The following is a 57,671-nucleotide window of genomic DNA, read 5'->3' as shown; positions in this document are numbered from 1 at the left end:
TAAGCGGGACGAGAGCCAGCTTCACTCTCTCTGAAACGATTATTCAGGAGATGTGGCATAAATATTTGTTTATAACGACTCTTTCTGGTGTCACTTCACTCTTCCGGGCCCCAATTGGTCCAATCAGAGAAAACAAAATCGGTTTGTCTTCTATCAAAAACACTCTGAGTGAAGCCTCGGCTATCATGAGAAAACTTGGGGCTCCTATTGCGGATGATGTTGAAGCAAAGCAATTGGAAAAACTGAACAGCATGGGATTTGAGATGAAATCTTCCCTTCAAAGGGACATGGAAAAGAAACTCCCCATCGAAGCGGATCATTTATACGGATTTCTGCTTAAAGAAGCGGCAAAGTATGATATCCCTGCTCAAACTCTGGACGTTATTTATGCGAATCTAAAAATATATGAGAGCTAAAGGAAAGAGCAGGTTCTGTGATATGCAGCCCCTGCTCTTTTTTAGTTTCAGGTAACCTGAACGTTCAGGCTCTTTTAATAGAAAATTTACTGCTTACAAGGAAAAGGGGCTAACCAAGAAAGGAATCAGGAGCAGCTACTACTTTCATATATCAGTTTCCAAACTGATTCGGGGGTTTCTTTTCTGAAAAGAATTCATCGAGTACTTCACGATGGCTCTTGACGATATAAACGGGGAACTCTTCTCTAAAAAAATATTTACATTGAATCGATTCTGCCTTGTCCACCTTAAGGTCCCCGCTTACTTCAGTAGTACTATAAGCTATTGTCACAGAATAGAACTGATCACCATTTGCTGCTACGATAAAGTATTTTTTTCCGGAGTACACATTTATCAGGTCCAGCTTCCCTACTTTCAGACCCGTTTCTTACAAAACCTCTCGGCGTGCGGTGTCTTCTGTTGATTCCCCAAGCTCCATCAACCCTCCAGGCAGACCCCATGCTCCTTCCGGATGTCTTCTTTGCTGAAGCAATATCCTTCCTTCTTTATCTAAGATAACTACCACTGCACCAGTTAAAATTAATGGCTTCTTTCCAACAAGTGTCCTGATTTCCTCTATGTATCCCATTAGATCACCACCTCTGTATGAGAAATATCTTTTGCTTCCCTCTCAGTTTACAGTAATTTTGAGGCTGATTGAGAAATTGGTAACAAAATCCACCAAACCTCCAAGCTTTTTCTATTTATATTCAACACTACTGATAGTGAAGGAGGACAGATTCAGTTCTTCATGATTGAAAGTCTCTAGAACGCACTTTGCCAACTTTAGAGTGTTTGAATCCAGATTTTTTCCATCTGATACAGGATTCTCATTTTGGGCGGGAGACTGGACGGCAACGGTCAGCTCGTCGGCCCTCACGGGGTCCTAAACAACGAACTGACCAGGTTTAAATCTGAAATCTAATTCCCCTCCAGACGCGGACTCTCTTATATAAACCTGCCCTCTTTTTTTCATTATAAAAGCCTGAGTATACGCTTCCCTCGTTTAGATATCAGAAAATAGAGGTATCTATACATAATAAGACTATTATTTCGTAATAAGTGCTTACATGAAGCACGAATATATAAATCCAAGGAGGCAAAAGAATGGAAGAGAAACGATCGTACTATGTGGATATGACAAGCGGGGACATCTTGGAGGAGCCTTCCTTTGAAGAAAGTGCGGGGCTGCATATTTTAGCGACTCCGGAAGAGAGAACAGAATTGAAAAAATTTTTCAACGACAACTACGATGATGATGTTTCTACCTTTTTCCGTTCCCATATCCCGTTTAAACAATATCATGACGACCCCCAGGATGCCAATTATGACAGATCGCTGCAAAAAATATATTCCAAGATTTATAAATTGGGAGACGCAGAGACAAAACGGCATATCGAAAAAATTGGAGTACTGGACGAGCATAAACCGCATGTGCGGGATGATATTGAAAACCTTAAATAATGAAAAAACGCCCTTGCCTGACAAAGGTTGGGCGTTTTTCATTTGTATAAGGTGGTATTAATATTTCAAAATGATTGTTCAAATCCCCAATGATTGGTATGCTAAAAAACAAATGAGTATAGATTTAAGCAGACTCCTTACTGTAGCGACTATACCTATCCAATCTGATCATATAGCTGGAGGATCGTACTTGATTATCTTAATTAAGACTTTATTGGTCAATATAACCATCCTGTTTTCATTTACCTTCAATGCAAATATTTTCTTCCCCTTTCAGCCCCAGCCGCAGCTGCAGCTGAAACAGAAGATCTCATATGGTTTCATCGGATCATTGGGTGCATTGTTTTGTATGTTTTACCCAATCGAAACCTTAGGGGCCACACATTTTGACTTACGGATGATTGCCATCATGATCACAACCATTTATGGAGGGGTGATCTCAGGCAGCATGGTCCTTCTGGTTGTATGCATAACCCGCTATCTTATCGGCGGACCTTATGTCATTATAGGGCTTGCTGTTTCCATCATAGCTTTCGCCACCCCACTAGTTTTCCGCAGAGTGCTCTTAAGGACTCGGCATAAATTACTGGGAAGTGTCTTGATACTTACAATTTACTCGGCCATTTATATCACTATCATTTTTTTCACTGTTACTATGCTGAATCTTTCTTTCTATATCATTTACTTCAGTACCTTCTATATAACCTTCATTTCTTTGGTCTTGATTATTGAAAAGCTGATCAAAACCAATGCTCAGATTGAAGAAATGGTCTATCTTGATAAATTGAATATGGTCGGGCAGATGGCTGCATCCATTGCACATGAAATCAGAAATCCGCTATCAACTGTCAGAGGGTTCATTCAGCATTTGACCGAGGGGACTAAGGATCAAGAATTCAAGAGGTTTTCACCGCTTATCCTTGAAGAATTAGACCGGACAAACAAAATCATCACCGACTATCTCAACATTACCAAACCTGAGAAGTTTCATATGTCATCCATTAATCTCACAAGGGTGATCCAGTCGAGTGTTGACCTTCTCCGGCCTTTTGCTGCCTACTCAAATACATCGATTCTATTCGAGGCAGAAAATGATTATCACATCCAAGGCGATGAGCACCATTTAAAGCAGGCAATCATGAATGTCATTAAGAATGGGATTGAATCGACTGAAAACGAACGCGGTACAGTTACAATAGACATTCGATCCGGCAGCACATCCGATACGTTGGAAATCCTTATTTCAGACGATGGTACCGGGATGACGCCGGAACAGCTAAGCAAAATCGGATTGCCTTTTTACACAACGAAAACTAAAGGAACCGGTCTCGGCAGTATGGTCACGAACAAAATCATCCGGGAAATGCACGGAAAAATTGAATACGAAAGCCAGCTGGACAAAGGGACAGTCGTACGGATCACTCTTCCTTTGCATGAGGATGGAGAAAAAGCGGATTCTTAGTGAATTCGCTTTTTTCTATAAGGGTGTTTTCGTAAACTTTGTTGCTATTTGATACTAATTCCGAAGAAATATCAATCTCAGAAGGAAAAATACGGTACTATCGAAAAGAAAAGAGCTACGCTTCCCCGATAAGAAATAAAACTCTTAGTATCCGTAGATATCCGTAAGCAACAATCTATGCGAAAACAGCCTTGTATAAAAAAATACTGATTCAAAAGGCTTAATACAAAATAGTATTAATTAATTAATTAATTGAGTGTTGAAAACACTAATCAAACTTGCTCATTGATCTTGTCTCTGACCATGATTAAATGCCTATAGAAAAACCGGCGCCCAAAGGCAGCCGGTTCTTTCTATCTTACATATTCTTCAGCGTGTCTGTCAGGACAGGAACAATTTGTTTCTTACGAGAAACAACGCCTCTCAGTACCGCTGTATTGTTGTTCAACTGAACATTATAAGCTTTTTCTACAGCTTCAGTTTTTTCGCCTAATGCAAGCGCAACAGAATCGCTGTTAAGGATATCAGTAGTCACAAACAGGAACAGATCCAAGCCTTTTTCTGAAATCGTCTTGGAGATGGCTTCTTCCAGCTCGCCTTGGCGCTGAAGAACTTCATCCGTGTCCACGGCGTTTACCTGTGCCACTTCTACTTTATAGCTTCCCATCTGGAACTCTTTGGCATCCAGGGAAATCAGGTCTGCTGACGTCTTATCCCCTAAGCTTGCTCCCGCTTTAAGCATTTCAAGTCCGTACTCATCAGCATCGACGCCGGCAATTTCAGCTAGCTCACGAGCTGCTTCCACATCTTCTTCTGTACAAGTAGGAGATTTGAATAGAAGGGAATCAGAAATGATAGCAGACAGCATCAATCCTGCCATTTCCTTGCTGATGTTCAAGCCTTTTTCTTTATAAATTTTATTCAAAATCGTTGCCGTGCATCCAACAGGCTCAGCACGGTAGTATAATGGATCACTTGTTTCAAAATTTGCGATCCTATGATGGTCGATTACTTCAAGGACCCTAACCTCTTCAATGTCATCGGCACTTTGCTGGCGTTCGTTGTGGTCAACCAGGATTACTTCCTTAGCTTCAGCTGCCACTTTTTCAACAAGGCGCGGAGCTTCGACGTTGAAATGGTCAAGCGCATATTGCGTTTCGCCGTTGATTTCTCCCAAGCGGATCGGTTCAGCATCCATACCTAACTGTGTTTTCAAATCTGCGTATACCAGAGCAGAACAGATTGTATCTGTATCAGGATTCTTATGGCCAAAAATCAATACTTTTTCCATCATGACTCTCCTTTAAACTTTGTTTATGTGTTCGAATAAATTCACCATCAAATCATAACATACGACAGTATTTTATCATATTTCGGATAGCCTGTCCTTAAAGCAATTCAATCCTCATCCTTAATATCCGGGTCTTCAGGGATCGGTTCATTCTGCCATTGTTCAAATAGCTTTTTATAAATTTCCAGCTGCTCATGATAGTTTTGAAAGTTCTCTTTGTTGACAAGGTACTGCTCACCATCATGTACGGCTTTGATTTTTCTCTGATTGATCAACGTTTCAATATATGTTTCGGGAAGCGATAGATAGTCCGCTATTTCTTTTACTGTTAAATACATGGCTTTCACCCCTATGGTCTAAAATTCACTGAATCTCATCACAGTTCCGGCACTGCTATTTCTCAATTTTAACATACTGGAAAGATAAGCCTGCTCATTTACAGTCTTTCAAGCCATGGGATAATAAACATAAGAGACAATGGAATATATAATTGCCTTTTTGGGATGTGTACTGAAGCTGGACACGAAAGAATAGATAATCTCATACATCAAAAAAAGACTGAGGCCGGCATTCCCGACCTCAATCCTAAACTTCAAAATATAAATGATAGTGAAGGGCACAGCCTGAATTAAAAACAGCCCTGCACTCCGGACATCTCGGCTCCCCCTTCATATACTCGTCAATGGTAAGCTCATGCCCGCACGATCCGCAAAGAACCGCCTTTTCGTCTCTCTGCTCCATTCCCCATACTTCCACAGGGTGACCTGCTGTTTCCTCGTGGCATAAATGACACGGGTAATAAATACCGCAGCAATTAAATTTAATCGCAATGATGTCTTTATGTGTATGGTAGTGCCTGCATCTTGTTTCTCCATCAACATGAATCCCTTTTACCATGTGGCCTTTGACCGCAACCGAATTACTTTGCACTTGTTCTCAGCTCCGGATTCTTATCCAGCTCTTTTTGAAGCTGCCCAAATAAAATCAAACGGTACATGCGAAAATCTGCTCTCAGTGACCAGACCGGATGACCGAATGTTGCCGGCTTGTTTCCTTCTATAAAGAAGTGGCTGATCCATGCAAAGGCATACGCAGTAACCGGAGCCAGCAAAAGCAGCCAGAAATTCAGGGTAAATACAGATAAAAGGATAAAGACAAATACAAAGCTCGTACCGACAAAATGCCAAGCCCGAGTTGAAGATTTGCTGTGCTGCGAAAGATAAAACGGCCAAAACTCTTTATAACTTTTAAAATCCAAATCATTCTTCCTCCTTTTTTGAAAGCGCTTACTATATTTATTCGGCATAAAGCGATCGATTCCTTTTTCTTTACAAAAGGTCCATTTCTGAAATTTTGCTACTCTTAGCCATTAAGCCCGCAAAAACACCAGCATAATTTCCTGCAATTCCACTATACCAGCGGAACACCTTCCCTGAAACAAAGGTGACATTATTATAACAAAAATCAATATCAAGAATAACTGTCCAACTATATTCAAATCCTAGAAAAAAGGAGATGAAATCATGCCGAACGAAAATCAAAATCAGCATTCACAAACAACTCCCCATTTTGACGGTCTAAATGAAACTGTCGTCAATGATAACAAAGGTGCCCAAATGGGGGTAACCATCGATACAAAGCAAGATTTCGCCCGTCAGGAGAATCCCTTTCCCGTCCAACTTCAGGAGGACAAGCAAATGAAAAAATTAGATTCCATAATAAAAGGTGAATAACATTTGGATGGTGAATGGACTATTCTGTGGTACTCAATTAGAAACGGCAGCTTCCCCATCTCAATGAAAGGATGTGCTACTACATGACTGATTGGAACGAGCAGGCAGCACCCAACAATAACCTTGGGTCAACCTCTTTCAAAAAAGCTTTACCCCCAAATCCGAAGACAGATTCTCTGAAAGAAAAGGATAAACAGAAGAAGAATGACATACTTTAAATATGAAATGGGCGGTTAGAATGATCTGGGTACATGTTTTCATCACAAAAGAAACCTCACATGTACCCACATCTCTCCTCTGGGTACATGTCTCCCTTCAAAAGCCACCATTCATGTATCCACATCCCTCTGCTGGATACACGTCTCCCCTCAAAACCCATCACTCATGTATCCACATCCCTCTTCTGGATACATATCTCTCAACAAAACCGACCACTTATGTGTCCACTCTTCTCTTCTGGGTACACGTCTCCCCTCAAAACCCCTCACTCATGTACCCACATCCCTCTGCTGGATACATATCTCTCAACAAAAGCGACCACTCATGTATCCACTCTTCTCTTCTGGGTACACGTCTCCCCTCAAAACCCATCACTCATGTACCCACATCTCTCCTCTGGGTACATATCTCTACTCAAAACTCATCACTCATGTATCCACATCCCTCTTCTGGATACATATCTCTCAACAAAACCGACCACTCATGTATCCACTCTTCTCTTCTGGGTACACGTCTCCCCTCAAAACCCATCACTCATGTACCCACATCTCTCAGCTGGATACATATCTCTCAACAAAAGCGACCACTTATGTATCCACATCCCTCTGCTGGATACACGTCTCCCCTCAAAACCCATCACTCATGTACCCACATCTCTCTGCTGGATACATATCTCTCAACAAAAGTGACCACTTATGTACCCACATCCCTCTGCTGGATACACGTCTCCCCTCAAAACCCATCACTCATGTACCCACATCTCTCTGCTGGATACATATCTCTCAACAAAAGTGACCACTTATGTATCCACATCCCTCTGCTAGATACACGTCTCCCCTCGAAAGCCATCACTCATGTATCCACATCCCTCTTCTGGATACATATCTCTCAACAAAAGCGACCACTCATGTATCCACTCTTCTCTTCTGGGTACACGTCTCCCCTCAAAATCCATCACTCATGTACCCACATCCCTCTGCTGGATACATATCTCTCAACAAAAGCGACCACTCATGTATCCACTCTTCTCTTCTGGATACATGTCTCTCCTCAAAAGCCATCACCCATGTATCCACTCTTCTCTTCTGGGTACTGTCTCTCCTCAAAAGCTAGCACTCATGTATCTACACCCCTCTTCTGGATACATATCTCCACTCCAAAGCCACCACTCATGTATCCACATCCCTCTTCTGGATACATATCTCTCAACAAAACCGACTACTTATGTGTCCACTCCGCTCTTCTTATTGAACAAGAAGGTATTTTTGTTTACAACTAGGCGGCATTAAACATACACACACCTTCTTTATTTTCAACAAAAAAAGGACGAAATCACAGAGATTCCGCCCATCAATTATTTAGACCACTCGCCGTTCGTGATGAACCGGGTCATCACTTAAACATTTGTGAAAGATGGCTGTTTGTTAGTTGTGTGAATCAACTCATATTGACGCTGCCTGATGTTGAAGAGTGTCAATGGATCCTTGACAGTTTCAGGGTTAGCCTTTAGGGTGCTCACTTCAAACTCATTGTCAGCAATCAGATTCTTCGTGTCCTCTGAGGTTTGCTGCAGTTCTGCCAGCGGTCCCCTGAAGAAGATGGCTACGTCTCTTTCAATGGATTGCTGAAACAGCTCAAATTGTCCCATGAACCTTTGCATTACACGCAGTGCGGTATCTTCATAGCTTTCGTTCTCAATGAACCTCGTGTATTGCTGATGAAGCATTTGTTTGTTCTGGCCAATGGAACCGAAGAGTTTCCCGACACTTTTTAACAGCACCTGAGAGGGGTTGCGGCGAAGCAGGATATTGACATTATCTTTCATGACCTTGCTCGTCATCCTGTCAGCATCGCGCCTCCAGTCATTCAGTACCTTAAAGTCGCAAAGCAGCTCAAGCCTTTCTTCCCGGTACATCGCATTAAAACTGTCCCGCATTTCCTCAAGGTGAAGCTGCCCGTTTTCAAGCTCTTCTTTGGAGAAGGAAATCCACTCATCCAGGTTTTCCCGGAGCTTCGGCATAGCTTTTTCATTCAGATACACTTCAATTCTCTTATTCATCTCTTCATTAAGAGACAGATGGAGTGTCCTGAAATCACTTTCTTCGTTGACATAATCACCGCATTTTTTAAGGAGCTTCGGAAGATCCTCCATGATCATACCCTGAACCTCGCTTGTTTTTTCTACAAAAGCGTTCTTAATCGCGGCCGCCTTTTCAACTTCGATGTCCTGAAGCTGCAGTCTGGCTCCATTCAGTTTCTTTTCCATATCTTTATTCCATTGGATGGAGTCTATAAGGTTATTTTCCCTGTCCACTCTCTGTCTTAAGAGATCCTTCAGAATATCTTTGACAAAATATAAAAGCTTCTCTGTTCTTTCCTCCTCAGAAGGAGCAGTGAAATGGAAACGGGCCACAGCAGACAAATCTTCAGATGAAGAAGCCTGAAACACTTGTGCATCAGGGAAGTATTTTCCGAGCAATGACTTTGTTTCAGAAATTGTTTTGTCCGGTACTATCCCATGTTTAACAGACAGCAGGACATTCACTTTCAAGCCAGGTTTTTTTTCTTTAAGCTTGACCAGCCCCTGGAAGATAGATTCTGTCAGCCGCTTCTCTCCATCAATGACGTATAAAATGCTGTCAGACATATTCAGCACGCTGGCGCCGGTCACATTTGAAGCCAATATGAGAGCCAGGCTGTTCTCCTGCAGGAAAGCTGCCGGCTGTTCATACTGAAGCCATACGGATCCTGGCTGGCGGAGAAGCATCGATTCTTCGAGAAATTCTTCTTTGCTGCCGAGGGCTGTGATTCCGTTTTCTGCTATCCTTCTAAATTCTGTTCTATTATTATTCTTCAGGAGAACAGGTGTGGACGGAAGCTCAGTCAGTATATTTTCTCCTGTAATGCGCTGAACCAGGGAGAAGATTTCCTCTTCTGACGAACCTGTAACCAGCAGCCGGTGCACCTCTGTATTTTTCAGTTCAGTCATTATCCATTGGTGCCTTTTATCAATGCTGACTTCATGCTGGTTTGTCCAATGTGCAACTTCATCCAGCAGAGCCATTGCTGCTGTAAATCCATCCTTTTTCGAATCAGTACTGTTGATCAGTTCTCTCGCTTTTCGTACTGCCCAGCCCTCAATGCTTTTAGGAAACATCTCTTCCCAGGAAAGCAGTGCAGATGCAGCATAGACAGCATGGGGGGTATCTGTAATCTTCACCCAGGCCATGAGAAGGCCGGGAACAACCGGGCTGAGGGACTTTATAAAGCGGCCGCTGTTCATCAGGGTGTCAAAGGTTCCCTTATAAAGCGGTGAAAGCTCATGCCATCGGTCTTCCTTTTTCGTCTTAATATCGAGGAAGAGCAGGTTCACCTTCGTAATCCATTCATCAAACATTTCACTTCCGCTGTAGCTTTTCCAAAGAGAAGTGATCGACTGTTCAAACAACTGTTTATCAATTGTTGACAGGGTGAAGAGCATTTCCATGAAATAGGCAGGCATGATATCCCGGGTTACACCCGCATTGACATACCCTTTCAGTATTTCGAACCAGCGAAGCTCCTCTGTCCTGATTGCTTCATTCACAGCAAGCTCTGTGGCGCTGTGCCAATCTTCGTTCTCTTCAAAAAAACGTTGAGCAATCAACGTTACATCCGGATAATCCGGATTCATCGAGACGGCGTTTTTAATTACGGCATCCGCATTGACTACATTTTCCTGCTTGATATACAGCGAGAACAATTGAAGGGCTACCTCAGCTTTCAGCGAAGAGCACTCTGTCTGGACAGACTTGTAGACCCCTTCAGCTGTGGAGAGCTGACCCAATTCAAAGAAAGCATCTGCTGTATTTTTTTGAGCCCATCCTGCCAGTTCGTTATGGATATTTTCCCATTTGAATATGGCCGCTTCATAATCTTTATGATGGAAATACACTTCACCCTGAGCAAAGCGGATATACGATAAATCAGCAATCTCCTTTTGCTGTTCCTCAAGGTGGGCTTCCCTCAGAACGGCAATGGGGTGTTTTCCTTCTTTCTCTTTCATGAATTCTTCATAAAATGTCTTTTGTATGTATTGTTCCTCAGTTTTCATGACAATCCTCCGCTAAGTATATTCTCGTATATACTTTTCCAGTTACTTTATTTTATCAAACTTCCGCTTAGGAAAGATTGCAATTTTACAACAATTTTCACCTTATATGTAATATTCTTTGCATAATGCATAATTTTTTCATTCCATATCGCCAAAGGGCAGATTTCTTTTTAGTTATCCTGATCAATTTCCTTCGGATTAAAGGAAATCAGTTAAGGGAGTGCGAGCTGACTTAACCTTCTGCTTATTTGGCTTTCCCTTTTCTCCTTAACGAATCAGAGGCTGCCTGCAGATGGTATTGAAAGGAGATTCCTGTTTTGGCTTTGTGTTTTCATCGTTAACATGACTTACCAGCAAAGCATATGGTTATTTAAATGGAATCCATCCATATTAAGAACACCACCGGAAGAAAGGAGGTAATAGTATGGCGTTTATATCCAGGGAACAGTTAATCAATGAACTTCAAACAGCCTTCCCATCCCTATTAGAGGAGTATGGTTTGGAAAATATCGGCATATTCGAGGAAGAAGGCCAAAAGGATCAATATTATTTGGGATATACAGTGAAAAAAGATGGAAATGCCTATATGATCCATCTTCCTTATAAGAAAGATCATGACGGAGGGTTGGAACCCGCATCGGACCAATGGACCATTGAATCTGATGCCCCCGAATCAGCTGACACAACAGGATTTGACAGTATGGAAGCTGCATTGAGAGAGATATAGTCGAACGTCTTCTAATTTGTGCCAGATCTTCACATGATTGTTTCTCAGTCACCCCTCACTCTTGAAATCCTGCATTCGCAGCCGGCGCGAGTTCTATTTTATTCTCCTGGAATATCTTTGCGATGGCATGCCGAAGATCACTTTCAACTTTTTCTTTTATCTGAAAGTTGGTAACCGGGATCAGCACAAGAAAGTCCAAGGCCTGGTTTTTAAAATTGACAAATCGAATATCAGGAGGGGGGCTGTCCAGAATCCCCTCAGCATCCTCCCTTACCTTTTGGACTGCTTCCTCAAGAAGTTCCTCGATTTTCTTGGTATCCATTCTATAACTAACACTGACATTAACCTCTGCACTCATTGCGACGTTGGAGCGGTTTCTCACAATCTGCTCTATAAAATATTGATTTGGGACAATCAATGTTCCTTCCTTCGCTGTCCTGATAATCGTGGAACGCAGGCGGATCTTTTCCACCCTGCCATTTTTTCCATTAACCTGTATCACTTCTCCTACTTCAATCGGCCGCTCAAATAAAATGATCACACCTGATATAAAGTTACCGGCGATGTTTCTCATTCCAAACCCAATTCCGATTCCCAGCACACCAAGGACTGCCGCGATGGCTGTAAGATCCAATCCGACAGTTGTCAAGCTGATGATCACCGCAAGGATCATCACCGTATAATAAATGATTCTATTAAAGGTATAACCTAAACCTGTTTCGATTTCATAATACTCATACACAGGTTTTAATACATAAAGGGTGAATATTTTTACCAGCCTGTGGGCCAATGACACAATCATGAACGCCACAAGGATCAGGAAAAATGATACATCCACTCCTCCTTGGGAATAGAGCGTGTAGGTCATCCACTCTTCTCCCCAGAAGTACAGCAGGAACAGGAGCAGCGCACTGTAAAAACTCAGCCAATTTACGACCGAGCGGGCAGTGGCTGCCGTCTTTCCGTTTACTCCGGCATTTCGTTTTTCTATGTAATCAGCAGCCCTTTTGAGAATAAAATTTCCCATTATGATTAGCCCAAGAAAAGCAAGGAACCATATCAAATTGATTTCTGATAATTGACTCATAACCCTATCCATTTGTTTTCACCCTGACTTTTTAAAGATCTGATTGCTTTCTCTCTTAATACCCTATTTCAAGCCTGTCACACTCCTGCCTATTGGTGATTCTAAGGCTGAGGTCTTAGTTTTTTTATGTCTTGCGCTTGATTTGTAAGTTTATTGAATGAGTTACAATAAATCAGGAAGGATTTACCTGTTTTCTAGAGAATCTTTACTATCGGCAGTTGAAGGTTTTTTTCCAAAGGAGGCAGGTAAACAAGGGTTTTACAGTTGAAGCAGTTGAAAAAGGAGAGGTAGTATGAAGCTGATGGAGTTCATTGTTAAGAAGAAGATTTTGGTAGGATTGATATCTGTGCTGGTGGTCCTGTTCGGCAGTTATGCGGTCTTGGACCTGGATAAAGAACTGATGCCCCCAATGCAGATGGATGGTGCGTATATTGAGGTGAATGCAGAAGAAAAGTCTGCAGCAGAAATTGAACGCACCATCACCACCCCTTTAGAACAAAAGATACAAGGCGTGGAAGGTGTTGAAAAAATTGAGTCAACAACCAATATAGGGAGCAGTTCCCTGCAGCTGACCTTTTCAAGAGGAAAAGGCGAGGAAGTTTATAAAGAAATAGAGTCGATTGTGAATGCCTCAGCATCCGAGCTGCCGGGAATCGAGGATATTGTGTCAGGACAGTACGGAGCCAGCCAAAGCTTTGAATTCTTCATGGACGTATCCGGCGGCGATATGGAGCAGATGACGGCTTTTGCTAAAGACATTCTTGAACCCCGATTGGAAGAGCTGCCAGAGGTCAGGGATGTTGATTTGTCAGGCATCGTTGAAAATGAAGTAGCCATTGAGTTTAACCGCGGGGAAATGACAAAACGAGGTTTGGACATCAACCAGGTGGCTGGTGTTATCAGTGAAGCCGGAAGTGAAGCGACTCTTGGGGAACTCAGTGCAGATACCGATTCTCCTGCCCTCCGCTGGAATACCAAACTGGAAAAGGTAGAGGACATTGAAAACATTCAAATTCCTGCAGCATCAGCTTCATTGCTCTAAAGGACATTGCCGAAATTACATTACAGCCTTCCCAGAATACATCTCCGGTTTGGAAAGATGGCAGCAAGGATCTTATCTTTGTGCAAGTCGGCAGAGTTTCGGATGTCTCGCAAATTGAGATGGCTGACGCAGTCAGGGCCGAAATAGAAAACATCCGGAAAGACAAACTAGTGACTGGTTTTGAACTAAATGAAATGGTGGCTCAAGCCGATTATGTTCAAGACTCCATCGATGGTGTGGCAAGCAATATTCTCATTGGAGCTGCCATTGCCTTTGCCATCCTGCTGATCTTCCTGCGCAACATCAGAGCCACCATCATCGTCGGAATATCCATCCCTACCTCTGTGCTGCTGACCTTTGCGGCAATGTGGATCTTCGACTACAGCCTGAACATGCTGACGCTGATCGGCCTGGGGCTTGGCATCGGAATGATGGTCGACTCCTCAATCGTTATACTGGAATCAATCTATAAGAAAAAAGAAAGCGGACTTCTAAGGTTGGACGCGGTTATTCAAGGAACAAAAGAGGTTGCCTCAGCCGTCATCGCCTCCATGCTGACAACGATTGTTGTATTTTTGCCAATCGGACTTCTTGGCGGTGAGATGGGACAGTTCATGATCATGCTGTCTGCCGTCGTCGCCTTTACTCTAATCAGCTCCGTTTTGGTCTCTTTCACCTTGATACCGGCTCTTTCAGAGAACTTTTTGAAAGCCGGCAAGAAGAAGCGTGAGAAAAAAGAAAGTCGTTTCATGCGTTCATACAGCGGGGCCGTATCATGGATTGTTAAGAAAAAACGGTATAGTTTTGGTGTCATCTCTGCCTTCTTCCTGGTGTTTATCAGCTCCATGTTTCTCGTGACAAAAATCCCAATGACCATCATGCCGGATGTATTCAACCGCTATGCAGAATTGCTGATCGACTTGGAAACAGGCATCGATCCGGAGGACAAAGAGAAACTCATCGCTGACATGACAGAAGAACTTTCTTCCATTCAGGATGTGGAATCCAGCTACATCATGGATAACGGTAGCATGCTTTATACCGTCATCAACATGACCAAAGAAGATGACATCACAGCAGAACAGAAAGTTGTGAACGAAGAGATCTTCAAGAAGCTTCGCGCCCTAGAAAAAAACCACCCCGTCGAAAGCGTTCAAAGTGCCATGTCGGCTGGCGGAGGCTACCCTGTCCAAGTAAACATACAGGGAAAAAGTTTTGAAGGGCTTAAATCCGTTACGGATGACTTTGTAAAAGACCTTGAGAAAATCGATGGAATTGTCGGTGTAACAAATTCCATGGAACGAACTTCACTTGAACAGGAAATCATTTTAAAAGAAGAAGCAATAGAAAAAGCCGGTTTGAACAGTTCTATGATCCAGCAGTTCATCAGCCAGGCTTTCATTGAAAGGCCAATTGGCGAAATGAGCCTGGATGGAGAAATTATTCCCTTGGCAGCCCAATGGGATGAAAAAATCAATACAGAAAACGCCCTTTTGGATATGACCATCCAAACACCAGAAGGCGGAAAAAAATTACCCTCCTTCATCGAACTGAAGGGAATCAACACACCAAATGAAATCAGCCATGTAGACGGGGAAAGATTCCTATCGGTTTCTGCCGATATTGAAGGAAAAGACCTGGGAGCGGTGAATCGTGAAGTTCAGAAGCTGATCAGCGATTTCGACTCCCCTGCAGGATACTCCGTGTCCATTGCAGGCGATTTGGAACAGCAGCAGGAACTGATGAAGGAAATGCTGCTCATCCTGGGCATCTCCATCTTCCTTGTTTACCTTGTCATGGCAGTCCAGTTCAATCACCTGGCCCATCCGATCATTGTAATGTCCGTCATACCGATGACGTTTACTGGTGTGATCCTTGGCTTGTTCCTCACTCAAAGGGAATTAAGCGTTATGTCCGGAATGGGGATCGTCATGTTGATAGGCATTGTCTTAAATAACGCGATTCTCCTGATAGATAGAACTAATCAGCTTCGAAATGAAGGATATTCAGTTGAAGAAGCATTGATCGAAGCAGGAAAAAACCGCATCCGCCCCATCTTCATGACGACCTTGACGACCGCCGGAGGGATGCTTCCGCTTGCACTTGCATCCGGTACATCGGGTAACTATCAGGCGCCAATGGCTACTGTCATCATTTCCGGGCTGATGTTTGCTGCATTCATCACCCTGCTATTGATACCGGCAGTTTATCGTTTGTTTACAACAATGAGCTTCAGCGTCAGTTTTAAAAAGAACCGTAGAAAACGCAAAGTTGCGGCATTGAAAGAAACAGAAGGTGTAAGCTGATGTACATGAGAAAAGCCCTTTCCAAACCGGAAAGGGCTTTTCTGTATAAGTCTTTTATGACAATTAACTGCCATCGATATTCAAAAATTCCGAACTTAATCATCCGATAAATAATGACAAATATCGGGGAGTGACTGTCACCGGAACCAGCCTTTCTCCTTCAATTGAGTAATGGCCTCTATTCGGTTTTTCACCTGCAGCTTATCAAGGATGGTGGAGATATAATTCCGGACAGTCCCTGTTTTGATGCTGAGCTCATCGGCAATTTCCTTTGTGTTCTTTCCATCGGCCACCAGTTCAAGCACTTCTATCTCCCGGACGGTCAATGGATTTCCTTCCCCATAGGCATCTTCTATGAGCTCAGGTGCATACATTCGCTTTCCTGCCATCACGCTACGAATAGAATTGGCCAGGTCTTCACTAGGACTGTCTTTTAGAAGGTAGCCGTCCACTCCAGCTTTTAGAGCACGCTGGAAATAACCGGACCGGGCAAAGGTCGTTAATATAATGATTTTGCACCCGCTTCCCTTCAATTCTTCAGCTGCATCCAAGCCTGTTTTCCCCGGCATTTCAATGTCCATGATACAGATGTCAGGCTGGAATTTTTGAACAAGGCGCAATGCTTCTTCACCATTGGATGCCTTCCCGACTACTTCCATATCATCTTCCAAATCAAGTAAAGAGCCAAAGGCCCCTAGCAGCATCTGCTGATCTTCAGCAATGACGATTTTGATCATTATAATTCCCCCTATTCGGCCTGTTTAACATCGTTTGGCACGGTGATGACCAGCGTTGTTCCTTTTTCTTTAAGTATCTCCATATCTCCATTTATAAATTGCAGCCTTTCCCTCATACCTACAAGTCCAAGGCCTTTCCGTTCTTCCTGGCCCGGGTTTCGGAAATTCCCATTATCCTTGATCACCATGACGATTTCTTCCCATGATTGATCAATCCTTATTTCACAAGCCGTTGCTCCGCTATGCTTAACAATATTCGTCACAGCTTCCTTTAAGCACATGCTCAAGATATTTTCCGTCAGGAGTGATACATTTTTCAGATCGATCTCCTTGACGCCGGAAAATTCGATCTCGGCTGCTTTCAGAATTTTTTTCACAGTAACAAGCTCATCTTCCAGACGGATTCCCCTCATGGAAGAGACCATTTTCCGCACCTCATTCAAAGCAGTACGTGCCGTCTGCTGCACATCTTTTAATTCATCTTTTGCTCTTTCAGGGTCTTTATTGATCAACTTCCGGGCTAGGTCACTTTTCAATCCAATCAGAGACAATTTTTGGCCGAGCGTATCATGAAGATCACGGGCAATCCTCTGCCTCTCTTCAAGCTTGCCTAATTCGGAAATCCTTTTGTTCGCATCCTCGAGTTTTTCCTCCAACTGCCCGCGCTCTTTTCGGTTATGAATATTGAACGGAAGCAGAATCACGCTGATCCAAATAATGATGACAAACGGAAACTGTTTTATGAAGAAAGCCTCATCCTGGATAATGGTAATGTTAATCGATACAGTGGTACTGAGCAGATGGGCAAAGTACAAAATTAAAAAAGTTCTGCGATCCCTGATATTCCCAATATAATGGGCCAGGAAAAAAGCAAAGTACACATAACTGAACAGGGATGTGGACGCAGTGGAAATTGCAATCAAGATAAACGTCCAGAGATAGACCAGCCACCCTTTTGAAAAGAAGGCAATTTGATAAAAAACAAAAAATAGAATGGTCAAGATAATTCCGCTGACAATTACAATCATGGAAGAAGATTGAAATATAAAGTAAAACGGTAGAATATACAATATGATCCAAATATACGGTGAAACCCCGCTGTTGCGCTGAAACTCCAAATACCTTTTAAACATTAGAAAACCTCATTTTTTCGAATCTTTTTTCTTCTTACATCTTATCCCTTTTAGCATAACTTTTCCATAACTAAAAAAGCGGAAGCGCCTTGATCAGCCCCGACAGGCAAATGTTCCAAAGAGAAAAAAGGCGGTCTTCCCTTTTATTCTCTTTGGGTTATTTGACCCCGAGGGGCTGGGCGCTGGAGCTGGACTGATAAAAAAGCGCAAGCGCCTTGATCAGCCCCGACAGGCAAATGTTCCAAAGAGAAAAAAGGCGGTCTTCCCTTTTATTCTCTTTGGGTTTTTTGACCCCGAGGGGCTAGGCGCTGAAGCTGGACTGATAAAAAAGCGGAAGCGCCTTGATCAGCCCCGACAGGCAAATGTTCCAAAGAGAAAAAAGGCGGTCTTCCCTTTTATTCTCTTTGGGTTATTTGACCCCGAGGGGCTGGGCGCTGGAGCTGGACTGATAAAAAAGCGCAAGCGCCTTTATCAGCCCCGACAGGCAAATGTTCCCTGGAGCTGGATCCCCCCCTTCCCAAACATTTCTTTTCGCAAAAAAATACGATCCAACTGTTAGCTGGACCGCTCATATAACTCAGTCTGACACTGTCATATTTTCTACTTTTGATGCAGCCTTGAGGTCCTTAAAGCGGACAAATTTTTTGTTAGTCTCATCCCATAATTTGAACTTCAGTGAACTTATGCTTGTACCAAGAGTGATCGTCGGTACGTGCTGCAGGGATTCATTGCTCCGGTGAGCCTCTTCAAGTTTGTAATTAGGGACTCTCGGTGCAAGATGGTGTACATGGTGAAACCCAATATTGCCGGTAAACCATTGAAGGATTTTCGGAAGCTTGTAAAAGGAACTTCCCTCTACAGCAGCCAGAACAAAATCCCACTCCTTATTTTCCTCAAAATAAGAATCCTCAAAGGTATGCTGCACATAGAATAACCAGATTCCCATAATTCCAGCTATATAGAAGATCGTTCCGTGTACCAGCAGGAATGCCTGCCATCCGACAGCGAAGCAAAGCACTGTTACGATTGCGGCAATAGCTGCATTCGTGATGTAGGTATTGATGCGCTCTTTCTTTCTTGCCTCTTTTCGATTAAAGCGGTTGGTAATCAGAAATACATAAATCGGTCCCAGCCCGAACATCACAAGAGGATTGCGGTATAGACGATAGGAGACCTTCGTCCAGAAGGATGCATTTTTATATTCATCTACCGTCATCATCCAGATGTCACCCGTTCCGCGTTTGTCCAGATTCGAACTCGTCGCATGATGAACAGCATGATCATGCTGCCATTGATAAAATGGGAAAAGAGTAATAATCCCCGTGATCGTACCAATAATCTGATTCGCCTTCCTTTTCTTGAAAAAAGAGTAGTGGCAGCAATCATGAAATATAATGAAGATACGCGTCAACAAACCAGCACCGACCACCCCAATGAGCAGTGTCAGAAGGTAGGAGACAGAAAGGCTTATGTAGGCTAAAACCCATACGGAAATGAACAGGGCCAGAGTTGTTGCAAGCTGAAAGACACTCTTGGCAGTCTCCGAACCTTCAAATGGTGAAACTTGTTTTCTTAATAAATTTGTCTTTTGTTTGGTCATTGTTTCTATTCCTTTCATATTTTATTAATCTCAGTCTCAATAGAAGGAAGTGTTAATGGCCGATATGCCGGTTATAACGAAAAAATTGCAGATAGCACAGGTTGTGTAACCTGTATAATTCCGCCTTTAAAGGAGAAATCAGCTCATTTTCTTCCTTAGCATGGACTAATTATCAGTTCATTATTTCTATTTTTTTTTCGATTTCACGAAAATATCATGTGTGCTTTTTGCAGGGACATCTTGCAAATACCGTTTTTTTCACCATCCTTTACGAATCCCTGAGAAATCTTGCAAATAACTAAAAATCATTTACCCCAGACATAGTTTAGTTTAAACACTCATGCCGCAGGACTTATTCCTGTCATCCCCTTTTTCCAAATTGCTATAATGAGAGAAGGTTACACAACTCATACGCACGAAAGAAATTTGAATTTCAGGAGGCGTTAGTTATGGAGAAATACATGATGAGAATTAATGGAGAGGAGGCTGGCCAGGGGCTCCCTGCAATCGAGGTCCAGAATCCCGCTGACTCAAAAGTGATTGCAACCGTTCCGGACGGAGGAAGGGATGAAGCGCTGGCCGCCGTCGATGCAGCACATTCGGCTTTCAAGGAGTGGTCCGGCTATTCTGCTTATGAACGAAGCGAGCTCCTATTTAAATGGCATGAGCTTATTGAAAAAAACAAAGATGATCTGGCAAAGACCATGACCATGGAGCAGGGAAAACCACTTAAGGAAGCAGCCGGAGAAATTAATTATGCAAATGGATTCATCTCCTGGTATGCAGAAGAGGGAAAACGGGTTTACGGAGAAACCATCCCTGCCACTCAAAGAAATAAGCGGCTATTTGTGCAAAAACAGCCGGTGGGAGTTGTCGCTGCCATCACCCCTTGGAATTTCCCGGCGGCCATGATCACAAGGAAAGTCGCACCTGCCTTAGCCACCGGGTGTACAGCCGTCATAAAACCGGCGGAACAAACACCGCTGACTGCGCTGAAGCTGGTCCAGCTTGCTGAGGAAGCAGGCATACCCAAAGGGGTCCTGAATGTCGTTACAGGTGATGCAAAAGAAATCGGAGAAGCATGGCTTTCCGACACACGTGTAAGAAAATTAACGTTTACCGGGTCCACTGAGGTCGGCAAGCTGTTGATGAAAGGTGCAGCAGATACAGTGAAGAAGTTGTCATTGGAGCTTGGCGGCCATGCCCCTGTCATTGTCTTGGATGACAGCGACATCGACAAAGCGGTAGACGGCGTCATCGCATCTAAATTTCGAAACGCAGGTCAAACATGTGTCTGCTCAAACCGCATCTATGTTCACGAATCCATTGAAGAGCCTTTCACCAAGAAGCTGGTCGAAAAGGTTAAACAATTAAAGGTAGGAAACGGCCTGGAGGAAGGAGTGGATATAGGCCCGCTCATTGATGCAGCCGCGGTAGAAAAAGTGAAGAAACACTTGGAAAATGCCCTTAAAGCAGGAGCTTCCCTCGAGTATGGCGGAAACCACAATGAAGGACTGTACTTCGGTCCGACGATTATTTCCAACGTAAAAGATGATATGCTCTGCATGACAGAGGAAACATTCGGCCCACTGGCTCCCATCACAACCTTTTCAACAATCGAAGAAGTCATCGAACGTGCCAACGACTCCATCTATGGGTTGGCTGCTTATGTTTTCACGGAAAATATCACAAAAGGCATTACTGTTTGTGAAGCCCTGGAATACGGGATTGTCGGCTTGAACGACGGAATGCCTTCCACTCCGCAAGCACCTTTCGGAGGTTTCAAGCAAAGCGGACTTGGCCGCGAAGGCGGACACCATGGGATTGAAGAGTACCTCGAGGTCAAATATATTTCCCTGGGGTTATAGACTAGACTTCTCACTTGTTTTGTGTGAGTTGGTTTTCATGAGTGTTATACTTTTAAGAGTATACTAGGGAAGTTAGTGTGGTTGGACGCTAATCGTACCATTATCTTTACTCGCCATTAATGGTACGTTTCCTTGCTAATGGTACCATCAATTTTACACTTTCTCGAAGATAATGGTACGTATTAAGACCCAGCCTTCTCAGCATGTACGCTGAACAGGCTGGGCCACTCTTTTCACCAAAGAAAAACAGGAATGAGGCTGGAGTTTCGGCACAGCCTCTCTTCAAAACAAAACCCACACAAATAAATTCCCAATCCCAGACCAGACTGTACCAATGTTTCCCCCGTCAGCCAAGTTAAAGGTTTTATTCTAGCCAGAAAGCAAAACAGCCCTTAACTAAAGCTCTTTTTCTTCTTCCGTTTTTCTTCATACATATTTTGATCCGCAGAAGTGTAGAGTTCATTCATTTTCCCGAGAGATGTTGAGCTTGACGCGACACCGACCGAAAGCATGATCTTGATTGTTTTGCTATACCGATTATAGTTGGCGATTTTTTGTTGAATCCTTCTTTTCACTTCTTCAGGAAAATGCAATCCCGGATTTTTAATGAGAATGGCAAACTCGTCCCCTCCGATTCTGGCAATGAGGATTTCTTCACTTTGAAGAGTCCTGAGGATTTTGCTTGTTTCTTTAATTAGTTCATCACCTGTTCGATGTCCATGAGTATCGTTATAATATTTGAGCTCATCCAGATCACAGAGTAAGAGGGCAACCGGAATGTTTTCCTCCTCATCCAGCTCTGTCGATTGATTTTCAAAGTAAAGCCTGTTGTACAGCCCCGATAATCCATCATGATGAGCCTTATAAATCAGTTCTTCCTGGAGCCGCATCTTTTCATCAATATTCCGGATGACGCCTTGGATCGCTATCATCTCCCCATTTTTAAAAATAGGCGTGGCAAACTCTTCAAAATATTTATAGTTGCCCTCATCATCCACCCATCTCTGGATAATCGGCTGGCTGTAATCCAATTTACCGGACAACTTCCGATCCAATAACTCCCTGTCGTCAGGATGAAGGAGTTCTATGCTGGTCTGGGCGTTCACCATGCTTCGCACTTGGATTCCGCTGCCCAAAATACTATCGATGGACGGACTTAGATACCTGAACCTCAGTGCCGGCTTTGTTTCACAGTAGTAGATGATATCCTTGGACCTCTCCACCAGTTGATATATCCGTTTTTCATTTTCCCTAGCCGCTGAATTTTTAATATAATCATAGCCCTTGAATAGGGACATCCCTGCTGCAATGCCGGCTATTAATGTCCATACCTCCATAGCGTTCCTCCTATTACAGGTTATAAGAAGAGATGACTTGTTTCAGGTTGCGGTCGCAGTCTTCTAACTTTTCCGGCCTGCCAAGCAGATATCCCTGTCCAAACTGGACACCGATTGACTTGGCTGCCGCCAGATCTTCCTCCGTTTCAATTCCTTCCAGAATGAAGCAGGTATCTTCCTGAGCAAACTCAATAATGGCTTGAAGCAGCCGCTGTTTTTTTATATTTTTAGATAAACCCATGGAGAAATAGCGGTCAAATTTGATAATCTGCGGTTCCAATTCCAGAACCATCTTCAAAGAAGAATTGCCCTTGCCTAAATCATCCATAGCAATTAAGAACCCTCTTGATTTCAAATCATGAAGCACCTTCCTGAATTGAACGAAGTCATCATTCTGCTCGGCTTCATTAATTTCCAGGATCACTTTTTCAGGGGGAAGTTCTACTTCTTCTAAAAGTTTATGTAAAAATTGAATGAAAAAAGGGTGCTTGATAGTAGAGGGATAAAGATTGACCGAAAGATAAGGAAAACTTTTGTTACTCTGCGAGAAGTATTCATTAAAAACTCTGATCGACCGCTTAACAGATGCTGTATCCAGTTCGTAGAGGATACCTGTTTTCTTGGCATGATAAAACACCAGCTCTGGATTGGAATCAAAATCACAGCGAAACAAACTCTCGTAACCTGCCAGAGTATCATTTTTCAAATCATAAACCGGCTGGAAAACATTCCAAAACTTTTCGTTCGTAATAATATTCGATAGAGTTAATACCATGATGTTCTCGGACTCCTATGCAATTAGTTATAAATATGACAAAAAAGACCATTCCTCCCCGGAACAGTCTTTAAGACAAGTAAAAATCCGGCAGCTGGCTGGCATTGTCTTTACTGACTTTAGCCCCTATAGCTTTGCGTCGCCACCTTTCAATGGGTTTGCCTTTATCAAATTATTTTTTGAAATTATTTACAAGTTTCATTATATAGGCATTTATGCCCTGATGCAATATTCCTACTCAGGATTTAGCAACTTCTCTTTTTTTATAATAATTTCCCGCATATAGTGCTCTTTAAGTTGGGGAAATCCTCTCAGTTCTTCTTTACCTTTTTCTGTGATTTCATAGATTCCCCTGTCTACTCTTTCAAACCATTTATAGTAATTCTTGCTCAAGATTGATTGAGTTTTAGTCCCGGTTCCAAGTTTAATCAAATCCTTCGGAGCCATCCGGCCGTATTGCTCCAGGCAGCAAGCAATCATGATACAGGTCTCTTTATAAGCAGTCATGATCTTCGTCTTGCTGCTCCCGCCAACATTGTAATCAGCGCTCCGGCCTTCAATCTCGGTCAAGAGCGAATTCCTCCTGCGGCTGCTTGTTTTTTGGCTTTTTATAAAATCAAAAGGCTCGGGATGCTGGATAAACTGAATTTTAGGCACCTTATTGGCAGCCGATACAGTGATCAGCCCCACTTCCAGCCTCCTGACCAGATGGCAGATATCTTTCCAGCGTCTCGATCTCATATTTTTCGGCCTGGGGATCGCTATATAGACAAGATCTGTAAGCCTTTGCCTTTTGGTAGCTTGTATCAGCAGATCAACCGTCAGATTCAATTTAAGCTCCACAATGACAAGGTGTTCTCCTTTTACAGCTGTAAGATCACAATCCTTCACTTCTCCGTTTACCTTATAGCCCTCCCGGGTAAAATGCTTTTGGATGGGCTTATAAAGGTCAGCCTCTAAAATTTTCTTTTTTTCATTCATATAAAAACCTTCCCAGTATTTGTTCGTCATACGTTTAATTAGTCTATTTTCATTATACCTCACTTTGGAAGCAGCCGTAATATAGAAGTGGCGGTCTATGTGCCACGAATAGATTCAGCGGAAAGACAGATAATATAGCTATTCATACTGTATAGGAGGAGTATCCATTGAATAATAGAAAGGTTTTGAATGCGCTGCTTGGGAGCACGATTTTATCGACATTGTTTAGTTTTGTAGTCATAGCCTTGACTGTGTTTCATCATTTTCAAATGCAGAATTCTTTAAAGGAAATCGCAGACAAGGTCGACAGAGGATCAAATCAAGGATAAATTCGATTGGCAATTTTAATAAGCTTATCTAACTTAGTAAGTTCCCAAGGCAGGAATAATAGTGGAGATTATGAAATTTCTGTAGGCAGGCTGAAGTTTTAGTGCTTAATTTAGTAACCAGCAAATCATCTGTAAAATAAGCGCGCTTATTCATTTAACTTTTTTAGCATCTAATGAACATGTTTGCTTATTTACTGAAAAAGGCTAAGAGATATTTGCATCTCTGAGCCTTTTTGATTATGAACTCCCCTGTGGTACTTATGTGGTTTGTTAGTTGGTTCAGTCTTTGATTTACCATTTTGCGCCGTCCAAGTAAATCTGAAGAGAACAGGTTACTTCAAGTCTTACTCTATTTCAAAATTCACTTCACCAATACCGGTTTCTACATTGACAGTGATGATAATCTCAGCCGTATCGAACGCATCATTCACATAAGTGTTTTTGCCAATGGAAGTAAATCCGTAAAAATTGGATTTGCCGATTCCTTCCTCTGATTGAATCCGTACCCCAGCTTCTTTAGGGAGGATGACGGTCGTCTCGCCAATGCCGGTATCTATATCGACATCGAAGCTATCTTTCCAATCGCCGCTAAGGTTCACATCGACATCACCGACGCCCGCATCGACTTTTAAGCCGGACAGCATCATTCCTCTTAAATCAAGGTTTGTGTCGGACGCCCCTGAGTTGACACGAAGATCAATCGGAACCTTATTGGAAAACTGAAGGTCCCAGCTGTTTTTTACATTACCAAGACCGGCACCTACATCTATATCTTTCTTTTGTTTAATGACAATGTCCCCTTTGTTCCCACTCTGGTCATATTTCACCTGGGGCTCCATGTCCTCATTGTTGTATTGAATTTGCCCTGTTACCCATTCAGCGGAACCTCCGGATACATTCATTTCTCCTGCCCCCAAGCGCAGGTCAACTTCCAATTCTTTCGCATCATCTTTTTCCACTTCAACTTTGTATTCATTGAGAGTTCCTTTTCCAAATGTCTCTGATTCAAAAACGCCGCAGCCAGTGGAAATCACTACTGCTGCACCCAGTAAAGCACCAGCCCATACTTTCTTTTTCATGTTTTTCCCTCCCAATCGCTCTGTTTATACATTTATACTACAGGATTACAGCCATTGGAAAAACGAACCAGAGATTTATTTTCAGCTAAGACCTGAGGCGGAGTGTGACCGGTCCTCAACTCAGCCTATCATCTTAATTCCTCTATTAAAAAGGAGTGACCTAAGTCGGCCACCCCTTTCCCTTATATTGCTTTTAATTTTTCATTCAGAGTATTAAAAACTTCTTTTAGTTTTTCTTCTGGAATTGTTTCATACAGGTCTCCAATACTGACCTCATAATAGCAAGAGCTATCTCCAGTTTCCCTTAGATAGCCGCTCAGTCCGACTCCGGTGTTTTCATAAATCTCTACAAGTATGGGCTCAAGGTCTTCCTTTGATACCTCATAGTGAACATGAAACATATTGGACACCGGCACTTGTGGTAATGTGGATACCTTCTCGCAGATGTTATAGTGCTCTGCCAATTCTTTTGCTCCATGGTAATATTGCTCCATTTTGTCAGCCCGCAGATCGTAGTAATAATCCGCACTGACGATGTAAGGATAGAGACTGATCAAATCGCCTCCATGACGCCTCTTCCATACCTTTGATTCCTTAGTGAAGGCTTCATTTCCGGCAAGAATGGCTCCGGCGATGCCGCCTATCCCTTTGTAAAGAGATAGATAGACGCTGTCAAAGAGGGAGCAGATTTCCGAGGCTGTTTTTCTATAAAAAGGAAGAACTTCGAGCAGCCTTGCTCCATCAAGGTGAAGCTTGATACCCTGTTCTTGGCAATAGGCTGCAATGGCTTGAAGTGTCTCAAAATCAGGCAGCTGTCCGCCGATTTCACGCTGCGGCAGTTCAAGAAGAACAACAGCCGCTTCCTGCTTCATATTCTGAATATCTTCCAGCGTGATGACTCTGTCTTTGTCAGCAAGCAATACCGACTCAATCCCATGAAGCTCTTTAATTCCGTCTTCTTCATGAATCTCCAGGTGGGATAGCGGGTGGTAGGCGACACGCTTCAATCCTTTCTCCTCACACCAGATTCTTAAAGCAATCTGCTGCGCCATCGTGCCGCTCGGAAAAAACACCGCCGACTCCTTGCCTAGCAGGTTTGCCATCTTTTCCTGAAATGCCTCGATCACCTTTCCGCTTCCATATATGTCACTTTCCGTATCAGAGTCTATTCGATCGAATGCCTCTTTCAGCACACCAGCATCCCGATTGCCGTGGCCGTTTATTTTCATCGGTGTTTCTTTGAATGCCTGGAATAAGGTTTTGTTTCCACTCATCTCTACATCTCCTCTTCTGGTGACAGTCACGCCCCGGCATTTGTCGAAGGGTTTTTCGACATAAACCGGGGTGTGACTGTCACTCCAAAAATTCCTTCAAGCGCCTTTGATACTCTTCTTCTGCAACAGTATAGGCTTCCGTATGACCTGCTCCGCGGACAATCCAGAGCTCTTTTTCGCCTGATGCAGCTTCGTATAGGGTGCTGGCCATGTCCGTCGGCACGAGCTCATCTTGATCTCCATGAATAATCAATAATGGAAGGGTATTCTTCTTGACCTGTTCTACAGCCGAAGCCTCAGAGAATGTGTAACCCGCCCTGATATTTGTTACCACACTGGTTATCTCCATCAAAGGAAAAGCAGGGAGGTTGTATAAGTATTTCAGTTGATGGGCGAGTTCTTCCTCCACCGAGGTGTATCCGCTGTCGGCAATGATTCCTTTCACTTCCGGAGGGAGGTCCTCTCCACTCGTCATCAGCACGGTTGCGGCTCCCATTGAAAAGCCATGAAGATAGACCTCTTCAGCTCCATATTCATTTATTAATAGATCCACCCACCTAGTATAATCCTTCCGGTCGTCCCAGCCATATCCAATGTAGCTGCCTTCACTTTTACCGTGTCCTCTTGCATCGGGCTTGAGGACGTCATACCCCTGTTCATGATAAAACTTAGTAATACCGGGCATTTGTTCATTGCTGCCTTTGTATCCATGAGCCAGAATGACAGCTTTGCCATTCGGCTTTTCACTTTTTAAGAGTACAGCACTTAAATTTAAGCCATCGTGCGATTCCACTTTTACTTCTTCAAATGTTTGGTTCTCCGTCCACTCCAGGACTTCCTCCAATTTTCTCTGTTCCTCTTCATCCACCAAGGTGCTTGCTGTATCGGAACCTCCATACAGTTCTACTGATTCCTCGCTGCGATTGACCGCTACATTATAAAAATAATTGCCCGCCACAATAAATACAATCACCAGCAGCGCCGCAATGGTAACGCCCCATTTAAGAACCTTCTTCATCTTCAAACTCCTTTATAAATCAATTATTCTTCTCTTCTTTTTCTGAACATATCATTAGAGATTCTGGAACATCATGCGAGAATCATCCGATTCGTTCTGAAACCGATTTTTCTTTTCAGGAGATACGCTCACATGCTCCTTTTTTCCTGGTACATAACGGCATCAGCTTGTTGAAGGAGATCATGTATATTCCATGCCTCTTCCTGGAGGGACGAGCCAATCGAAACAGCTATGGAACTTCCGCCTTCTGTAACCCTGATTCCGCTTAGCTCACTCTTAAATTCCAACTGTATACGTTTCAGTTCTTCAGCGTCATCACAGAACCCCAGGACAATGAATTCGTCTCCTCCCCAGCGGGCAGATCCAAATACATCCCGCCGCTTCCGATTAAGCACCTTCCCGATTTCAACCAGGACCTGATCACCGGCCGCATGCCCGTATTCGTCATTGATCTGTTTAAAACGATTACAATCAATCAGCAGTACAAAAAGCTTCTTTTCCCTACTGTCTGCTATTTTAATATATTTGTTGAACCTTCTTGTCATGAATCTTCTATTAAAAAGATTGGTAAGAGGATCTCGCTCTGAATAGTAATTAGCTTTGTCATACTGAAAACCTGTCCAGTATGATATCAAAAGCAGAACTGGATATGCCAGCCAGCCGACAATATCCACAAACCCATCTCTATGAAAATAGTAAATTACATAAGAAGTCTGGATGACCATCACAATCAAGATGCTCGATATCCTGCCGGTGTATCTCATGACATCACTTCCTTTAACTGACAAGCCCTTGCCGCCTTGCTTTATCGCTTTAAACCACTAAAAGGGACTGTCCCTTTTAGTGGTTTAAAGCACTGAATTACCCTTTAACGCTTTACCAAGTTGAATTATACAGTATTTTTCCTTTTCAGGGGTATTGCTTTTACTCGGAATCCCCAAAGCTGTAAATGAGCATTTTTTCATAGGCATTTCCCGGCAGAATGATTTCTTTCTCCAAGTGGAAAGCTGTCTGGTTTTCCAGGAAAAAGATATAATCTTCGGGGGCATAGTATAAAATCAGTTGGATTTCACGGTGGGTTTCCTCAAGGGATTGAAGTATGTTATTTACCACCGCCATGAAAATACGAACAGAAAACGGATTGAAGAAATAGAAGACATTCTCCTCCGTGCTGATGCGGTAGGCCTGGGCCAGGCAGTTTTGGAATTGAACCTTCTCACTGGCATCCGCAAATTTGCTGCGATAATGCTTTCTGTTCTCAAGAGCCTGTCCATACAGGTATTCGTTCATTTCGACTCCTGTGACAGTGGATTGAAAACGATAATGTATGTAAAAGTTCAACCTGCCGGATCCACAGCCAAAATCCACTACATTGTCCGTCTCCTCAAACTCAACGAATTGAAACAGCCTGTCCAGCACCTCATAGGGAGTTGGTTCATATCGGTTATAATGATGAGATTCGTAAGAGGATTTTTGAACGGTTTCCGTCTTGATATTCAGCAGCTTATCATTCATAAAAGCTTCTCCTTACCCGCATTTTTCCTACAAGTATAACATTATCCCTTTAGAGGATATAATCTGAATAAAAAAGCCACTTCCATGGTTTCCATCGATTTTCATCGATAATTTCCGGGAAGTGACTCACGCTCATGTTGCCCCATTGCTGGAAGCAGCCGCATTATTTCGTTTTTGGATGGCATTGACCCCCATCACAACCGCGACAAGCTCCTGATTGCTCAGTGGGCTTGAATAATTCTCCAATTTATAGGCTGGTGAGGAAAAGAAGCCGCTGACTCTTTCAAAGCTGCAAATGACGGCACCTTTTTCATCAAGAACAGTATAGTCTTTTGAAAAAGCCTCTGATTCAATAGAAAATGTTCCTCTACCAAAAGAGTGATACTGAAATCTCTTGCTAAAGAAGGACCACTTCTGTCTCAACTCTCCCATTTCCTCCCCTTCTTTCCCAGAGACAATCCATCTGTTTCCTAAGAAAGGGAATTTACCGCTCGCCATCACCCGGCCTTCGTTATTCAAAATATCCCTACTGGCTGAGAATGCGCTTTTCAGGTCCAGCTCTCCAACTTTCTCTTTCTCCGAATTGTATATATCCGTTCTGCCTGAAGAAAAAAAATTGTCTGAGAAGTATAAAGTACCCATGATAACCCCCCAATGCTTCTTTCTTACTTATACGAAGCAAGGGAAGGAAAGTTTCAATTACCAGGCCTTGAAACTATAATTTAAATTAAACAGCCTGACCTATCTGAGATTTTTCCGACTCTTTTTCCAGCTATATTTACAGAAGCAACATAATAGCAGGATCCTGACTCCGCAGTTTCATCATAGTAATTCTTTCGTTCATATGCAGAGACGCTGGCAATTTGCTTAAACTCTTTCCCAGACCTTTTAAGCATTTACCTATCTTCTGCTCCAATCCGCATGCTCATCCATATGGACAAACGGGATATCTGTATCCACTTCTCCCGTTATTCGATCCAGCTCCAGATCTTCACCCTGCAGCCACTTGTTAAAATCGAACTCTACAGGTTCACGGTCACCTCCAAGCGCAAACCATGCCTTGAGTTCACTCGGAAAATAGGCAGACGTATGAATCGTCCCGGCCCAGCTGCCGTATAAATCTGAAAAAACTCCTTTATCGCTGTCATTAAGAAGCCTGAATGCTTCCGCAGCGTCACGGTTGCCATCCTCATTTTTCTGAAGGATATCCAGACGGCGTTTCGAGTCTATAAGGTGATTGCGGTTTTCCTCCAGCATGATTTCAAAGTGGTTCGTACAGGCATTGTTCTGGCGGACCCTAACACCACGCGGGGAGGTTTCCACTATAAAGGTTTCACTGCTGGAATCATGAACAATGTAACTGAAAGAATGCCGGTGGGGAATTTCCCGCAGCATTGCGACTGCTTCTTCAACATTTGCGCAGGCTTCCAATATCAAGCGGCCGATCATACAGCAAATGAACCCCTCACCAGGATTCTTTCGGTGCATGAAATTGTAGCCGATGGACAAACCTTTCTCATTCATCCCATCCATTCTGCCTGTCACACGCTGGCTCGGCCCAATGATCGCATACGCTTGATGATCGGTCGGCTGATACAATGTGTACCTGCCTTCATAGGTCTTGGGATGGTAATCGTAGTTGCGGATCAAGTAATTATCACCAGTCAAGATGGAGCACCCTGACTTCAAATAGTCGACCCGGTACCCTCCAAACTCCTTCAATATCCGTTCCATCGGCCATTTTAGGGCTTCCTGCAGTCCTAGCAACTCCTCCCAGACACCTGGAGCGAACCTTGTGACAGCTTCTTTTACTTCTTCCGGTTTTATGGTGAACCTCGGTTTGCGGACCTTCCATTGATTTTCACGGTTGATAACAGTGAGAGAATCTTTGATCCGCTCTCCCTGCATATAGCCAAAATCAAAATGGGTTCCCCGGAATTGGATGATTTCACTGTATATTTCTTTCATTTTGCAGCCCTCTTTTTTAAAAAACTTTCATTTAGAATAAACCATTGCAAAGGACAAATAAAGAATTCGGGACTGACTAGGAGACCGGGCTATAATAGATCAATCTGTTTCCGAATGGGTCGGTTACCTTTACTTCACGAGTATTCCAAGGCGTATCCTCTATCCCAGGTTTCATATATTTATAATCTTCACCTATTAGTAGCTTGTGCCATTCTTCTATATCACTCACCGGGATTCTTACCTCAGCCCCTGGGCAGGCGTCTCCGTGGTGCTCTGAAAGATGCAGGAGACAGTTCCCTTTTGAGATTTGCATATAAATTGGAAGTTCTTCGCCCCCATAAGCCCAGTCCATATCATACTAAGAAAGTCGAGATAGAATTCCTTCGCTTTAGCTTCATCAAAAATCCTCAAAACTGGGACAGCTCCTCCAAATTCTGTTCTTTTCATTTACCGGACCTCCTTGGAAAATAGTTATATACGAATTCTCTTTTACTACATTATAATTATCTGGGAATTGTCTTATCTTCACAAGAGGAGGAAATATAGTGATCTCCAAGAAACAATATATTTTCATCATCATCCTGGCAATCACCTTGGGAGTCCTGACCGCAATAAGGCAGATTAATTTCTGGATGACCGCCATCCTGATCTTCCTCAGCGTGACTCTTATTGTGTATATCCCATATGTCTGGTACATGTATTTTTCGAAAGACACTGAAAAGATAGAAGCTTATCTAAAGCAAAGAACCAAACAGCCTATTATCCATTTTTACTGCGGCCTCGCAGACTCAGATGAACGGGAAGTGGATGAAGCACTTCATTTGTTAAAAAAGAAATATAAGTCTCCTAATATCACTGCTATTTTTACAGTCGCTTATGCTGCACTTGAAAATAGGCTATCAGCAGTAAGGGACGATATCCTGCTGATTAAGGACCCTTCTGTCAGACAATATTATGAGGCATTGTTACAGGTAGAGGAAGGACACTATGAAGAAGCAGAAGAAATGAGCTCCACGCTGACAAAGCCATGGATGGGAGAGTCATTGAAAGCAGAGCTTCTTCATAAGAAGGGACTGTTTGAGCAGGCTGCGGTTCATGAAACAAAGGCGATTGAACTTACGAAGGGAATGCAAAGATATCTAAGTTAAAAAATATAAATCAATTTGAATGGCTGTTTTCCTGGGCTGATGGTAAATAAATCAACTCCGTCCAACCACAACATACTTTTCTTTTCTAAAGCCACCATCCATGTAAAAAGTGTAGATAAGGGTTTTTCTGAATAAAAGAAGGCTTTCCCGAAGGGTCCATCCCTCAGAGAAAGCCTTTTATTTATTTCTTCCTGATCGGTATCCACACTTCACACCTGTAATTTTCATCGTCTATATCACCTGGAGGGTATAATTCAAATTCAGGTCCTCCCMCATGTTCATAGCCTGTGGACGGAAACCATTCAGAATAAATCCGCTGCCATACATTTTGGATCGCCTGAGGCATGGGGCCGACAGATTCAAATACTGCCCAGGTGGATGCCGGGATTTCCTTCACTTCAAATTTCTCCTGCGGTTTGTCTGTTTGGGCTCCAATGAAATAAGTGAACTCTTCCTTTGGGTGGTCGAACTCCATGCAGATACCTAATAGGTCTTTCGCTCCGGCAGCTTCACAGATTTCCCTATCGAGTCCTTTTCGGTTGACTTCATCCCATAATACCGGAATGTCTTTTTTATTTTCCCCGTTTGCAGCCAATACCTTTTTGCCGATTCCTGCTGCTTTAAATCCTTCTTTTTCAATAATTTTGTAGTTCATTTCTTTCTCTCCTTTTAATTGAATTTGAAAGGAAATGCGAGGAAAGGCCTTTAAGGACACTTCCTGATTCCGTACCTGTGAGGGAGAAACACCATGTGCCCTTCTGAACGCTTTCGAAAACGATTCAGGTGTTTCATAGCCATACCGGAGGGCGGTATCAATCACTTTTGCCCCCGAATTCGACAGCTCCTGTGCCGCCAGTGTCAAACGGCGCTTCCTGATATACTCTGCTACTGTGAAGCCCGTCAGCATACTGAACATCCTCTGGAAATGAAATTTACTGCTGTATGTTAAGCGAGCCAGCTCCTCCATCTCGATATTCCCCTGTAAATTCTCTTCTATATAGCCAATACACTCATTCATCCTTAGCAGCATTTCCATCACAGTTCCCCCTTGCTCTCTAAGAATATCACCTTGTTAATGCAGGAACCTGTCGCCGACTGCTCTCCTATGACAGGTGTGGTTACCTTACTGTTCGGCAGAAAAACTGGATTCCCTTCCGTATTTTCGTATAAAAGGAAGCGAGAAAGTTAAAAGAGCGGCAGCCATTTCAAGAATCCCGCCATATGAAAATATTCTGAGGCGCCGTCCACTCCATCACCCATCCCGCTGCAGCCTGGGCAATCGGCACAGCTCTAGGTAAGGAGGAAGGGTAAAATATCATAAATTCCGAAGAGCCGGTTCCTCGGTGGGATATTTAATGTTTTCTCTATGGACTTGAAGAGAGGCGCTTTTCTTTCTTGGTTATCAGGAATTTACTATTCAACAATGGTGAGATTTTTCGATGTTTATTTTAAATGCAACAAATTTCAAGAAAAGAACCTCATTAAAAAAAACACCTATCCTGCGATAGGTGTCTCTGCCCTTTGCTTCCATTATTATAGAAGCTTACAAAAAGCATTTATAATAAACTCACCCTGTGCGGTATGCAATAAAAATATTGAATTTCGATAAAAAAAGGACAGACTGGTCCCTTTAAAAGTGAAGTATCAAAAATTTTAGTTGCATGCTGGTTCTCAGGGATATTATTCAACACAGGGTGAACCTCCTTTTAAATTCAAAATCTTTATGGTGACAGTCACACCCCGAGTTATGTCACAAATTGTCGACACGCTCACTCTACTTCCATGTTCTGAGGCGGAAGGTATTTAGTGAAATAAGCACCAGTTATCAAAAGGACGACTGTAATCCCCCAGCTGATAAACCCTATAAAGTCGAACCAGAAGGCAAACAGATTAACCACCGCAATGAGGTAAAAACATATGGAAGTTAAAGCTGTTTTAATACCGGTGATGCCCGCTGCCTTCCTTTTCCTATATACATAAATTCCAGAAATCAGCAGGGCAGCAATCAATACGACACTCAAGACAGCCTGATTCATTTCTAATTTCCTCCTTTACCTCATTCGACATATAACGGGGTGTGACTGTCACGCCCCGGTTATTCCTTGTTTATCCAGAAGATCTCTTATTCTCCCTAACTGCTCGTCATTTTCAACGATGACATAGTTCGGCTGTATCACTTTATTTCTGATTTTAAAGCTTAATTTATAGCCATTATCCGCTCTCTCATCCAATCCGTACAATTCATGCCAGCGTATAATCTTTTCGGTTTCATAATGCTTTACTTCCGATAATGGATAGTACCTCGCGTTCAGGATGATTCCCTTCGGCAGTATGAAAAAATTCCCGCGATGTCTGATGGCGCTTAAGATGATAAAAAAGAAGTATGCTGAAATAGAAAAAAGCGAGTCCAGCCAGTCGGTTGCCAGCAGAACAACAAGCAGGATGACTAGCAAAATCACAGACCCATAAGTTCCCCAATTTACCACTCTATATGATTTTGACTCCTTGGTGAGCGGTTCCATCTCCAGCCATTCGCCAGGCAGCAAAATGCTGGAGAACTCTTCTTTGCTTTTGGGATAAAGTGCATCCGTGGATGTCTCTGCTGCTTTCTTCAAATTAAAGCGGTATCGCAGTATAAAATAGATTCCGAGTAGGAACACCAATAGAAAGAACACATCAAGCATAGTAAAGCCCCCTTTTACAGCCCCATTCACTTATCCAATTATCTCATAAACAAAATTGGAAATTAACCCCTGAACCAATAGCCAAAAAAACTGGGCTGCCGACCAGCCAGCCTCCTGCCAATTTTAAATTAAAGCTTCTCTGCCATTTTTCTAAAAAAGGGAACAGCTTTGTCATCCGGAAGATTCTTTTCGATCCACTTCAATTCCCCGGAGTATAATTCTATGAGCAGAGCTGCCGCTTTTTGATGATTTTCGGGATTTAAATGCTTATAAATTTCATTCACTTTTGCCAGTTTATCAGCTGGCAGCAAGGCTCCCAATGCTTTCATTCCAAGCTGTGCCCGCTCGGGATGATATCTGTGAAGAAGAACCTTCGCCATTTTGAACATCCCGTGCTGCAAGACCTCAACACCCCATAGAGCATTTCCCCTGTTATAAGCTTTCCGGTATTGAAACAGAAACCAAGGAACATCAATCGCCAGCTCATAAAATTCTTCCGGAGACAATAATAGATTTTGGGTGGCTTCGTATTTTCCCAGCAGATTATCCGGGTCATACACCACTCTGAAGTAGTCTTTTTCCTTGAAACTCTTCTCTGTCACCGTGAATAAATCGACATGAAGCATATCATCGAACACCGCGATGATTTGCGGGGCGATTATAAAAATATCATCGTAGAATAATAAATTCCTATAGGCACTTAAGTGTTCAATCCGCCTCTTCAGAAACGCTTCTTCATCTTCCTCTTTTACCAGCACATACAGGTCCACATCTGAATGCTCATCTTCTTCTCCTCTGCCCATTGAGCCTTTCAAAAATATAGCCTGTACCCCTTCATCCTTCCGTAAACTTTCTGTAATTCTCTGCACTGCTGTTTCCTGTCTCAACATGCTCTCCCCCCTTAAAGTAAATATTACGCCATTATATTCCAATTTAACTCCTTTTTCAAGAAGAGAAATGATTTCCCGAGCTTGGATAAATTCATTCGGGTATCAATAAAGCCTCCTTTTATGTTCAGAAGAGGAGGCTTTATTGTGAGGAACAATACGTTTTGTACTCTTAATATAATGGCAACTGCACGTCCGTTTTGAATGCCATTTTTATTGATCTTTCCTGCAAAAAGCTGCAGATATCATCATAATATTAAAAAGGGTATGCACTTATCTGGAGGGAAATCAGATTCAGCATAAGACCTGCTAAATAGAGGAAAAAACTTCCCTTAATTCGAAATTTATAGCGTAAAAGGTTGAAATAGAGGAAAAATTTTCTCTTATTGACTTGAGAAACTCGAAAACAGGTGACTTTTGCGTGCTTAAGGGAAAAAACTTCCCTTATTTATCCCAAAACAAGCTCCCTTCAGCACTTTAACGGTAAAATCTTCCCTTATTTTCTTTTAATTAGCCTCCTTTTGTATCCTTTGTAACTATCAAACAGCACTATCCTCGAAAACAGCCTTACTAAAGGACATGCTATCTTATTTGACAACTATCCCTGGATACTAAGGTTTTTGGCTTAACGGGTTATCTCCGGTGAATTAAAGTGCACCTTTCAAACCAAAAAAGCTGCAGCAAAGGACTAAAAGAAGCTGTTTTAAAAGATTACGATGAACCTGTGAGTGAGCTTTTATTAAAAATTGTCCTTTGTATCTCTACTAAAGAAACCTGCCCAATACCTCGGCGAGTTTTTCCTTTTACAGATAAATAAAAAAACACCTTGAAAGATTCCAAGGTGTCCGTTTATGCCTTATATTTGTTGAAAGTTCCTGATATTATTGGCTTCCTTATCTGTTATATAGCCTTTTTCTATAAATCTATTGAGATGGTTATCGGTGAATGTGTAAGTTCCGTCTGCCTTTTTTTCTTCGTAGAATGATTTGATAATATTGAACATTATTTCTTCCTCCTATATTGTAGATCATCATTTAATTATTTTTTTGTTTTTTCGATATAGATTTATTCCCCATTGACCAGCTCGGTAAACATGGAATCTTTCTCAATTAGCGATTTCTTATGATAAAGAACATCCCGGCGCAGTGTAACTTCCAGCGTCCGGTTGTTTAGCCACCTCCAGCTCTCTCCAAGTGAAGGTGTAATCCTGCCTTTGTGGTCAGCTCTTACCGCTTCTTCCATTGTATTGAATAAAACATATAACCAGTTTAGTGGAGAAGGATCCACAACATGAAGTATCCCAGTGGTACTAATTAATTTCTTGTCCTTGTTCAGGTGCACATCCCCCTGACACAATACCTTTCATTTATACGCATGAGGTACTGGATTCATTACTTATGGAGAAATTGATTTTTGAACGTATAGGTTTTGCCTTCCTCGGAAACAGCCGGCTCTTCGGCTGCCATTCCTAAAACGGGTTCATCCCCTTCGCCCCAAAGGTATAAACCACCCGCGAAATAAACAGACTGTTTTTGCAAAACTTTAATATATTTAAAAATAACCTGATTTTTGTTCGCCAAAATCCGGCGCGTGACTGCCGCTCGGCCACAATAAAAAAGCACCCCAAATTGGAGTGCTTTTCAGGTATTTAATTTTAAAAAGCAGGATCCGCTATCCCTGTTTTTTCATAGCCGGCAGAAACCTGCCTTCGCCCTATTAATAAGGATCAGCTTCATGGCCTTTCTTAGAAGCATCATCTGCTGCTTGATTGGCACTTAAAGAGCCTTGGCCATATCTGGTTTTACCTGATTCACGGCCTGGAACTTTGTCTAGTTCCACGTCTTTCATTTCTTTCATTTCCTTCATCTTCATTTCAATGCCTTCCTTCACCCGGCGGCCGTAATCTTTATCCGCTTGCGTAAAGTAATCGATCATGGCATCTTGAATTTTTTTATCACAGATTGCAAGGGCATCAGAGAGGTTCTTGATTAATTCATCGCGCTCCCAATCTTCAAAGCTCCGGTATGTGTCCCCTGCTTGGCCAAAGTTATTTGGACGGTCAATCGGCGCAGTCATAGCTGCTGCGTTATAGGTTGGACGATGAGGTTTGCGTCCTTCTGGATCCGCTTCCTTAAATCCGCCGAGCATGGATGGCTCATAATTGATATGCGGATTTTCACCGGATTCTTTAGGATCGCGCACATCCATCTGCCCGCGCTGCTGGTTTGTATGAACAGGCGCTTTTGGTGCGTTCACCGGAAGTTTCAGATAGTTTGCCCCGACACGATAACGCTGGGTGTCAGAGTAAGAGAATGTACGTCCCTGAAGCATCTTATCGTCTGAAAAGTCCATTCCATCAACCAAGACTCCAGTACCGAAGGAAGCTTGCTCTATCTCGGCATGAAAGTCCTTGGGATTGCGGTCGAGGACCATACGCCCGACAGGCAGCCAAGGAAATTTATCTTCCGGCCAAAGTTTTGTATCATCAAGAGGATCGAAATCAAGTTCCGAATGGTAATCATCTTCCATGATCTGAACAAACAGCTCCCATTCCGGATACTCCCCGCGCTCAATTGATTCATACAGATCTTGAGTCGCATGAGCTACGTTCTTGGCTTGAATAGAATCTGCCTCATCCTGGGTCAAGTTGCGGATACCCTGTTTCGGCTCCCAATGATACTTCACCAAGACCGCTTCGCCCTTATCGTTCACCCATTTATATGTGTTGACGCCGGAACCCTGCATATGACGGTATGTAGCTGGAATGCCCCATGGTGAAAACAGGAATGTGATCATATGTGTCGCCTCTGGTGTACGTGAAACAAAATCAAACATCCTTTCCGGATTCGGTACATTTGAAGCTGGATCTGCTTTAAAAGCGTGAATCATATCCGGAAACTTCATTGCATCACGGATAAAGAAAATTTTAAGATTGTTTCCGACAAGGTCCCAGTTTCCTTCTTCCGTATACATTTTCACTGCAAATCCGCGCGGGTCACGAGCCGTCTCAGGAGAATCCTTCGCCCCTGCCACTGTTGAGAAACGGACCATTAAAGGTGTTTTCTTTCCTGCACCTGAAAATACTTTTGCACGTGTATATTTTTCTACCGGTTCATCGCCGGCTTTTCCATATGTTTCAAAGTATCCGAATGCTCCTGAACCGCGGGCATGCACCACACGCTCCGGTACTTCTTCCCGGTCAAAGTGGGATATCTTCTCTATGAAATGATAATTCTCAAGGGTAGCTGGTCCCCGGTCTCCAACCGTACGTGTATTTTGGTTGTCATAAACGGGGTGTCCCTGACGTGTTGTCAGAGTCTCTTTTTTCTCCCCGTCCTTTCCGCCTGATTGGTTCATATCTTTTTCATCTGCCAAAAAAATTACCTCCTTTAAAATCACTTTTACTGTTATACCCTCTTTTGAGTGGTATATTCATGAAATTCATGATTAAATTGGGATTTTTTTGAATGATTAACTTCCCCCCAGGAACTGCTTTACTTCTACAGAAACCAGGTGTGACTTTTACTTTTAAAAAGTCTGTTTTCGCATACATTGCTGCTGTTAAAAAAAATCTTTCCGCTCCAATCGCTCTACGTAAAAAAGAAGGACGTAAAATGGCATCTACAATGCAAAAAAGTTAACTTATAGAGACTAAAAAAAGCCTGATAAGAATGACTTATCAAGCTGCATTGACTTCTTTTTTCTTTTCTCTTTTTAGTTTATGCCCCTGCAGAAAATAGTAAAGCAGTATTCCTGCCAAGATATAACCAGTACTGTAGGTGTACAAGTCACCTAGGCTGATCTTGGCTGCTGCAAGACCAACCAGGAATGAACCCAGCCCGATTCCTATATCGAAAATAGACAGGAAGGTTGCGGTTGCCATGGCTGCCCGTTTAGGAGGTGACGCCTGAATGGCAATCGTTTGAAAGGTTGGAAACAATGTACCCCAGCCCAATCCGGCAAAGGCAGCGGCTGCCAAAAAGAAAATGGCAGACTGAGCAGTGCCCAGGATCAACATCCCCGCAGCGAACAAAACAATGGCAGGATAAACAATGAAGTTGGGGCCGTGCAGATCGTACCACTTGCCTGTGAACGGCCGGGAAAGCAGCAGTACAACGGCGTATACCACAAAGAAGAAACTGGCCACATGGCTGAGGCCGATTTCTCCCGCATAGACGGATACAAAGGAGAGGATCGATGAGTAAACAATCGCAAAAAAAGCACCTGCTAATGCAACTGGAACCGCTTTGATTTCGAAGACTGCCTCTTTCCAGTTCACCCGTACAAGCTTTCTGTCCTCCTTCTTCTCTTCTTTCATTCTAATTAACAGTCCTGATAAAAGCCCCAAGAATGCTGCCGATCCGGCAATTTGCAGCATGATGGTTATTCCCCAGTTATGAAGAGCAGTCAATCCAAGGAATGGTCCGATTACCATGGCAAAGTTGGAGGATAGAATGAAGTAGCCCATCCCTTCGCCTCTTCTGGAATCCGGAATCGTAGTCGCGGCTATAGAACCCGCCGCTGTCGTCGCCATCCCAAAACCAATTCCATGAATGAACCTCACCAGGAACAATACCTCAAGGCTGTCTGCTAAAAAATACAGCAGGCTTGCTGCAAAGAATACAATTAACGAACAGAGCAAAATCACCCTGCTCCCATACTTTTCAATCCACCTGCCTGAAAAAGGGCGAATAAGGATGGCAGAAATAAGGAAGATCGTGATCATCAATCCGGCCTGTGATTTTTCACCGTTCAAGTGATCAACAACATAAATGGGAATCGTGACGAGCAGGAAATAAAATGTCATGAATAAAAAGAAATTACTGATACTGATACCGATAAAATTCCGTGTCCATAAAGGCGGTTTGTTTTCAATCATGCTGCATTACCTCTTTCTAAATCTGTTTGAGCCATTCATTCAAAATCTTTTGCAAGTTTTCTTGTGATGGAGAAGAAAGCTTCCTTATTAACTCTTCATTCTTCTCAAGAACTGCTTTTTCCCACACCGGGAACTCTGCTTCTGCTTTTGGAGATAACATGATATATTTTTTTCTTTTATCTTCGTCACTGGATTTCTGCTGAATGAATTCCTGTTTTAAAAGTCTCTGAATCGTCCGGGTCATTGGCGGTGCTTCCACCGCAAGATATTCACTTAAGGCTTTTTGTGTCAGCGTCCCTTTTTCTCTCAATACATATAGGACCGACCACTGCGCGCTATAAAGTCCATAAGGTTCCAATGCCTCATTCAGATGCTTGGTCAACCTTCTCGAAAGTTGATTGACTGAATGAAATAGCATATGATTATTTTCTTTCAAAATCTCCACCTCAATTGAGTTAGTTATCTGGGTAATTAAAACCTTAATCAGTATACCACTTTATACTTACCTAGGTAAGTACTTGAGTAACAATTTAAGTGTTTTTCTTCTCGTCACACTATTGTATGGAAGCCTTCTATGGTAGCTGGTGGTTAAAACCGCTAATAATCTTGCTTTTCTGTTCAATCAGGGTATTAACCGGTATTTATCCTCTAATCGAGTTCTTTTATGAGGATTTCACTTATTAAACAAACAAGTGTATGAAGAATAATCCATCAGGCAAGAGTGATACTAAACGAAAAAATAGGATGATTGTATGATATTGATGTGGAGTACCATTGTGGTTGCAGTTTTTTTAGCATGGAAGATTCCCAGCAAGCTTTCTCCGTTAGAAATGTATGCTTGTTCCATCTTCTCAATCTATTTGGCCTTGTTTGCTGACTCTATCCTTGGCGGTATGTATCATCTCTATGCCTACTTCAAACCGGGAGTTGAGTTGATTGATTATGCGGCCGCAATCGGCATTTATCCAGCAATCACCATCCTCTACCTCAGCCTGTTTCCATTTGAAAGACCGATTTTGTGGAAGATCTCCTATGTTCTCATTTGGACTATCTTTTCTTTATTTTACGAATGGGCCGCTGCCAGCCACTCCTCCCTTTTTATGTATTCAGGCTGGAAACTAGTCTATTCCGTACCAATTTATCCCCTTTTATTTGTTATACAGCTTCTCAATTATAAATTAGTCAAAAAGCTGATTTCTCATAAGTAACGAGGTATGCAGATGGTCGTATTAATTTCTATTGCAGTCACTTTATTGTTGGTTTACTTCCTCACGCCCAAAAAGTTAAAACGCATTGAAATTTACAGCGTTTTCTTTAGTTCGCTTTATTCCGCTCTGGCTTTTGATGCTCTATTCAAAGGCAGGTTCAATCTCTACTACTATGGAAGTGATGCGGAAGTCCATTATATAGATTTCATGTTCCGTCTCTGTTTGTACCCCTTAACCTGCTTAATTTTATTGAATTTGTTTCCACAGAAGCTCAGCATGGCTTGGCGGATTCTTTATCTTATTGGATGGGCTTTATTGCTGACGCTGATAGAGTGGGGCATGGTCCAGTTGTCTGTCATTAAGTACGATGGCTGGAAGCTTTATTATACTCCTTTGAAATATGGTTTGATTTTCTGCTTGGTTCTCCTTAACTGGGTTGTCACAAAGAAACTCGCAAAGCAGTCTCCTGCATAAAATCATCCTATTATGGAATAATATACCTATTCTACTACTTTGGAGGTTACATATGCGTACCGAAAATCACTTCGTAGTAATGATTTTCTTCTCATTGCTGAGCTTGGCTGCAACCATAATTTTCAGTGGGACACTTCTATCCAGAACAAACGAACTGCTTTCAAAATTCGAGGAATCTGAAAAATAAAAGTAATATTGCACCTTAATTCACTAAGAAGGATCATCCCTTTTAGTAAATTAGAGAATGAAAGCAGCAAAAAACCTCCTCGTTCCCTGAAACGAGGAGGTCTCTGCGTTATGTGGTAGAAATTTCGGTTTAACTGTCACAACCCGATTTTGGCTCTCTTCGTCTGAAAATCATCATCGGAATAGTACGTATTTTTGACAAGTACGTTCGGTCCCAGGCATTTGACAGCTGGGCAGTGGCAGCTCAAAGACCGGGCTGTTTTCGTCTGGTTCCAGCTTTCATATGCTTCTGTCAGTGTTGTGTCCTGGATGTTGCCCAATCCTGGTTCGTCCCCGAAATCCGTTACGATGATATCTCCTGAAAATATATTTACATTCAAGCGGGAACGGCCGTCCGGATCATTCCTGACCGTGACATTTTTTTCTTTATAAAGACGCTGATACAGTTCAAGCTCTTCTGAGGATGAACTGCAAGGATAGAATGGAAGCGTTCCGAACAGCATCCATACCTCTTTATTGCGATGGTCCAAAAGTCTCTTGATCGCCTCCCGGATTTCATCGAGATTCAATGTTTCCAAATCTTTCGCGAAATCGACAGGATACATCGGATGCACCTCATGGCGCGTACACCCCATTTCAATAATATGGTCATGAATTTTTTCCAAATAAGGAAAAGTCCGTCCATTAAGCATGGTTTCGGCTGATACCATGACCCCTTCGCTAGATAACCGTTTTGAGTTTTCAACCATGCGTACAAAGTAACCTGCTCTCTGCTTCTCGGAAGGCTTTCTGTCCATCCTGGCAAATCCTGTTTCTGCAAACTCTTCAACTGTTCCCCAGTTATGGGAGATATGAAGCACATCCAGGTAAGGCACAATAGGCTCATACCTTTCATACGGAAGAGTGAGATTTGAATTAATTTGCGTTTTCACACCACGGGAATGCGCATATTTCAACAGCGGAAGCACATGATTCTCAACTGATTTTTTTGACATCATCGGTTCCCCGCCGGTAATAGAGATGGTCCTCAGAGAAGGAATCTGATCAAGCCTTTTAAAAATCAGCTCCATCGGAAGTGCGTCAGGGTCCTTGTGCTGCAGAGTATACCCTACAGCACAGTGGTTGCAGCGCATATTACAAAGGGTTGTTGTCGTAAACTCGACACTGGATAAAGTCATCCTTCCGTATTCTTCAACATCCATATATGCTTCCCAGGGATCGTTCACAGGGGAGAGCGGCAGGTTTTCTTTCATATTTAAAAGCATCTATGTAACTTCCTTTCAAAATACTCCTATTGAGTCATTCTTCATACCATATGAAATCTTACGGGATTCTATCACTTTTTTCAATGCACTTCTGATCATAGTATAGATTATTGAGCAGCCGGGCAGGTTAATTTTAAGAAAGCTCCAAGTAAAAACTTGAGCACCTCCTGAAAGGAATGAAGTCACAATGGATCTTTGGCTCTTCTGGGCAATACATTCTCTCTCCAAACGCACTGATTCTCTCAACCGGATAATGATGCTGGTTTCTAATAAGATGCGGTATATCTATCTATTTGTTCTGGTGATCCTTTGGTTCCGAAATAAATCCATTCCAAGGGTTGCACTCCTATCAGGGGCATTTTCTCTTTTTCTCGGCAGCATGATCAGAATGTTTCATTTCCGGCCCCGTCCTTTTGTCAACATGCGGGTAGGAATCCTGATCCCTTCAAAACGGAATTCCAGCTTTCCCAGTAAACACACCCTGCTTGCATTTGCTGTTTCGAGTACTATCTTATTTTATCATCGCACGCTGGGCTTGATATTTACCTGTTTGTCTGTACTGACAGGGTTATCCCGCGTATGGGTGGGTCACCATTATCCTTCAGATATCATCGGCAGTGCTTTGATTGGATCTTTTACAAGCTGGGTGGCACACTTTTTCTTCCCCCCCAAAAAGACAGCCCGCTGAGTAAACTGTCTCCTGGATATATTACAAGCTTTTACTAAAAATAAGTATGGGTGATGCTATGCATATTGTATTGACGTTCACATTATTGCTTTTCGGTTTTTTAAAAGGAAATTGGAGGGAATGGGAGAAATATCATCTGACAATTTCCTATGTCATTATATGCAATCTCCTTTATAATCATATTGCTCAGGATAAACTGCTTTGGGAATATTCTCCGGACTTTTATCCAAAGTCACATATTTTGGTAGACATTCTTTATTCTTTTATCAATCTGCCGGCAATCACCTTGTTATTTCTTACCTTTTTTCCATTCACCGCCTGCCTATTAGTAAAAGTCAGGTTCATAGCCATATGGTCGGGAGCCTCCTTTATAATTGAATACCCTTTTTATAAATTTGAAAAGCTGCTGCTGCAAAACGGTTATGAATATTGGATGGACATCCTCTTTTACATTGTCATGTATAGTATGATCCGCCTGCATTTCTCAAGACCGTTTCTTACTTATTTCCTATCCGCCTTTATTACAATCATGATGATTTGGTTATTTGATATTCCTTTGAGTTGATTTACCTATTCATAAAATTCACTTCTCGAGATGACGAGGACAGGCTGATTTTCTTTGGCTGTTTCCGCAAAGATTGCGGCTATTTAAAAATAATGGATTTCCGCTCCAGGCGAACGACTCCGCTACAATCCTTCCACCTGAAAATGAGGAGGAGTTAAAGTAGCACCAAAAGCGACAATCTTTTAGAAAAGAGCCTTTTATTTTAAAAAACAGCACACCCTTCTCCTGACTAAATCGGGGAGGGGTGTGCTGCTTTAAATATCTCCGCAAAGATTTTTCGGCCTGTTTTAAGGCATGACTTTCACTAAGGTTTCAGTACGACTTTGATGCAGTCATCTTCATGATCATTAAAGATCTTATAGGCGTCTGCAGCCTGATCCATTGGCATAATATGAGAGATGATCTCGGTCGGATTCAGCTCGGCAGACGTAATTTTCTCAAAAAGCTCCGGCATGTAGTGAACTACAGGGGCCTGGCCCATCTTCAAGGTGACGTTCCTCTCAAAGAAATTGCCCAGCGGGAACATGTTGTACATCATGCCATACACTCCTGTCAGCTGGACGGTACCGAATTTCCTGACAGCATCTTTCGCAATATTGATTGCACTCAGCGTTCCGCCTTGAATTTTTAACTTCTGCTCCACTTTTTCGAGTGCATTCTTTTCACCATCCATACCGACACAGTCAATGACGATGTCTGCTCCTCCGCCGGTTACTTCTTTCAGGTGATGTCCCATTTCCTTGAATTCATCAAAATTAAAGATTTCTACATTATTATTTTGTTTGGCTTTATTCAGTCTGTAAGGCAGATTATCTACAGCAATGACCCTGCCGGCGCCTTTCATCCAGGCAAATTTCTGGGCCATCAAACCAATGGGACCGCACCCGAGGACAATGACTGTATCTCCCGGCTTCATTCCAGAGTGCTCAATACTCCAGTAAGCGGTCGGCAGCACATCAGACATGAACAACAAAGCCTCGTCTGCTAAGTCACATGACTCCGGCACTTTAAATGGCATCGCGTTCCCAAAAGGAACCCGTAAGTATTCCGCCTGCCCGCCCGGATGGTTACCATATTGCTCGGTATATCCGAAGTATCCTCCAGTATCTTTATGCGGATTGGCATTATCACATTGGCTTTCCATATCATGCTGGCAGTAAAAGCAGTGTCCGCAGGAAACGTTGAAAGGAAGAACGACTCTGTCCCCTTTTTTCACCCTCGTAACATCAGGACCCGTTTCCTCGACGATCCCCATAGGTTCGTGACCAATGATATAGCCTGGTCTCAATGGCAGGTTTCCTTGATACAAATGAAGATCAGAACCGCAAATCGCCGTGGATGTAATTTTGACGATAATGTCATCCGGCTTCTGGATCTTCGGGTCTTCAACCTCTTTAACTTGGATATCCTTTGAACCCTGATACGTAACAGCTTTCATAATCAGCCTCCTAATTGTGGAATATAAAACTATACCCCCTTGGCAAAAAAGTATTCTGGCTGAAGATGAGTTTTTCCTTATTCTGTATCTACTATTTAAGGCTGATTTTTTCGGACTTTAGGGGGGAGTCCTATCAACGAAAATGATGGTTCTATGGACGAAATCTCCTTCTCTATCAACGATTTTCAGGGTCCTATCAACGATTTCAGCACTTCTATCAACAACTTTCCCCTCTCAATCAACGATTTCCTATTTTTGACGCTGGGGAATCAGGCAGTTCCTCCACTCAGCGAGAGAGCAGTGCTTCACGTAAAAAACAGATTGTGAAAGATATGTGAAAACCGTTGCCAAACCGGTCCAACGGGAGTATATTATAAGTGTAGAGAGTAAGTGAAAACATTCACAAACTTAAAGCATAAGATCCTCACCACCTGCTCTCTAAGCAAATCGAAAGCTGGCCGGCTTTAACTCAAATTTTCTCGACTAAATATGTGAAATTATTCACAAACACTAAGGAGATGTTTATAATGAGATGGTGGAAAACTCCTCAAGCTGCGATGGTCTGGACTGTATTAAGAATATGGCTCGGGATTCAATGGCTTGAAGCCGGCTGGCATAAAGTAGCGGATGGTTTTGATACAACTGGGTTCCTGCAAGGCGCAATAGCTAAGGCAGGCGGTGAACAGCCGGCCGTACAAGGCTGGTATGCAGCCTTCCTTGAAAATGCTGCTCTTCCAAATGCAGAACTCTTTAATATCTTGATTCCTTGGGGTGAAGTACTGGTAGGTCTCGGCCTTATCATGGGGGCGGCAACAATCCCGGCTTTACTTGCAGCAGCATTCATGAATCTAAACTTCCTGCTGGCTGGCACAGTAAGCACAAACCCTGTTCTCTACACTGCAGCAATCATCCTTCTTTTCACTGGAGGCGGAGCTTACTTCTGGGGAATCGATCGGTTTGCTCTCCCTTATATCCAAAAAGGATTGGCCAACAGGAAAGCCCGCAGAGGCGGAAAAGCTGGCCATAAACATGCTGTCCTTCACTAATTAAGAAACCGCAAATAGAATATAAGGAACCGCGCGTCTCCCCTGTTTAAATAGGGGAGATGCGCGGTTCTTCACGTGGGCCAGATACATTTATTACTACACCCCTCTCTATACCTCCTTCCTTTCATACCTTATGAAGGCCTCCGCTTGTACCTTTCCTCCTGTTTCTAGAGATCTCCACTGCCAATTCCACCACTCTAAATTTTTCATCTCTCTGCCCAAGTGACACATAGAAAGCTTCTAATGAACACTTCGGCTGCATTTCACAAATCAAGTGGCACATAGAAAGCTTCTAATGAACACTTCGGATGCATTTCACAAACCAAGTGGCACATAGAATGCTTCTAATGAACACTTCGGATGCATCTCGCTATTCAAGTGGCACATAGAATGCTCCTAATGAACACTTCGGATGCATTTCACAAACCAAGTGGCACATAGAAAGCTTCTAATGAACACTTCGGATGCATTTCACTATTCAAGTGGCACATAGAAAGCTTCTAATGAACACTTCGGCCGCATTTCACAAGCCAAGTGGCACATAGAGTGCTTCTAATGAACACTTCGGACGCATCTCACTATTCAAGTGGCACATAGAATGCTCCTAATGAACACTTCGGCCGCATACACCCATGGATACCGCCGCCTATAATAATCCAATTGTACATATCTTCCTTTGTCCTTTTACCAGCTGGACTTTTTCACTCCAGGAACCTGTCCTTTATGTGCCAGCTCCCTGAAAGCAATACGGGACATTTTAAATTTGCGAAGATATCCGCGCGGGCGCCCTGTGACTTCACAGCGATTTTTCAACCGTGTGGGAGAAGAGTCTCGAGGCAGTTTTTTCAATGCTTCATAATCCCCTTTTTCTTTAAGCTCTCTCCTTAACTCCGCATATCGTTCAACAATTTCCTGACGTTTTTTCTCTTTAACCACTTTGGATTTTTTGGCCATTTGTTATCTTCCTCTCTGATGAATGCGTAATCATTACGATTTATAGAACAAAAAATTTTATATCATAAACAGGAATTGCATAATTCTGTTGTTTCGACTTCCGCTATTTCCCTTGACGTGATCCGAGTAATCAATCCATCTTGCATTAGATTCTTTTCGCTTTAGCTTTTCATCAATTTCGCTTTCAATTTCCTTCATCAGAACCATCAGCTGTCCATACGTCATATTAAAGCGGGATGCCGCCTGTTTATGAGGTGCGTGTTTGACAAGCAGGGACATGAACTGTTCGGAAGTGTTTGATTGGGAAGCCAGTTCATCTTCCACTCCGACCACATATTGATAAACTTCTCTCTTATGAGGAGGAAGTCCGTTTACAATTTCCCGCGCCAGGATTTCCATTAAATGTTCGTTCATATCATTCATCCTCCGAGTTAATTCGAGCGTTCCATATTGTATTTTTTCAGGAAACGGTCTGCCCGGCCTCCCCGGTCGGCGAACTTCTGAACTCCGGTGTAGAACGGATGAGTGTCCGAACTGACTTCCACTTTTATCAGAGGATACGTGGTGCCATCTTCCCACTCAATTGTTTCAGTTGACCCTATCGTCGAACTTGTTAGAAATTTATATCCGCTGTTTGTATCCATGAAGACTACTTTTTGATAATCAGGGTGAATTCCTTGTTTCATTTTAGAAAACCTCCAGTAATTTTATTAAATCGTAATTATTACGATTAAGTTCTATCCATTATTAAAACAGAAAAAAATAGTCTTTGCAACCCTAAGGTTTTCAGAAAAAAAGCACAAGCGCACCTTTCAACCCCACAGGCAAATATTCCAAAGAGGAAAAAACGGAAGTCCGTTCCAGTGGATAAGACCCTCGGGCGCTGAGCAGGATTCAGAAACGCTCCCGCTCCCTATTTGCGGACTATATCAAAAAAAGACGGCACTAAATCTTGATGGTTATTGCCGTTCGAAAAAGATTCTTACTTCTGTGCATGGCTGCCTTCTGCTGAGGTATAAAAATGCGCAAGCGCCCCTTTTAGCCCCGACAGGCAAATGTTCCCCGCAGAAAAAAAGGCGGTCTTTCCTTTATTGTCCGGGGGTTATTTGATCCCGAGGGGCTGAGCGCTGAAGCTGGATTCAGAAACGCTGCCTAATTTTCGCTCTAAGAATTTTATACTTTCTTATCTTTTACAATATTCCTGCTTTGCCCGACTTCTTTATCACATCAAAAAACGGATCCGTCAATGGGATCCGTTTTTTGGCATCTGTTTATTTATCATCCGGACGCCTCATATTATATTTTTTCATGAAGCGGTCTGCACGGCCTCCGCGGTCTGCGAATTTCTGCACTCCGGTATAGAAAGGATGTGTGTCTGAGCTGACCTCGACTTTAATGAGAGGATAGGTGTTTCCATCTTCCCATTCTATCGTATCCGAAGTTTTTAAAGTGGAACTGGTCAGAAACTTATAGCCGCTGTTCGTATCCATAAAAACTACTTTTTGAGTGTTTGGATGTATTCCTTGTTTCATTGAGAAAACCTCCTTTTTGATTATATTCTTAATCGCTATGAGGATGGTTATTACTTCTTAAGGATGCAGTCCTTTTCGCAGCACAAAGACCCTCCATATAGTTTGTATTCACGTTTAAACTGCCATTTAAACCTTCAGCCCCCCTGTATTTTACCAGCAATCGTAAATGTAATCCTTTTCCTTTTTCCATGAATCTTTTGTCTGAATGAGCCGTATATAAAACTAGAATAAGTTTTCGATAAGGAAGTGTCTTGGATGAATGATGTAATGAGAAAGGTTGACAGATATAAGGACATTTATTCACAGTTAAGAAGCAATCTGCGCTGGAAGGTATCCGATAGCAGAGCAATTATGATGGCCGCTTCCCTCTATGTGACAAGTGAGCGTGAGTTCGATTTGGATCGTTTTCAGAAGCTTAGTGATTTTATTAAAAATGAGGCCGGTATATTTTCAACACTTAAATCCCAGCTCCGCTTTACCATTGCCGCTATGCTAGACACCCGTTTCAGCAATCCTGAAGGAGCATTTGCCGATTTTAGCAAGAGTTATGAGGCTCTCATAGAAAAAGGATTCAATAGAGGGGTCTACAGTTATATCGCAGCCATGGTTCTGTGCTCTCATGAGGATAAGGCAGACTCAGCTTCTCTCGCCATGCGCATTTTTAAAAAGATGCGGGAAGAACATTTTTTCCTTACTGGCCAGAGTGATTACCCCTTGGCAATGCTTCTGTCAGAGCGAAATCAGGAAATCGATTCCCTGATTGTAAGAATAGAAGACTTTTACAATACTCTTGACCAAAAGGGGTTCCGGAAAGGCAATGACCTGCAGAGTATGAGCCATATTCTGTCTCTTCATGAAAATCCGGATCCAAACGAACTGATATCCCGCTGCACTACCCTTTTTGACCGGATGAGGCAATTGGGGATCAAACCGAAAGCCAACTTGTATCCGCAATTAGCCGTACTTTCCTTCTTATCGGACAGCGAGGATCATCTTTTTGCAATAAAAGATATTTGGGAAACACTAAACGCCGAAAAGCAATTCAAGTGGCATAAGGACATCAATTTCATGATGGCTGTCAGCTTCTATATCTCTGATAAAATTGAGCATTCTTCCCTAGTGGAAACCAGCTTGTATACGACCATCGAGACCCTTATCCAAGCACAACAGGCAGCTTCATTTGCTGCTATATCCGGTGCTGCAGGAGCCTCCAGTACGACAGACGGCTCAGATTGAAACCCGCCTGCATCCTGGCCGTCTTCCGTGCAGCCATCATCGTGCTTGTTTCCATCGGTTTTTATAAAGTTTTCTACAATAAAAAGCCTCACTCTGTTCTACTCTCCCTTTGACCAGGTAACTGGCCGGAAGGAAGTCAAATTCCATGAAGAACAAAAATTGCCTGCCGAAGATGTAGATCAGCGCCATGTCCCGCCCCAACAGGCAAACCTTACTAAAAGAACCCTCACAGAAACCTTGATTCTCTAAATGGTTGCGGGGTTCTTTGTCTATTATTCAAAATCCAATAGGACTTATTGCAGCTGTAGGTATGAGCTATCCTGCTGGACTAGCGGGTTGGTGAAACAAACGGTCAATACCCGATAAACACCCTGCTAAAATTGAAAAAACCCTCTGTAGCAGGGCGATTAACCGATAGACACCAACCCAAGCGAAACCAAGGCTCACCAGCCGCCCCGCAGTGCCGCACATCTGGAAAGATAATAATCTACTCTCCAATTAGCCTTTGCTAAAATAAACATGCCAGGTATCACCACGGACATACTTCTTTATGTCCGCGTGTGAAACCTGGCATCCTGTTTACTGCAGCCCTTCTATATCCATTTCCCGGACAGGTAAAGAGCTTTCACCTGTATCCAGGTAGATGACGTTTACTTTGTCATTTTCTTCAAGGTAGATACTCATCGGGTTGTTTTCCGATGAGACGGTGAAGCCTTTTCCGCCATCCATCAGGAAGTAAACCGTTGTGTAGTCTCCCGTTTTTTCTTTATACACTCGTATGACTGTACCGCTGACTTTCTTTTCTTCCGCTTCCCCGCTTCCATTGACGCTGCCGCCGCCACGCTGCAGAGCAGTTTTATACAGCTTGAGCGCCTGATTTGGAGTATTTGCATATACGGAGATTTCCGGATTTGCCGCCGAGACAATGAAATAATTCTGGAGGAATCCATTTGGATCAAGCACCGGCGTCAGCCAGCTTGCTTCACCATAGAAGTTATACAGGATCGGCATTTCCCCGCTCCATTTTTTCTCGATGAATTTCTTCTCGATGATTTGGAGATTTCCCTGTGAGTCCATGTACGACCTTTCCAGATTACCTGTATAGAATGTTGCTTCACCCGTTCTTGAATTTGTTAAGGAATAGCCCAGCATACTGTCCACTCCTTCTTTTGGAGAAGTAAAGTCTGTAAAGTAAAACATTTCTCCGTTCTCATCGAAGATCGGGCTCACATTTGCCTCTGTTCCTTCATCTGATGGCAGCTTTACTTCTGATTTCCCGAACAGGCTGTTCCAGAAGCCCTGCACATAATTTCCGTAATAGCTGTTCTGCAGACTGACCGTTTCCGGGGATACTGCACCATCTATAAAGTCAGGTGCATCCTCCAGTTTATACGATTCCACCTTTCCGTTTTGCGGATCGACCACCACGATGCCATTTGCCTTAAAGCCGTTCCTGGCAGAGATGAATTCTCCATAAGTACGGACATAATACGGTTTTCCGTTCTCATCCACTTCAAGCTGAACATCGCCATTGAATATCTGTTTCGGATAGTTCATCCGGATATGGCGCTCGATGTTCTTATGAAAATAGGAAGAAGGTGTATAGACCATCTTTTCCTTCACAAACTTTGGATTGTCTGATGAATCTGTTGCACTGATAGTGAAATACCCTGGTGTTTCGTCTCCTTTGAACCATTTGAAAAATCCTGAGAATTCCACCGGAGCGATGTATACATAGTCGCCATTCACTTTTTGAATCTGGAGGTTTCCAAGCTCGTAATAACTTGTATCTGGTACCTGCCCAAAGGCCTTTTTCATTTTATTACGGGCAAACTTCGGCGGTACGCTGGCCGGTGTCTGCTGTTCATCAAATGCCTCTAGTTCCGTTTTTACATCCATTTTGGCAGACTCAAACTTCTCATCTGCATTAAATAGGAACGCCGTCAGCAGGTAGGCGCCTGCCAGCAGGGTTACTAAAAACACAGAGCTCTTAATCAGCCGCTCCTTCCCCGCAGCCAACATGGCACCTGCACCAGAAGCAATGATCAGTAATAGCCATACAGATGAAAAGTTACGATCCAGATTGCTTAGATAATAAAATCCGAACGCTGCTGCAACTGTGATGAGAAGAACCCCCGCAGTCCCAGCGGCATTAAAATGGCTTTTCTCTTTTTTTCCGGTCCTTCCACCTTGAAGCGGCACCAGCAGCACAGAAATAACCACACCCACTATAATTGAAAATAAAAAAATGCTTCCCATATTTTATATGTTTCCCCTTCCAGGAGTAGAGTTGATTTGCTACCTATCTATACGGATGAAGCCGGGATTTGGTTTCATTTTGTTTGATGCGGTCTCAAGGAACTTGGCTGTGACTGAAGTCCTCTCCTTCTAAAGCCTGATAAAAAAACATCCCTGCGATTGTTAATTCCAAGCGTATTTCTGCCTACACTAGTGGTAGAAAGGAGAGGTGAACATGAAACGTTTATTGAAAGATTTATTCAAGAGAACAGACGCTATCGAAGTAAAGCGGATCAGGGATCAGATCATCGACAGACGGGCCGGTCTTTACAATAGAATGTTTTAAGAAGGCTCTTTTTCCGTAAACTTTGCTGCTACTCTATATAAAATTCCAGAGAAAAAATCCAGCACTTGGGATTTTTCCGAAAACCATAATTCATGAGAAAACAGCCTTTAAGAAAGGCACTATCCTTAAGCTTTACAGCCATCTAATAAGAGTTCCAAAAAATTCTGGTAAGCCACAAACAAAAAAAGCGAGTGCACAACCAAATGGTTTTACACTCGCTATTTTCGACAAAAATCGAGGTGTGACTGTCACACAGAACTATTCCTCCGCCGGGGAGGTTTTCCTCAAGAAGAACGACAGAATGATTCCTATTCCTGCCACGACTCCCGCTGCGATGAAGGAAACATTGACACCGTGCACCAGTCCTTCCATCCCGTATTCGGAAGGATTGAGGGCACTGTTTGTCATGATAGTGACCAGCAGGGCCGTCCCTACTGAACCGGATATCTGTCTCATGGTATTATTCATGGCAGTGCCATGCGGGATCAATCTCGGCGGCAGTTGATTAAGGCCGGCAGTAGTAACAGGCATCATCACAAGAGCTACCCCGAACATCCTTACTGCATTGACAACAGCCATGTAGGTAAAGGAGGTTTCGGTCGTCAAATTGGTAAAGAAGAACGTTGAAACCGTCACAATGGTCAGGCCGACAATCGCCAGCATCTTAGCACCGAATTTATCAAAGATCCTCCCGCTGACAGGATTCATAATCCCCATGATCAGGGCACCAGGCAGAAGCATCAGTCCTGATTCAAAAGCGGAGAACTCGTGCATATTCTGCATATAAATCGGCAGGATGGTCGCTCCTCCGATCATCGCAATGAACATGATCATGCCTATGATGGTTGCCAGAGTGAAAATCCCAAACTTGAATACCCTGAATTCAAGGATGGGCTGTTCCAGCTTGAACTGTCTTTTGATAAAAACATAAAGGGCGAGACCTCCCACCAGCAATGACAGGAGCACCTGCGCGCTTCCCCAGCCGGCAGTCCCGGCCGTGCTGAACCCATAAAGAATCCCGCCGAATCCCAGTGTCGAAAGAATGATCGACAGGACATCCAGCTTCGGGTTCGTCAGTTTTGTTACATTCTTCAACACAAAAAAAGCGATAATGAAATCCATGATGGCAATCGGCAATACAACATAAAAGAGAACCCGCCATGGATATTGGTCGACAAGATAACCTGATAATGTCGGTCCGATTGCCGGAGCAAATGAAATAACCAAGCCGAACAATCCCATCGCCGACCCGCGCTTTTCAACTGGAAAGATGACAAAAAGGACGGTCTGCATCAAAGGAATCATGATGCCGGCACCGGAAGCCTGCACAATCCTTCCAACCATTAAAAAGAAAAAGCTGGGGGCAATTGCACAAATGAATGTTCCTGCCGCAAATAATCCCATAGCAGTCAAAAACAACCGCCGTGTAGTATACCGTCCGATAAGAAAAGCTGTAATCGGAATCATCACCCCGTTCACGAGCATAAACACAGTTGTCAGCCATTGTGCTGTATTAGCGCTTAAATCCAGATCCCTCATGATGTGTGGCAGTGCCGTTGCCAAAAGGGTTTGATTCAAGATCGCTGCAAATGCGCCTGAGATCAAAATAGCCACAATAGGCACTATTTTAAATTCCTGTTCCTCTCTAGTTTCAGGTTTTTCCATCTTTCTCCCCCTTTTGCTTGCATGCAGTTAAACGTTTATATACTTCCCCTACTGCAATAAAAGAAACCACTGCAGCATTATTTCGGATACCGTAATAATTTTAGCCTTTAAAAGCATCTCACGACAACCAATCTGCTTATTATTTTCGTTTTTCGTCTGAGCTAAATCGCTGAATTGATATCTTCTATTGTGTTACTTTAATAATGACTCTTTTCAAATTAGTGAGTATCCTTAGTATTCTGCTATATCCAAAAGCAACAATTAATTACGGAAACAGCATCATTAAAGCATAATGAAAAAGGAGATGACCAAATGCAAAACAAAGAGGAATTGAAGAAGCAAGTTCTTGATGCCTTTCATTTCAGGCATGCGACAAAGCAATTTGATCCTGACAAAAAAATTACCGATGAGGATTTCCGTTTCATTATGGAAACCGGCCGCCTTTCCCCCAGCTCATTTGGATTCGAACCTTGGCGCTTCCTGGTCATTCAGGATCCGGCTCTTCGCGAAAAAATCAAAAATGCTTCCTGGGGAGCCTACACCAAACTTCCTGAAGCAAGCCACTTTGTTATTATCCTTGCAAGAACCAAGGAAGATACCAAATACGACTCTGACTATCTGAAAGATCAACTAAAAAATGTCTCAAAGATTCCCGAAGAGTTTCTGGAAAAATTCCTTGGCAGAATTGAGGAATTCCAGAAAGAAGACTTTAACCTTTTAGAGGGAGACAGACCTCTGTATGACTGGGCTTCCAAACAAACCTATATTGCCTTGGCAAACATGATGACAGCTGCTGCCCAAATCGGGATCGATTCCTGTCCGATTGAAGGATTCAATATTGAGAAAATGAACAATCTTTTACAAGAAGAAGGACTGCTTGAAGACGGACACTTCAGTATTTCTGTTATGGCGGCTTTCGGTTACCGAACAGAAGAACCAAGGCCCAAAACAAGAAGACCCTTTGATGATATAGTTAAATGGGTATAACGAATTGGCCCGGCACTAAATTTTAGTGCCGGGCTTTTCACACAAAAAACGAATTCCAATTTATCCCACCTTGTTTAAGAAGAAGAAGAGGGGGAAAAAAGAAGCAAAGGCAAAAATCATTTTTTGGATGAATGCCTTTAAAGAAATGCTGGTGTAAATCGTCTTAGATGGAAAAAACAATTTTTAAAATTTAAGGAGGAGTTACAATGGCTACAAACAACAACAATAACGAAAACAACAACGGCAAAATGTCAGTGGAAGAAGCAGGCCGCAAAGGCGGAGAAGCTACTTCAAACAACCATGACAAAGAATTCTATCAGGAAATCGGCCAAAAAGGCGGAGAAGCTACTTCCGAGAATCACGACAAAGAATTCTACCAGGAAATCGGTGAAAAAGGCGGAGAAGCCCGAAGCCGTCAAAACAGCAATGACAACAACAGTAATAGCAATAACAACAACAGCCGCTAATACGGGAATCGAGTAGGAGGGGGTGACTAACCCCCGACCTCTCACACCACCGTACGTACCGTTCGGTATACGGCGGTTTCAATTAAGTCAAACGCAAAGTTTGATATCTCATAAGCAGACTCTTGAGCCCTTGATTCGACCAGTATTGGTTATCAAGGGCTCTATCTAAGATGGGGCTTTTAGCGATACGCCAATAACCCAACCTAGTATTTGCCCATTCCCAAGCCTTGTTAGTTTGTATTCCTAACTTCGTTAGGTTTCTATGTTTTGTTTTAACTTTCTTCC

54 protein-coding genes, 5 pseudogenes and 1 riboswitch (1 of these 60 running past the window's edge) are annotated in these 57,671 nt (G+C 42.8%); of the genes and pseudogenes, 20 read left to right on the top strand and 39 right to left on the bottom strand.

The genetic code is table 11. The features are described 5' to 3' along the window. A protein-coding gene (locus FZC78_RS18500) for a ketopantoate reductase family protein (RefSeq protein WP_148941563.1) crosses the window boundary here: on the top strand, window positions 1-416 show its 3' portion. Its footprint begins 493 nt before the window's first position; only the last 416 of its 909 coding nucleotides appear in the window; its start codon lies beyond the left edge, outside the window; the stop codon is at window positions 414-416. A gap of 151 nt (window positions 417-567) precedes the next feature. Here FZC78_RS18500 and FZC78_RS18495 read toward each other — a convergent pair. Continuing rightward, window positions 568-1,044, bottom strand: a pseudogene (locus FZC78_RS18495) (NUDIX hydrolase). Window positions 1,045-1,562: 518 nt separating this feature from the next. On the opposite strand from FZC78_RS18495, the gene FZC78_RS18490 reads away from it, so the two are divergent. Together FZC78_RS18490 and FZC78_RS18485 are read left to right on the top strand one after the other, a co-directional pair. Continuing rightward, window positions 1,563-1,919, top strand: a complete 357-nt coding sequence (locus FZC78_RS18490; RefSeq protein WP_148941562.1) for a hydrolase — start codon at window positions 1,563-1,565, stop codon at window positions 1,917-1,919. A 190-nt stretch (window positions 1,920-2,109) separates the two neighbouring features. Further along, window positions 2,110-3,381, top strand: a complete 1,272-nt coding sequence (locus FZC78_RS18485) for an ATP-binding protein (RefSeq protein WP_148941561.1) — start codon at window positions 2,110-2,112, stop codon at window positions 3,379-3,381. Between the two features lie 358 nt (window positions 3,382-3,739). On the opposite strand, the gene FZC78_RS18480 is transcribed toward FZC78_RS18485, so the two are convergent. The 4 genes from FZC78_RS18480 to FZC78_RS18465 all read right to left on the bottom strand — a co-directional run bounded on the left by FZC78_RS18480 (window position 3,740) and on the right by FZC78_RS18465 (window position 5,978). Next, window positions 3,740-4,672 (bottom strand): manganese-dependent inorganic pyrophosphatase, encoded by a 933-nt coding sequence (locus FZC78_RS18480; RefSeq protein ID WP_148941645.1) that lies wholly within the window; start codon window positions 4,670-4,672, stop codon window positions 3,740-3,742. A 107-nt stretch (window positions 4,673-4,779) separates the two neighbouring features. Beyond that, window positions 4,780-5,010 (bottom strand): excisionase family DNA-binding protein, encoded by a 231-nt coding sequence (locus tag FZC78_RS18475; RefSeq protein ID WP_148941560.1) that lies wholly within the window; start codon window positions 5,008-5,010, stop codon window positions 4,780-4,782. A gap of 247 nt (window positions 5,011-5,257) precedes the next feature. Continuing rightward, window positions 5,258-5,569 carry a CHY zinc finger protein gene (locus FZC78_RS18470; protein ID WP_148941644.1) on the bottom strand — a complete coding sequence of 104 codons (312 nt, stop codon included), beginning with the start codon at window positions 5,567-5,569 and terminating at the stop codon, window positions 5,258-5,260. 22 nt (window positions 5,570-5,591) lie between these two features. After that, window positions 5,592-5,978, bottom strand: a complete 387-nt coding sequence (locus tag FZC78_RS18465) for an Mpo1-like protein (RefSeq protein ID WP_435874172.1) — start codon at window positions 5,976-5,978, stop codon at window positions 5,592-5,594. Between the two features lie 217 nt (window positions 5,979-6,195). Between FZC78_RS18465 and FZC78_RS18460 the strand changes: the two genes are divergently transcribed. Beyond that, the gene (locus FZC78_RS18460) at window positions 6,196-6,405 is read left to right on the top strand and encodes a hypothetical protein (RefSeq protein ID WP_148941558.1); all 210 of its coding nucleotides are present in this window, start codon (window positions 6,196-6,198) and stop codon (window positions 6,403-6,405) included. 1,615 nt (window positions 6,406-8,020) lie between these two features. Here FZC78_RS18460 and FZC78_RS18455 read toward each other — a convergent pair. Then, the gene (locus tag FZC78_RS18455) at window positions 8,021-10,717 is read right to left on the bottom strand and encodes a tetratricopeptide repeat protein (protein ID WP_148941557.1); all 2,697 of its coding nucleotides are present in this window, start codon (window positions 10,715-10,717) and stop codon (window positions 8,021-8,023) included. A gap of 424 nt (window positions 10,718-11,141) precedes the next feature. Here FZC78_RS18455 and FZC78_RS18450 point away from each other — a divergent pair, with 424 nt between their 5' ends. Continuing rightward, a complete protein-coding gene (locus FZC78_RS18450) occupies window positions 11,142-11,444 on the top strand; it encodes a DUF5634 family protein (protein ID WP_148941556.1) in 303 nt (100 codons plus the stop codon). Between the two features lie 55 nt (window positions 11,445-11,499). On the opposite strand, the gene FZC78_RS18445 is transcribed toward FZC78_RS18450, so the two are convergent. Then, the gene (locus FZC78_RS18445) at window positions 11,500-12,543 is read right to left on the bottom strand and encodes a mechanosensitive ion channel family protein (protein ID WP_252183678.1); all 1,044 of its coding nucleotides are present in this window, start codon (window positions 12,541-12,543) and stop codon (window positions 11,500-11,502) included. 280 nt (window positions 12,544-12,823) lie between these two features. Between FZC78_RS18445 and FZC78_RS24395 the strand changes: the two genes are divergently transcribed. Both FZC78_RS24395 and FZC78_RS18440 read left to right on the top strand, forming a co-directional pair. Continuing rightward, entirely contained in the window at window positions 12,824-13,573 is a 750-nt protein-coding gene (locus FZC78_RS24395; RefSeq protein WP_252183677.1) for an efflux RND transporter permease subunit, read from the top strand. Then, complete coding sequence (locus tag FZC78_RS18440; protein ID WP_353733583.1) at window positions 13,555-15,879, top strand: efflux RND transporter permease subunit; 2,325 nt, start codon at window positions 13,555-13,557, stop codon at window positions 15,877-15,879. The genes FZC78_RS24395 and FZC78_RS18440 overlap by 19 nt, the downstream gene beginning before the upstream one ends. A gap of 137 nt (window positions 15,880-16,016) precedes the next feature. Here the strand turns inward: FZC78_RS18440 and FZC78_RS18435 are convergent, their stop codons facing one another. The 3 genes from FZC78_RS18435 to FZC78_RS18420 all read right to left on the bottom strand — a co-directional run bounded on the left by FZC78_RS18435 (window position 16,017) and on the right by FZC78_RS18420 (window position 19,349). Further along, the gene (locus FZC78_RS18435) at window positions 16,017-16,616 is read right to left on the bottom strand and encodes a response regulator transcription factor (RefSeq protein WP_148941555.1); all 600 of its coding nucleotides are present in this window, start codon (window positions 16,614-16,616) and stop codon (window positions 16,017-16,019) included. Window positions 16,617-16,627: 11 nt separating this feature from the next. After that, entirely contained in the window at window positions 16,628-17,749 is a 1,122-nt protein-coding gene (locus FZC78_RS18430) for a sensor histidine kinase (RefSeq protein ID WP_148941554.1), read from the bottom strand. 577 nt (window positions 17,750-18,326) lie between these two features. After that, a complete protein-coding gene (locus FZC78_RS18420) occupies window positions 18,327-19,349 on the bottom strand; it encodes a fatty acid desaturase (RefSeq protein ID WP_148941553.1) in 1,023 nt (340 codons plus the stop codon). 449 nt (window positions 19,350-19,798) lie between these two features. Here FZC78_RS18420 and FZC78_RS18415 point away from each other — a divergent pair, with 449 nt between their 5' ends. Further along, window positions 19,799-21,217 (top strand): NAD-dependent succinate-semialdehyde dehydrogenase, encoded by a 1,419-nt coding sequence (locus FZC78_RS18415; RefSeq protein ID WP_148941552.1) that lies wholly within the window; start codon window positions 19,799-19,801, stop codon window positions 21,215-21,217. A 392-nt stretch (window positions 21,218-21,609) separates the two neighbouring features. Here the strand turns inward: FZC78_RS18415 and FZC78_RS18410 are convergent, their stop codons facing one another. From FZC78_RS18410 to FZC78_RS18400, 3 genes are all read right to left on the bottom strand, one after another. Further along, on the bottom strand, window positions 21,610-22,554 hold the full coding sequence (locus tag FZC78_RS18410; protein ID WP_148941551.1) for a sensor domain-containing diguanylate cyclase: 945 nt from the start codon (window positions 22,552-22,554) through the stop codon (window positions 21,610-21,612). 13 nt (window positions 22,555-22,567) lie between these two features. Then, window positions 22,568-23,329, bottom strand: a complete 762-nt coding sequence (locus FZC78_RS18405) for an EAL domain-containing protein (RefSeq protein ID WP_148941550.1) — start codon at window positions 23,327-23,329, stop codon at window positions 22,568-22,570. Between the two features lie 86 nt (window positions 23,330-23,415). Continuing rightward, window positions 23,416-23,502, bottom strand: a riboswitch (cyclic di-GMP riboswitch). A 61-nt stretch (window positions 23,503-23,563) separates the two neighbouring features. Further along, a complete protein-coding gene (locus FZC78_RS18400; protein ID WP_148941549.1) occupies window positions 23,564-24,310 on the bottom strand; it encodes a DUF2161 domain-containing phosphodiesterase in 747 nt (248 codons plus the stop codon). A gap of 167 nt (window positions 24,311-24,477) precedes the next feature. Between FZC78_RS18400 and FZC78_RS23835 the strand changes: the two genes are divergently transcribed. Next, on the top strand, window positions 24,478-24,639 hold the full coding sequence (locus FZC78_RS23835; RefSeq protein WP_187445002.1) for a hypothetical protein: 162 nt from the start codon (window positions 24,478-24,480) through the stop codon (window positions 24,637-24,639). A 344-nt stretch (window positions 24,640-24,983) separates the two neighbouring features. On the opposite strand, the gene FZC78_RS18395 is transcribed toward FZC78_RS23835, so the two are convergent. From FZC78_RS18395 to FZC78_RS18360, 8 genes and pseudogenes are all read right to left on the bottom strand, one after another. After that, a complete protein-coding gene (locus FZC78_RS18395; RefSeq protein WP_252183676.1) occupies window positions 24,984-25,718 on the bottom strand; it encodes a toast rack family protein in 735 nt (244 codons plus the stop codon). 182 nt (window positions 25,719-25,900) lie between these two features. Further along, the gene (locus tag FZC78_RS18390; protein ID WP_148941547.1) at window positions 25,901-26,992 is read right to left on the bottom strand and encodes a threonine aldolase family protein; all 1,092 of its coding nucleotides are present in this window, start codon (window positions 26,990-26,992) and stop codon (window positions 25,901-25,903) included. Between the two features lie 79 nt (window positions 26,993-27,071). Beyond that, window positions 27,072-28,010, bottom strand: a complete 939-nt coding sequence (locus FZC78_RS18385) for an alpha/beta hydrolase (protein ID WP_148941546.1) — start codon at window positions 28,008-28,010, stop codon at window positions 27,072-27,074. Window positions 28,011-28,138: 128 nt separating this feature from the next. Continuing rightward, window positions 28,139-28,798 (bottom strand): GGDEF domain-containing protein, encoded by a 660-nt coding sequence (locus tag FZC78_RS18380; RefSeq protein ID WP_148941545.1) that lies wholly within the window; start codon window positions 28,796-28,798, stop codon window positions 28,139-28,141. A 136-nt stretch (window positions 28,799-28,934) separates the two neighbouring features. Continuing rightward, window positions 28,935-29,525 (bottom strand): class I SAM-dependent methyltransferase, encoded by a 591-nt coding sequence (locus tag FZC78_RS18375; RefSeq protein WP_148941544.1) that lies wholly within the window; start codon window positions 29,523-29,525, stop codon window positions 28,935-28,937. 132 nt (window positions 29,526-29,657) lie between these two features. Further along, window positions 29,658-30,167, bottom strand: a complete 510-nt coding sequence (locus FZC78_RS18370; RefSeq protein ID WP_148941543.1) for a hypothetical protein — start codon at window positions 30,165-30,167, stop codon at window positions 29,658-29,660. Window positions 30,168-30,425: 258 nt separating this feature from the next. Next, on the bottom strand, window positions 30,426-31,493 hold the full coding sequence (locus FZC78_RS18365) for a C45 family autoproteolytic acyltransferase/hydolase (RefSeq protein ID WP_148941542.1): 1,068 nt from the start codon (window positions 31,491-31,493) through the stop codon (window positions 30,426-30,428). Window positions 31,494-31,569: 76 nt separating this feature from the next. Continuing rightward, window positions 31,570-31,940: pseudogene (locus FZC78_RS18360) on the bottom strand (glyoxalase superfamily protein). Between the two features lie 98 nt (window positions 31,941-32,038). Here FZC78_RS18360 and FZC78_RS18355 point away from each other — a divergent pair. After that, window positions 32,039-32,641: a hypothetical protein gene (locus FZC78_RS18355; RefSeq protein WP_148941541.1), complete on the top strand. Its 603-nt coding sequence runs from the start codon at window positions 32,039-32,041 to the stop codon at window positions 32,639-32,641. A gap of 181 nt (window positions 32,642-32,822) precedes the next feature. Here FZC78_RS18355 and FZC78_RS18350 read toward each other — a convergent pair whose 3' ends face one another. The 9 genes from FZC78_RS18350 to FZC78_RS18310 all read right to left on the bottom strand — a co-directional run bounded on the left by FZC78_RS18350 (window position 32,823) and on the right by FZC78_RS18310 (window position 41,527). Next, entirely contained in the window at window positions 32,823-33,677 is an 855-nt protein-coding gene (locus tag FZC78_RS18350) for an AraC family transcriptional regulator (protein ID WP_148941540.1), read from the bottom strand. 733 nt (window positions 33,678-34,410) lie between these two features. Then, entirely contained in the window at window positions 34,411-34,677 is a 267-nt protein-coding gene (locus FZC78_RS18345) for a hypothetical protein (RefSeq protein WP_148941539.1), read from the bottom strand. Between the two features lie 48 nt (window positions 34,678-34,725). Next, complete coding sequence (locus FZC78_RS18340; RefSeq protein ID WP_148941538.1) at window positions 34,726-35,325, bottom strand: hypothetical protein; 600 nt, start codon at window positions 35,323-35,325, stop codon at window positions 34,726-34,728. 128 nt (window positions 35,326-35,453) lie between these two features. Beyond that, entirely contained in the window at window positions 35,454-36,215 is a 762-nt protein-coding gene (locus tag FZC78_RS18335) for a nucleotidyltransferase domain-containing protein (protein ID WP_148941537.1), read from the bottom strand. Between the two features lie 853 nt (window positions 36,216-37,068). Then, window positions 37,069-37,215, bottom strand: a complete 147-nt coding sequence (locus tag FZC78_RS23830) for a hypothetical protein (protein WP_187442796.1) — start codon at window positions 37,213-37,215, stop codon at window positions 37,069-37,071. A 62-nt stretch (window positions 37,216-37,277) separates the two neighbouring features. Further along, on the bottom strand, window positions 37,278-37,553 hold the full coding sequence (locus FZC78_RS18330) for a hypothetical protein (protein ID WP_148941536.1): 276 nt from the start codon (window positions 37,551-37,553) through the stop codon (window positions 37,278-37,280). Window positions 37,554-37,928: 375 nt separating this feature from the next. After that, the gene (locus FZC78_RS18320) at window positions 37,929-39,569 is read right to left on the bottom strand and encodes a catalase (RefSeq protein WP_187445009.1); all 1,641 of its coding nucleotides are present in this window, start codon (window positions 39,567-39,569) and stop codon (window positions 37,929-37,931) included. A gap of 322 nt (window positions 39,570-39,891) precedes the next feature. Then, complete coding sequence (locus tag FZC78_RS18315) at window positions 39,892-41,091, bottom strand: MFS transporter (RefSeq protein ID WP_148941533.1); 1,200 nt, start codon at window positions 41,089-41,091, stop codon at window positions 39,892-39,894. 16 nt (window positions 41,092-41,107) lie between these two features. Further along, a complete protein-coding gene (locus FZC78_RS18310) occupies window positions 41,108-41,527 on the bottom strand; it encodes a MarR family winged helix-turn-helix transcriptional regulator (RefSeq protein ID WP_252183675.1) in 420 nt (139 codons plus the stop codon). Between the two features lie 316 nt (window positions 41,528-41,843). Between FZC78_RS18310 and FZC78_RS18305 the strand changes: the two genes are divergently transcribed. From FZC78_RS18305 to FZC78_RS24615, 3 genes are read left to right on the top strand one after another with little or no spacing between them, the layout of a single operon-like run. Then, complete coding sequence (locus tag FZC78_RS18305; protein WP_148941532.1) at window positions 41,844-42,299, top strand: CBO0543 family protein; 456 nt, start codon at window positions 41,844-41,846, stop codon at window positions 42,297-42,299. 12 nt (window positions 42,300-42,311) lie between these two features. Beyond that, entirely contained in the window at window positions 42,312-42,773 is a 462-nt protein-coding gene (locus FZC78_RS18300) for a CBO0543 family protein (protein ID WP_148941531.1), read from the top strand. Window positions 42,774-42,825: 52 nt separating this feature from the next. Beyond that, a complete protein-coding gene (locus FZC78_RS24615; RefSeq protein WP_286365506.1) occupies window positions 42,826-42,960 on the top strand; it encodes a hypothetical protein in 135 nt (44 codons plus the stop codon). 136 nt (window positions 42,961-43,096) lie between these two features. On the opposite strand, the gene yfkAB is transcribed toward FZC78_RS24615, so the two are convergent. Continuing rightward, on the bottom strand, window positions 43,097-44,224 hold the full coding sequence (yfkAB, locus tag FZC78_RS18295; protein ID WP_148941530.1) for a radical SAM/CxCxxxxC motif protein YfkAB: 1,128 nt from the start codon (window positions 44,222-44,224) through the stop codon (window positions 43,097-43,099). Between the two features lie 187 nt (window positions 44,225-44,411). Here yfkAB and FZC78_RS18290 point away from each other — a divergent pair, with 187 nt between their 5' ends. Both FZC78_RS18290 and FZC78_RS18285 read left to right on the top strand, forming a co-directional pair. Beyond that, window positions 44,412-44,912 (top strand): undecaprenyl-diphosphatase, encoded by a 501-nt coding sequence (locus tag FZC78_RS18290; RefSeq protein WP_148941529.1) that lies wholly within the window; start codon window positions 44,412-44,414, stop codon window positions 44,910-44,912. A gap of 58 nt (window positions 44,913-44,970) precedes the next feature. Further along, entirely contained in the window at window positions 44,971-45,477 is a 507-nt protein-coding gene (locus FZC78_RS18285; RefSeq protein ID WP_148941528.1) for a CBO0543 family protein, read from the top strand. A gap of 304 nt (window positions 45,478-45,781) precedes the next feature. Here the strand turns inward: FZC78_RS18285 and FZC78_RS18280 are convergent, their stop codons facing one another. After that, window positions 45,782-46,915, bottom strand: coding sequence for a zinc-dependent alcohol dehydrogenase (locus FZC78_RS18280; protein WP_148941527.1), 1,134 nt, complete (start codon window positions 46,913-46,915; stop codon window positions 45,782-45,784). 527 nt (window positions 46,916-47,442) lie between these two features. Here FZC78_RS18280 and FZC78_RS18275 point away from each other — a divergent pair. Further along, window positions 47,443-47,961, top strand: coding sequence for a DoxX family protein (locus FZC78_RS18275; protein ID WP_148941526.1), 519 nt, complete (start codon window positions 47,443-47,445; stop codon window positions 47,959-47,961). 684 nt (window positions 47,962-48,645) lie between these two features. Here the strand turns inward: FZC78_RS18275 and rpsN are convergent. The 4 genes from rpsN to FZC78_RS18255 form a co-directional block, all read right to left on the bottom strand. Further along, window positions 48,646-48,915 carry a 30S ribosomal protein S14 gene (rpsN, locus tag FZC78_RS18270; protein ID WP_148941525.1) on the bottom strand — a complete coding sequence of 90 codons (270 nt, stop codon included), beginning with the start codon at window positions 48,913-48,915 and terminating at the stop codon, window positions 48,646-48,648. A gap of 57 nt (window positions 48,916-48,972) precedes the next feature. Continuing rightward, on the bottom strand, window positions 48,973-49,329 hold the full coding sequence (locus FZC78_RS18265; protein ID WP_148941524.1) for a hypothetical protein: 357 nt from the start codon (window positions 49,327-49,329) through the stop codon (window positions 48,973-48,975). Window positions 49,330-49,346: 17 nt separating this feature from the next. Further along, window positions 49,347-49,601 carry a type B 50S ribosomal protein L31 gene (locus FZC78_RS18260; protein WP_148941523.1) on the bottom strand — a complete coding sequence of 85 codons (255 nt, stop codon included), beginning with the start codon at window positions 49,599-49,601 and terminating at the stop codon, window positions 49,347-49,349. A 585-nt stretch (window positions 49,602-50,186) separates the two neighbouring features. After that, window positions 50,187-50,447, bottom strand: coding sequence for a type B 50S ribosomal protein L31 (locus tag FZC78_RS18255; protein ID WP_148941522.1), 261 nt, complete (start codon window positions 50,445-50,447; stop codon window positions 50,187-50,189). Window positions 50,448-50,702: 255 nt separating this feature from the next. Here FZC78_RS18255 and FZC78_RS18250 point away from each other — a divergent pair, with 255 nt between their 5' ends. Both FZC78_RS18250 and FZC78_RS24390 read left to right on the top strand, forming a co-directional pair. Beyond that, complete coding sequence (locus FZC78_RS18250; protein WP_148941521.1) at window positions 50,703-51,683, top strand: DUF4003 family protein; 981 nt, start codon at window positions 50,703-50,705, stop codon at window positions 51,681-51,683. Continuing rightward, a pseudogene (locus FZC78_RS24390) lies at window positions 51,680-51,932 on the top strand (DUF3951 domain-containing protein). The gene FZC78_RS18250 and the pseudogene FZC78_RS24390 overlap by 4 nt, the downstream one beginning before the upstream one ends. 330 nt (window positions 51,933-52,262) lie before the next feature. Here the strand turns inward: FZC78_RS24390 and FZC78_RS18240 are convergent. Continuing rightward, window positions 52,263-53,942, bottom strand: a complete 1,680-nt coding sequence (locus FZC78_RS18240) for a sulfite exporter TauE/SafE family protein (protein WP_148941520.1) — start codon at window positions 53,940-53,942, stop codon at window positions 52,263-52,265. Between the two features lie 583 nt (window positions 53,943-54,525). Then, window positions 54,526-55,932, bottom strand: coding sequence for an MDR family MFS transporter (locus FZC78_RS18235; RefSeq protein WP_148941519.1), 1,407 nt, complete (start codon window positions 55,930-55,932; stop codon window positions 54,526-54,528). A gap of 312 nt (window positions 55,933-56,244) precedes the next feature. On the opposite strand from FZC78_RS18235, the gene FZC78_RS18230 reads away from it, so the two are divergent. Continuing rightward, the gene (locus FZC78_RS18230; protein ID WP_148941518.1) at window positions 56,245-56,919 is read left to right on the top strand and encodes an NAD(P)H-dependent oxidoreductase; all 675 of its coding nucleotides are present in this window, start codon (window positions 56,245-56,247) and stop codon (window positions 56,917-56,919) included. A 206-nt stretch (window positions 56,920-57,125) separates the two neighbouring features. Next, window positions 57,126-57,350 (top strand): annotated as a pseudogene (locus tag FZC78_RS18225) (KGG domain-containing protein); the annotation flags it as partial. Between the two features lie 118 nt (window positions 57,351-57,468). Here the strand turns inward: FZC78_RS18225 and FZC78_RS24035 are convergent. Next, window positions 57,469-57,671: pseudogene (locus FZC78_RS24035) on the bottom strand (group II intron reverse transcriptase/maturase); the annotation flags it as partial.

The organism is Rossellomorea vietnamensis (genome assembly GCF_008180415.1).
Classification (GTDB): domain Bacteria; phylum Bacillota; class Bacilli; order Bacillales; family Bacillaceae_B; genus Rossellomorea; species Rossellomorea vietnamensis_C.
The sequence above is the reverse complement of the archived record's forward strand: the minus strand, read 5'-3'. Positions and strand labels throughout refer to the sequence as shown.

Coding starts and splice junctions, on each gene's coding strand:
- FZC78_RS18490 (WP_148941562.1), top strand. CDS start 1,563: ATGGAAGAGAAACGATCGTACTATGTGGATATGACAAGCGGGGACATC.
- FZC78_RS18480 (WP_148941645.1), bottom strand. CDS start 4,672: ATGGAAAAAGTATTGATTTTTGGCCATAAGAATCCTGATACAGATACA.
- FZC78_RS18475 (WP_148941560.1), bottom strand. CDS start 5,010: ATGTATTTAACAGTAAAAGAAATAGCGGACTATCTATCGCTTCCCGAA.
- FZC78_RS18470 (WP_148941644.1), bottom strand. CDS start 5,569: ATGGTAAAAGGGATTCATGTTGATGGAGAAACAAGATGCAGGCACTAC.
- FZC78_RS18465 (WP_435874172.1), bottom strand. CDS start 5,978: ATGCCGAATAAATATAGTAAGCGCTTTCAAAAAAGGAGGAAGAATGAT.
- FZC78_RS18460 (WP_148941558.1), top strand. CDS start 6,196: ATGCCGAACGAAAATCAAAATCAGCATTCACAAACAACTCCCCATTTT.
- FZC78_RS18455 (WP_148941557.1), bottom strand. CDS start 10,717: ATGAAAACTGAGGAACAATACATACAAAAGACATTTTATGAAGAATTC.
- FZC78_RS18450 (WP_148941556.1), top strand. CDS start 11,142: ATGGCGTTTATATCCAGGGAACAGTTAATCAATGAACTTCAAACAGCC.
- FZC78_RS18445 (WP_252183678.1), bottom strand. CDS start 12,543: ATGGATAGGGTTATGAGTCAATTATCAGAAATCAATTTGATATGGTTC.
- FZC78_RS24395 (WP_252183677.1), top strand. CDS start 12,824: ATGAAGCTGATGGAGTTCATTGTTAAGAAGAAGATTTTGGTAGGATTG.
- FZC78_RS18435 (WP_148941555.1), bottom strand. CDS start 16,616: ATGATCAAAATCGTCATTGCTGAAGATCAGCAGATGCTGCTAGGGGCC.
- FZC78_RS18430 (WP_148941554.1), bottom strand. CDS start 17,749: ATGTTTAAAAGGTATTTGGAGTTTCAGCGCAACAGCGGGGTTTCACCG.
- FZC78_RS18420 (WP_148941553.1), bottom strand. CDS start 19,349: ATGACCAAACAAAAGACAAATTTATTAAGAAAACAAGTTTCACCATTT.
- FZC78_RS18415 (WP_148941552.1), top strand. CDS start 19,799: ATGGAGAAATACATGATGAGAATTAATGGAGAGGAGGCTGGCCAGGGG.
- FZC78_RS18410 (WP_148941551.1), bottom strand. CDS start 22,554: ATGGAGGTATGGACATTAATAGCCGGCATTGCAGCAGGGATGTCCCTA.
- FZC78_RS18405 (WP_148941550.1), bottom strand. CDS start 23,329: ATGGTATTAACTCTATCGAATATTATTACGAACGAAAAGTTTTGGAAT.
- FZC78_RS18400 (WP_148941549.1), bottom strand. CDS start 24,310: ATGAATGAAAAAAAGAAAATTTTAGAGGCTGACCTTTATAAGCCCATC.
- FZC78_RS18395 (WP_252183676.1), bottom strand. CDS start 25,718: ATGAAAAAGAAAGTATGGGCTGGTGCTTTACTGGGTGCAGCAGTAGTG.
- FZC78_RS18390 (WP_148941547.1), bottom strand. CDS start 26,992: ATGAGTGGAAACAAAACCTTATTCCAGGCATTCAAAGAAACACCGATG.
- FZC78_RS18385 (WP_148941546.1), bottom strand. CDS start 28,010: ATGAAGAAGGTTCTTAAATGGGGCGTTACCATTGCGGCGCTGCTGGTG.
- FZC78_RS18375 (WP_148941544.1), bottom strand. CDS start 29,525: ATGAATGATAAGCTGCTGAATATCAAGACGGAAACCGTTCAAAAATCC.
- FZC78_RS18370 (WP_148941543.1), bottom strand. CDS start 30,167: ATGGGTACTTTATACTTCTCAGACAATTTTTTTTCTTCAGGCAGAACG.
- FZC78_RS18365 (WP_148941542.1), bottom strand. CDS start 31,493: ATGAAAGAAATATACAGTGAAATCATCCAATTCCGGGGAACCCATTTT.
- FZC78_RS18345 (WP_148941539.1), bottom strand. CDS start 34,677: ATGAATCAGGCTGTCTTGAGTGTCGTATTGATTGCTGCCCTGCTGATT.
- FZC78_RS18340 (WP_148941538.1), bottom strand. CDS start 35,325: ATGCTTGATGTGTTCTTTCTATTGGTGTTCCTACTCGGAATCTATTTT.
- FZC78_RS18335 (WP_148941537.1), bottom strand. CDS start 36,215: ATGTTGAGACAGGAAACAGCAGTGCAGAGAATTACAGAAAGTTTACGG.
- FZC78_RS23830 (WP_187442796.1), bottom strand. CDS start 37,215: ATGTTCAATATTATCAAATCATTCTACGAAGAAAAAAAGGCAGACGGA.
- FZC78_RS18320 (WP_187445009.1), bottom strand. CDS start 39,569: ATGAACCAATCAGGCGGAAAGGACGGGGAGAAAAAAGAGACTCTGACA.
- FZC78_RS18315 (WP_148941533.1), bottom strand. CDS start 41,091: ATGATTGAAAACAAACCGCCTTTATGGACACGGAATTTTATCGGTATC.
- FZC78_RS18305 (WP_148941532.1), top strand. CDS start 41,844: ATGATATTGATGTGGAGTACCATTGTGGTTGCAGTTTTTTTAGCATGG.
- FZC78_RS18300 (WP_148941531.1), top strand. CDS start 42,312: ATGGTCGTATTAATTTCTATTGCAGTCACTTTATTGTTGGTTTACTTC.
- FZC78_RS24615 (WP_286365506.1), top strand. CDS start 42,826: ATGCGTACCGAAAATCACTTCGTAGTAATGATTTTCTTCTCATTGCTG.
- yfkAB (WP_148941530.1), bottom strand. CDS start 44,224: ATGCTTTTAAATATGAAAGAAAACCTGCCGCTCTCCCCTGTGAACGAT.
- FZC78_RS18290 (WP_148941529.1), top strand. CDS start 44,412: ATGGATCTTTGGCTCTTCTGGGCAATACATTCTCTCTCCAAACGCACT.
- FZC78_RS18285 (WP_148941528.1), top strand. CDS start 44,971: ATGCATATTGTATTGACGTTCACATTATTGCTTTTCGGTTTTTTAAAA.
- FZC78_RS18280 (WP_148941527.1), bottom strand. CDS start 46,915: ATGAAAGCTGTTACGTATCAGGGTTCAAAGGATATCCAAGTTAAAGAG.
- FZC78_RS18275 (WP_148941526.1), top strand. CDS start 47,443: ATGAGATGGTGGAAAACTCCTCAAGCTGCGATGGTCTGGACTGTATTA.
- rpsN (WP_148941525.1), bottom strand. CDS start 48,915: ATGGCCAAAAAATCCAAAGTGGTTAAAGAGAAAAAACGTCAGGAAATT.
- FZC78_RS18265 (WP_148941524.1), bottom strand. CDS start 49,329: ATGAACGAACATTTAATGGAAATCCTGGCGCGGGAAATTGTAAACGGA.
- FZC78_RS18260 (WP_148941523.1), bottom strand. CDS start 49,601: ATGAAACAAGGAATTCACCCTGATTATCAAAAAGTAGTCTTCATGGAT.
- FZC78_RS18255 (WP_148941522.1), bottom strand. CDS start 50,447: ATGAAACAAGGAATACATCCAAACACTCAAAAAGTAGTTTTTATGGAT.
- FZC78_RS18250 (WP_148941521.1), top strand. CDS start 50,703: ATGAATGATGTAATGAGAAAGGTTGACAGATATAAGGACATTTATTCA.
- FZC78_RS18240 (WP_148941520.1), bottom strand. CDS start 53,942: ATGGGAAGCATTTTTTTATTTTCAATTATAGTGGGTGTGGTTATTTCT.
- FZC78_RS18235 (WP_148941519.1), bottom strand. CDS start 55,932: ATGGAAAAACCTGAAACTAGAGAGGAACAGGAATTTAAAATAGTGCCT.
- FZC78_RS18230 (WP_148941518.1), top strand. CDS start 56,245: ATGCAAAACAAAGAGGAATTGAAGAAGCAAGTTCTTGATGCCTTTCAT.